At 62.8% G+C, this 57,671-nt stretch carries 38 protein-coding genes and 5 rRNA genes (2 of these 43 cut by a window edge); 13 read left to right on the forward strand and 30 right to left on the reverse strand.

The window, feature by feature from the left end; all coding sequences use genetic code 11:
* From ACN9M3_RS30720 to ACN9M3_RS30760, 9 genes are all read left to right on the forward strand, one after another.
* Window positions 1-779, forward strand: partial view of a cobyrinate a,c-diamide synthase gene (locus ACN9M3_RS30720; RefSeq protein ID WP_426319659.1) — the 3' portion only. The gene continues 526 nt to the left of window position 1, outside the view; the window shows 779 of its 1,305 coding nt (coding positions 527-1,305); the start codon falls outside the window, past its left edge; the stop codon is at window positions 777-779.
* Complete coding sequence (gene cobU / locus ACN9M3_RS30725) at window positions 776-1,327, forward strand: bifunctional adenosylcobinamide kinase/adenosylcobinamide-phosphate guanylyltransferase (RefSeq protein ID WP_426166165.1); 552 nt, start codon at window positions 776-778, stop codon at window positions 1,325-1,327. Before ACN9M3_RS30720 ends, cobU begins: the two co-directional genes overlap by 4 nt.
* Window positions 1,328-1,329: 2 nt before the next feature.
* Window positions 1,330-2,307, forward strand: a complete 978-nt coding sequence (locus ACN9M3_RS30730) for a CobD/CbiB family cobalamin biosynthesis protein (RefSeq protein ID WP_426323883.1) — start codon at window positions 1,330-1,332, stop codon at window positions 2,305-2,307.
* The gene (gene cobD, locus ACN9M3_RS30735; RefSeq protein WP_426319661.1) at window positions 2,300-3,280 is read left to right on the forward strand and encodes a threonine-phosphate decarboxylase CobD; all 981 of its coding nucleotides are present in this window, start codon (window positions 2,300-2,302) and stop codon (window positions 3,278-3,280) included. Before ACN9M3_RS30730 ends, cobD begins: the two co-directional genes overlap by 8 nt.
* Window positions 3,277-4,155: a cobalamin-binding protein gene (locus ACN9M3_RS30740; RefSeq protein WP_426166170.1), complete on the forward strand. Its 879-nt coding sequence runs from the start codon at window positions 3,277-3,279 to the stop codon at window positions 4,153-4,155. Before cobD ends, ACN9M3_RS30740 begins: the two co-directional genes overlap by 4 nt.
* Window positions 4,152-5,594, forward strand: a complete 1,443-nt coding sequence (locus tag ACN9M3_RS30745; protein ID WP_426319663.1) for a cobyric acid synthase — start codon at window positions 4,152-4,154, stop codon at window positions 5,592-5,594. Before ACN9M3_RS30740 ends, ACN9M3_RS30745 begins: the two co-directional genes overlap by 4 nt.
* A gap of 175 nt (window positions 5,595-5,769) precedes the next feature.
* On the forward strand, window positions 5,770-8,784 hold the full coding sequence (locus ACN9M3_RS30750; RefSeq protein WP_426319665.1) for a hypothetical protein: 3,015 nt from the start codon (window positions 5,770-5,772) through the stop codon (window positions 8,782-8,784).
* Entirely contained in the window at window positions 8,781-10,421 is a 1,641-nt protein-coding gene (locus ACN9M3_RS30755; protein WP_426319667.1) for an SWIM zinc finger family protein, read from the forward strand. The genes ACN9M3_RS30750 and ACN9M3_RS30755 overlap by 4 nt, the downstream gene beginning before the upstream one ends.
* A 307-nt stretch (window positions 10,422-10,728) precedes the next feature.
* A complete protein-coding gene (locus ACN9M3_RS30760; RefSeq protein WP_426166179.1) occupies window positions 10,729-12,606 on the forward strand; it encodes a reverse transcriptase domain-containing protein in 1,878 nt (625 codons plus the stop codon).
* A 55-nt stretch (window positions 12,607-12,661) separates the two neighbouring features.
* Here ACN9M3_RS30760 and ACN9M3_RS30765 read toward each other — a convergent pair whose 3' ends face one another.
* The 5 genes from ACN9M3_RS30765 to ACN9M3_RS30785 form a co-directional block, all read right to left on the reverse strand.
* Window positions 12,662-14,389, reverse strand: coding sequence for a M4 family metallopeptidase (locus tag ACN9M3_RS30765; protein WP_426166181.1), 1,728 nt, complete (start codon window positions 14,387-14,389; stop codon window positions 12,662-12,664).
* A 211-nt stretch (window positions 14,390-14,600) separates the two neighbouring features.
* Complete coding sequence (locus tag ACN9M3_RS30770) at window positions 14,601-16,313, reverse strand: lactate permease LctP family transporter (RefSeq protein WP_426166183.1); 1,713 nt, start codon at window positions 16,311-16,313, stop codon at window positions 14,601-14,603.
* Window positions 16,314-16,383: 70 nt separating this feature from the next.
* The gene (locus ACN9M3_RS30775; protein ID WP_426166186.1) at window positions 16,384-17,829 is read right to left on the reverse strand and encodes a LutB/LldF family L-lactate oxidation iron-sulfur protein; all 1,446 of its coding nucleotides are present in this window, start codon (window positions 17,827-17,829) and stop codon (window positions 16,384-16,386) included.
* Entirely contained in the window at window positions 17,826-18,527 is a 702-nt protein-coding gene (locus ACN9M3_RS30780) for a LutC/YkgG family protein (RefSeq protein ID WP_426166188.1), read from the reverse strand. The genes ACN9M3_RS30775 and ACN9M3_RS30780 overlap by 4 nt, the downstream gene beginning before the upstream one ends.
* On the reverse strand, window positions 18,524-19,336 hold the full coding sequence (locus ACN9M3_RS30785; protein ID WP_426166191.1) for a (Fe-S)-binding protein: 813 nt from the start codon (window positions 19,334-19,336) through the stop codon (window positions 18,524-18,526). The genes ACN9M3_RS30780 and ACN9M3_RS30785 overlap by 4 nt, the downstream gene beginning before the upstream one ends.
* Window positions 19,337-19,444: 108 nt before the next feature.
* Between ACN9M3_RS30785 and ACN9M3_RS30790 the strand changes: the two genes are divergently transcribed.
* On the forward strand, window positions 19,445-20,140 hold the full coding sequence (locus tag ACN9M3_RS30790) for a FadR/GntR family transcriptional regulator (RefSeq protein ID WP_426166194.1): 696 nt from the start codon (window positions 19,445-19,447) through the stop codon (window positions 20,138-20,140).
* A gap of 80 nt (window positions 20,141-20,220) precedes the next feature.
* Here the strand turns inward: ACN9M3_RS30790 and rrf (ACN9M3_RS30795) are convergent.
* The 3 genes from rrf (ACN9M3_RS30795) to ACN9M3_RS30805 all read right to left on the reverse strand — a co-directional run bounded on the left by rrf (ACN9M3_RS30795) (window position 20,221) and on the right by ACN9M3_RS30805 (window position 25,039).
* Window positions 20,221-20,333 (reverse strand): 5S ribosomal RNA (gene rrf / locus ACN9M3_RS30795).
* 83 nt (window positions 20,334-20,416) lie between these two features.
* Window positions 20,417-23,288 (reverse strand): 23S ribosomal RNA (locus tag ACN9M3_RS30800).
* A 220-nt stretch (window positions 23,289-23,508) separates the two neighbouring features.
* Window positions 23,509-25,039: ribosomal RNA gene (locus tag ACN9M3_RS30805) — 16S ribosomal RNA — on the reverse strand.
* Together the 16S, 23S and 5S rRNA genes form the textbook arrangement of a ribosomal RNA operon.
* A gap of 465 nt (window positions 25,040-25,504) precedes the next feature.
* Here ACN9M3_RS30805 and ACN9M3_RS30810 point away from each other — a divergent pair.
* Window positions 25,505-27,445: a sigma-54-dependent Fis family transcriptional regulator gene (locus ACN9M3_RS30810; protein WP_426319671.1), complete on the forward strand. Its 1,941-nt coding sequence runs from the start codon at window positions 25,505-25,507 to the stop codon at window positions 27,443-27,445.
* A gap of 5 nt (window positions 27,446-27,450) precedes the next feature.
* Here the strand turns inward: ACN9M3_RS30810 and ACN9M3_RS30815 are convergent, their stop codons facing one another.
* The 5 genes from ACN9M3_RS30815 to ACN9M3_RS30835 form a co-directional block, all read right to left on the reverse strand.
* Window positions 27,451-28,602, reverse strand: a complete 1,152-nt coding sequence (locus ACN9M3_RS30815) for a porin (protein ID WP_426166199.1) — start codon at window positions 28,600-28,602, stop codon at window positions 27,451-27,453.
* A 174-nt stretch (window positions 28,603-28,776) separates the two neighbouring features.
* Window positions 28,777-30,492 carry a PQQ-dependent methanol/ethanol family dehydrogenase gene (locus tag ACN9M3_RS30820; protein ID WP_426323885.1) on the reverse strand — a complete coding sequence of 572 codons (1,716 nt, stop codon included), beginning with the start codon at window positions 30,490-30,492 and terminating at the stop codon, window positions 28,777-28,779.
* A 17-nt stretch (window positions 30,493-30,509) separates the two neighbouring features.
* On the reverse strand, window positions 30,510-30,902 hold the full coding sequence (locus ACN9M3_RS30825) for a DUF779 domain-containing protein (protein WP_426319674.1): 393 nt from the start codon (window positions 30,900-30,902) through the stop codon (window positions 30,510-30,512).
* 22 nt (window positions 30,903-30,924) lie between these two features.
* The gene (adh, locus tag ACN9M3_RS30830; protein WP_426319676.1) at window positions 30,925-32,445 is read right to left on the reverse strand and encodes an aldehyde dehydrogenase; all 1,521 of its coding nucleotides are present in this window, start codon (window positions 32,443-32,445) and stop codon (window positions 30,925-30,927) included.
* A 127-nt stretch (window positions 32,446-32,572) separates the two neighbouring features.
* Complete coding sequence (locus ACN9M3_RS30835; protein ID WP_426319678.1) at window positions 32,573-33,511, reverse strand: beta-propeller fold lactonase family protein; 939 nt, start codon at window positions 33,509-33,511, stop codon at window positions 32,573-32,575.
* 150 nt (window positions 33,512-33,661) lie between these two features.
* Between ACN9M3_RS30835 and ACN9M3_RS30840 the strand changes: the two genes are divergently transcribed.
* Window positions 33,662-35,791, forward strand: coding sequence for a TonB-dependent receptor family protein (locus ACN9M3_RS30840; RefSeq protein ID WP_426319680.1), 2,130 nt, complete (start codon window positions 33,662-33,664; stop codon window positions 35,789-35,791).
* On the opposite strand, the gene ACN9M3_RS30845 is transcribed toward ACN9M3_RS30840, so the two are convergent.
* The 13 genes from ACN9M3_RS30845 to ACN9M3_RS30905 form a co-directional block, all read right to left on the reverse strand.
* Window positions 35,788-37,950, reverse strand: a complete 2,163-nt coding sequence (locus ACN9M3_RS30845) for a TonB-dependent receptor (protein WP_426319682.1) — start codon at window positions 37,948-37,950, stop codon at window positions 35,788-35,790. The genes ACN9M3_RS30840 and ACN9M3_RS30845 overlap by 4 nt on opposite strands.
* Complete coding sequence (locus ACN9M3_RS30850; protein ID WP_426319684.1) at window positions 37,947-38,762, reverse strand: substrate-binding periplasmic protein; 816 nt, start codon at window positions 38,760-38,762, stop codon at window positions 37,947-37,949. Before ACN9M3_RS30850 ends, ACN9M3_RS30845 begins: the two co-directional genes overlap by 4 nt.
* A gap of 12 nt (window positions 38,763-38,774) precedes the next feature.
* Window positions 38,775-39,236 (reverse strand): cytochrome c-550 PedF, encoded by a 462-nt coding sequence (gene pedF, locus ACN9M3_RS30855; RefSeq protein WP_426166217.1) that lies wholly within the window; start codon window positions 39,234-39,236, stop codon window positions 38,775-38,777.
* A 125-nt stretch (window positions 39,237-39,361) separates the two neighbouring features.
* On the reverse strand, window positions 39,362-40,114 hold the full coding sequence (locus tag ACN9M3_RS30860; protein WP_426319686.1) for a DUF2135 domain-containing protein: 753 nt from the start codon (window positions 40,112-40,114) through the stop codon (window positions 39,362-39,364).
* A gap of 4 nt (window positions 40,115-40,118) precedes the next feature.
* The gene (locus ACN9M3_RS30865; RefSeq protein ID WP_426319688.1) at window positions 40,119-40,916 is read right to left on the reverse strand and encodes a YfaP family protein; all 798 of its coding nucleotides are present in this window, start codon (window positions 40,914-40,916) and stop codon (window positions 40,119-40,121) included.
* Window positions 40,913-42,598 (reverse strand): DUF2300 domain-containing protein, encoded by a 1,686-nt coding sequence (locus ACN9M3_RS30870; protein WP_426319690.1) that lies wholly within the window; start codon window positions 42,596-42,598, stop codon window positions 40,913-40,915. The genes ACN9M3_RS30865 and ACN9M3_RS30870 overlap by 4 nt, the downstream gene beginning before the upstream one ends.
* On the reverse strand, window positions 42,598-47,184 hold the full coding sequence (locus tag ACN9M3_RS30875) for an alpha-2-macroglobulin family protein (RefSeq protein WP_426319692.1): 4,587 nt from the start codon (window positions 47,182-47,184) through the stop codon (window positions 42,598-42,600). Before ACN9M3_RS30875 ends, ACN9M3_RS30870 begins: the two co-directional genes overlap by 1 nt.
* Window positions 47,121-47,783 (reverse strand): DUF1175 family protein, encoded by a 663-nt coding sequence (locus ACN9M3_RS30880; RefSeq protein ID WP_426319694.1) that lies wholly within the window; start codon window positions 47,781-47,783, stop codon window positions 47,121-47,123. Before ACN9M3_RS30880 ends, ACN9M3_RS30875 begins: the two co-directional genes overlap by 64 nt.
* Window positions 47,780-49,363 (reverse strand): DUF2138 family protein, encoded by a 1,584-nt coding sequence (locus ACN9M3_RS30885; protein ID WP_426319696.1) that lies wholly within the window; start codon window positions 49,361-49,363, stop codon window positions 47,780-47,782. Before ACN9M3_RS30885 ends, ACN9M3_RS30880 begins: the two co-directional genes overlap by 4 nt.
* Window positions 49,364-49,425: 62 nt before the next feature.
* Window positions 49,426-49,992, reverse strand: coding sequence for a zinc-ribbon domain containing protein (locus ACN9M3_RS30890; protein WP_426319698.1), 567 nt, complete (start codon window positions 49,990-49,992; stop codon window positions 49,426-49,428).
* Entirely contained in the window at window positions 49,985-51,004 is a 1,020-nt protein-coding gene (gene rtcA, locus ACN9M3_RS30895; protein WP_426319700.1) for an RNA 3'-terminal phosphate cyclase, read from the reverse strand. Before rtcA (ACN9M3_RS30895) ends, ACN9M3_RS30890 begins: the two co-directional genes overlap by 8 nt.
* A 20-nt stretch (window positions 51,005-51,024) precedes the next feature.
* Window positions 51,025-52,251 carry an RtcB family protein gene (locus ACN9M3_RS30900; RefSeq protein ID WP_426323886.1) on the reverse strand — a complete coding sequence of 409 codons (1,227 nt, stop codon included), beginning with the start codon at window positions 52,249-52,251 and terminating at the stop codon, window positions 51,025-51,027.
* A gap of 22 nt (window positions 52,252-52,273) precedes the next feature.
* Window positions 52,274-52,483: a hypothetical protein gene (locus tag ACN9M3_RS30905; protein WP_426166242.1), complete on the reverse strand. Its 210-nt coding sequence runs from the start codon at window positions 52,481-52,483 to the stop codon at window positions 52,274-52,276.
* Between the two features lie 134 nt (window positions 52,484-52,617).
* Between ACN9M3_RS30905 and rtcR the strand changes: the two genes are divergently transcribed.
* Entirely contained in the window at window positions 52,618-54,216 is a 1,599-nt protein-coding gene (gene rtcR, locus ACN9M3_RS30910) for an RNA repair transcriptional activator RtcR (RefSeq protein WP_426319703.1), read from the forward strand.
* Here the strand turns inward: rtcR and rtcA (ACN9M3_RS30915) are convergent.
* The 4 genes from rtcA (ACN9M3_RS30915) to rrf (ACN9M3_RS30930) all read right to left on the reverse strand — a co-directional run.
* Complete coding sequence (rtcA, locus tag ACN9M3_RS30915; RefSeq protein WP_426319705.1) at window positions 54,213-55,235, reverse strand: RNA 3'-terminal phosphate cyclase; 1,023 nt, start codon at window positions 55,233-55,235, stop codon at window positions 54,213-54,215. The genes rtcR and rtcA (ACN9M3_RS30915) overlap by 4 nt on opposite strands.
* A 56-nt stretch (window positions 55,236-55,291) precedes the next feature.
* Window positions 55,292-57,298, reverse strand: a complete 2,007-nt coding sequence (locus tag ACN9M3_RS30920; RefSeq protein WP_426319707.1) for an esterase-like activity of phytase family protein — start codon at window positions 57,296-57,298, stop codon at window positions 55,292-55,294.
* Between the two features lie 109 nt (window positions 57,299-57,407).
* Window positions 57,408-57,520: ribosomal RNA gene (rrf, locus tag ACN9M3_RS30925) — 5S ribosomal RNA — on the reverse strand.
* A 46-nt stretch (window positions 57,521-57,566) separates the two neighbouring features.
* Window positions 57,567-57,671 (reverse strand): 5S ribosomal RNA (gene rrf, locus ACN9M3_RS30930); it runs 8 nt beyond the window's last position.

A 57,671-nucleotide genomic window follows, 5' to 3' on the forward strand; every position in this document is an offset into this window, starting at 1 on the left:
TGCCCGAGCGGCATCTGGGTCTTGTATTGCCGGACGAAGTCGCCGGCCTCGATGCATTGCTCGACACGCTGGCTGGCCAGCTGACGCTCGATCTCGCGGCCTGGGACGCCTTGCCAATCATGTCCATTGCGGCTGGCGCAGACGCCGCTGCCGGCAACGGCGCGCCAGGACGGCCTCTTGAAGGCTCCCGCATTGCCATCGCACGCGACGCGGCCTTCATGTTCCTCTACCCGGCCAACCTGTCGACGCTGGAAGCACTCGGCGCGCAGCTCGACTACTTTTCGCCGCTGGCCGACGAGCCGGTGCCGCGCGAAGCCACGGCCGTTTACCTGCCTGGCGGCTATCCCGAACTGCACGCCCCAGCGCTCTCCACCGGACAGCGCTGGCAGGCATCGCTGCGCGCCGCGCATGCCGACGGCCTGCCCATCGTCGCCGAGTGTGGCGGCATGATGGCGCTCGCGGACTCGCTGCAGGACAAGGAAGGCAATGACTGGCCGATGGCCGGCCTGTTGCCCGGCAAGGTCGCCATGCAGGCCCGCCTTGCAGGCCTGGGAGCGCAAGCGATGCCTACCGCGCAGGGCCCGCTGCGCGGCCATACCTTCCATTACTCGCGCCTGGAGACCTCGGTGCCCGCCGCCGCGACGACGCAAAAGCATCCAAGCGGCGCCGCGGGCGAAGCCGTTTACCGCGTGGGTTCGCTGCAAGCGTCCTACTTCCACGGCTATTTCCCGTCCAACCCCGCCGCGGTGGCGGCCTTGTTCTTGCGGAGCGCTGCATGACACGCACACTGGTCTTTGGCGGCGCCCGTTCCGGCAAGAGCGTCCACGCCGAGCAGCTTGCGGCGGCTTCCGGCAAGGAGGTGGTCTACATTGCCACAGCCGCAGCGGGCGATGCCGAAATGTCGGCCCGTATCGCCCAACATCGCGCGCAGCGGCCCCAACACTGGCGCACCGTCGAAGAGCCGGTCGCACTTGCTGCCGCATTGGCCGAATGGCGGGCGGCGCACCGCCTGGTGCTGGTCGATTGCCTGACGTTGTGGCTGTCCAATCTGATGTTCAGCGACGGCACGCAATACCCGGAAGTCGGCACGATCGAGCTTCCGGCGTGCTTCCACGAACAGCGCGCGGCCCTGCTCGGCGAGTTGGCGGTCGAGCGCGGCGAGGTCGTGCTGGTGTCGAATGAAGTCGGCATGGGCATCGTGCCCTGGGGCGCCGTCTCGCGCAGCTATGCCGACGAAGCCGGCCGCCTGAACCAGTCGGTTGCCGCCGTCTGCGACCGGGTCGTCTTTGTCGCGGCGGGCCTGCCGCTGATGCTGAAAGGCGCCTGATGCTGCTGGCTGGCCTGGACTGGACCACATTCGCTGCCGCACTGCTGGCTGGCGTGCTGCTCGACGCCATCCTCGGCGAAGTCTCGCGCCTGCATCCGCTGGTCGGCTTCGGCCGCCTGGCCAAGGCAATCGAAGCGCGCCTGAACCGTTCCAGCGCCGCCGCCCCGGCTGCACCCGTTGCCCGCTTCGCACTCGGCGCACTTGCCTGGGCGCTCGCCGTAGTGCCTCTCACCATGCTGGCAGCATGGACCTTCGCACAGCCGCTGCCCGCCGCAGCACAGGCGGCCCTGCACGCCACCCTGCTGTACTTCTGCCTTGGCCTGCGCAGCCTGCGCGACCACATGCTCCCGATCGGCCGGGCCCTGCAATCCAAGGACCTGCCGGCCGCCCGCGCCCTGACCGCCCGCATCGTCAGCCGCGACACCGAACAGGCCACCGTTTCCGAACTCGCCAAGGCCGCCACCGAATCAACGCTGGAGAACGGCAATGACGCCGTCTTCGGCACCCTGTTCTGGTTCGCCATCGCCGGCGGGCCCGGCGCCCTGCTGTTCCGCCTCGCAAACACGCTCGACGCCATGTGGGGCTATCGCACTGAACGTTTCAACCTGTTCGGCCGCAGCGCGGCCCGCATCGACGACGCGCTCAACTATCTGCCGGCCCGCCTGACCGCCATGAGCTACGCCCTGCTGGCGCCCGGTGCCGGAAGCACGCGCCGCGCACTGGCCTGCTGGCGCAAGCAGGCTCCCGCCTGGAGCAGTCCCAACGCGGGGCCGGTCATGTCCACTGGAGCCGGCGCACTCGGCCTGCAACTGGGCGGGGCAGCAAGCTATGGCGGCCAGGCCGAACAGCGCCCGCCGCTCGGCGAGGGCGCCGAAGCGTCTGCCGCCGACATTACGCGCGCCTGGCGCCTGGTGCGCAACGCAAGCGGGCTATGGATTGCCGTCATGCTCGCCATCGCCTATGGAGTACATCATGCTTGAACACGGCGGCAAGCTGCGCGAAGCAGCGCAACGCTACGGCCGCAACGACTGGCTGGACTTGTCGACCGGCCTGAATCCGGGCGGCTATCCAGCGCCAGCCTTGGCCTCCGACGCCTGGCATCGACTGCCCGAGCACGACCCGGCCCTGCTGCATGCCGCGCAATGCTACTACCGCGCACCGCGCATGCTGGCAGTCGCGGGAACACAGGCGGCAATCCAGGCCCTGCCCCGCCTGCGCGCGCCATCGCGCGTGGTGGTCGCCAGCCCAAGCTATGCCGAGCACCTGCATCATTGGTCGCAGCATGGCCACCGCACCAGCCCAGTTCCTTACAGCGAACTTGACGCCGCCGTGGCCACGGCCGACGTTGTGGTGGTCTGCAACCCGAACAACCCTACCGGCGCCTTCGTACCGCGCGCAACCCTGCTCCGGTGGGCGGAAGCGCTGGCAACTCGCGGCGGCTGGCTGGTCGTCGACGAGGCCTTCGCCGACACCGATGGCGCCCACAGCCTTGCCGACGCCACGCAGGCCGCTGGCCTGGTCGTGCTACGCTCCGTCGGCAAGTTCTTCGGCCTGGCAGGCTTGCGCCTCGGCTTCGTCGCGGCGCGCGACGACATCCTCGCGCCGCTGGCCGACATGCTCGGCCCCTGGGCAGTAAGCGGACCGGCGCAGCAAGTCGCGCGCGCCGCGCTGGAGGACAGCGCATGGCAGGGCGCCGCGCAGGAAAAGCTGCACGCTGCCGGCACCCGGCTGCGCGCGCTGCTGGCCAGCCACGGCATCGCCAGCAACGGCACCTCGCTGTTCCAATGGTGGCCTGAACCGCTTGCCGAAGAATTCCACGACCACATGGCGCGCCGCGGCATCTGGGTACGCCTGTTCCGCGAAGCGGCGCGCGGCATCCGCCTCGGCCTGCCGCCCGACGAGGCAGGCTGGCAGCGCCTTGAACTGGCATTGAACGAATGGACGAACCGATGAAAAGTTACCTGCTGATCTCCGCACTGTGCGCCGCCCAACTGCAGGCGCACGCCGCCATCACCGTCAACGACGATGACGGCAAGCCGGTCACCCTGCAAAAGCCGGCGCAGCGCGTCGTCGCACTGGCGCCGCACGTCACGGAACTGCTATTCGCAGCCGGCGGCGCCGAAAAAATCGTGGGTGCGGTCAGCTACAGCGACTATCCCGAAGCCGCCAAGCAGATTCCCCGCGTCGGCGACAATCGCCAGGTCGACATGGAGCGCCTGCTGGCGATGAAGCCGGACCTGCTGGTGGTCTGGCGCCACGGCACCTCCGAGCGCCAGATCGACCAGTTGCGCCAGCTCGGCATCCCGATGTTCCACAGCGAGCCGAAAAAACTGGACCAGATCGCCGACAACCTGGAAAAGATGGGCAGGCTGCTTGGCACCGAGCCCGCCGCCAACGCGGCAGCGAAGGAACTGCGCCAGAAGCTGGCTGCCCTGCGCGCGCAATATGCGGCGCGTCCGCCGGTGCGCACCTTCTACCAGGTATGGGACAAGCCGCTCTACACACTGAACGGCGAACACATCGTCAGCGACGCACTGAAAGCATGCGGCGGCCAGAACATCTTCGCCGACCAGAAGGTCACGGCGCCGGTAGTCAGCGTGGAGGCCGTGCTGCAAGCCGATCCCGAAGCAGTCTTCGCCACGGCGGAAAAGGACTATGGCGGGGTCGGCCTGTGGCGCCCTTACAAGACGCTCAAGGCGACCAGGCAGGACAACCTGTTCACGATCGACGGCAGCCTGCTCAATCGCGCCGGTCCGCGCATGATCGCCGGCACCGCAGTGCTGTGCGAAAAGCTGGAAGAAGCGCGCAAGCACCGTCCTGCAAAATGAGCTTCCCTTACCGTACCCTGATGGTCCAGGGCACCACGTCCGACGCCGGCAAGAGCACCATTGTCGCGGCCCTGTGCCGCCTGCTGAAACAGCGCGGCGTGCGCGTCGCGCCCTTCAAGCCGCAGAACATGGCGCTCAATAGCGCCGTCACCGTCGACGGCGGCGAAATCGGACGCGCCCAGGCGCTGCAGGCGATTGCCGCCGGCATTCCGTCGCACACCGACATGAATCCCGTGCTGCTCAAGCCAAGCAGCGATATCGGCGCCCAGGTCATCATCCACGGCAAGGTGCGCGGCGACATGAATGCGCGCGACTACCACCAGTACAAGACCGTCGCCATGGCGGCCGTCCTGGAATCCCACCAGCGGTTGTCGGCACAGTATGAGACCGTGGTGGTGGAAGGCGCCGGCAGCCCGGCGGAAATCAACCTGCGCGACCGCGATATCGCCAACATGGGCTTCGCGGAAGCCGTCGACTGCCCCGTCATCCTGTGCGCCGACATCGACCGCGGCGGCGTGTTCGCCCACATTGTGGGCACCCTGTCCTGCCTGTCGGAGAGCGAACGCCGTCGCATCATCGGCTTCGTCATCAACCGCTTCCGCGGCGACATCAAGCTGCTGGAGCCCGGCCTGGACTGGCTGGAACAACAAACCGGCAAGCCGGTGCTGGCAGTGCTGCCCTACCTGCATGGCCTGTACCTGGATGCCGAAGACGCGGTGCAGGCCGTGCAGGCCGAGCGCGGCGCCTTCCGCGTGGTGGTGCCAAGCCTGCCGCGCATGAGCAACCATACCGACTTCGATGCGCTGCGCGCCCACCCCGGCGTCGACCTGCGCTTTGTACGCAAGGGCGAAGCAATCCCGCCTGCCGACCTGCTCATCCTCCCGGGAAGCAAGAACACGCGCGACGACCTGGCCGCGCTGAAGGAAGGCGGCTGGCCGCAGGCGATCGCACGCCACCTGCGCTATGGCGGCAAGGTGATCGGCATTTGCGGCGGCTTCCAGATGCTGGGCACCCAGGTGGACGATCCGCACGGCGTGGAAGGCCGGGCCGGCAGCGAGACCGGCCTGGGCTTGCTGGACATGCGAACGGAGCTCACGCGCCACAAACGCCTGGCGCAAGTCTCCGGCCAATGCGCCTTCAACGCTGCGCCGGTCAGCGGCTACGAGATCCACATGGGCGTGTCGCACGGCCCCGCAATGGCGCAACCAGCCTTCTTTATCGACGGCCGGCCGGAAGGCGCCGTCTCGTCCGACGCCCAGGTGCTCGGCACCTACCTGCACGGGCTGTTCGACCACCCGCAAGCCGGCCGCGCCTTGCTGCACTGGGCCGGCCTGGCAACGCAACACACCGTCGATACCAACGCCTTGCGCGAAGCTAGCCTGGATCGGCTGGCTGCCGCCTGCGAACCGCTGCTGGAAGCGCTGCTCAAGACGGCGTAGGAATTGCTTTATTTGCAAACACTTGCAAGATTGGCTAACATCGTCCTGTTGAGTAACCGGATTTCAAGTCAAGGCCCGCACTACAGTGAAGCTGATTCGGAAAAGCAGCCTGGTTCGCAGGCAAAAAGACGCCACCATCCATTGCGAGATTGAGCTCTGCGAAGTGGCGGGCGCAGTGGCAGGATCTCCTGGCCGCTACCTGGTCAACCTGCGCCAGGGCCGCACCGGCGAAGAGTGGCGCGAAAGCACGCGCACTCCGCAGCCGGTCGACTGGCAAGCCGCCGAAACCCTGTTTGAGCTGGCGCTGATCGAACGCGCTGCGCAAGGTTTCGTCGACCCGGCAACCGCGCCCGAACCGGCCCTGCCGCAAAGCGCGGTATCCGCTCCAGCCCCGGCGCAAACGCCATCCGATCCTGCCGCCGTCGCGCTGCTGCAGCAACTGCAAGCGGGAAACTGGAAAAAGCTGGACCAGCACCACCGCAACCGGGTCATCTGGCGCATCGGCGAACGCCGCCTGCGCGGCGCCGTCCCCGCCATGGTCGACCTGATAGCGCGCGGCGACGTCATGCAGGATTACTGCCTGGCCTGGGCGATCGGCCGCTGCGGCGATGCCGGAGCCGCCGTCGCCATGCAGGAGCTGCACGCGCGCGGCCGCAGCGATGCCGTGCGCCGCATCGCCCTGCAAGCCTGGCTGATGCTGGCCGACGGCGCCGCACTGCAGGCGCACGCGGCCCGCTTGCTGGCCGACTGGCCGGCAGTCCTGCGCAACGCCTGGGACCAGCAGGATGAAGAAAAATTTCTGTCGATTGCCGCCGGCGACGACGAGTGGCAAGGCCTGTCGAAGTCGGACTGGCTGGAGCAGTTGCACCAGGTGGCCCTCAGCCAGCCGATGGCGCGCCGCCTGCTGCGCACCCACCTGAAGCGGATGCGCCTGCGCGCCGGGACTTTCCGCGCCGTGCGCCATATCTACAAGGCAGCCGAGATGGCCGGCGATGCCGAGCTGTGGGGCCTGATCCAGCAGCGCTTTGACACCGATACCCATACCAGCAGCAGCCAGTGGATTTATGTGCGCCGCGCCTACGTCAAGTACGCGGAGGAAGCCTCGCGTCCCGACAGCAAAGTGGCTTACGGCCTGCGCACGCGCGACTACCTGCGCCGCCGCGGCTGGCGCACATTGCGCCGGCTTGCGGAGGACGGCGACGCGGCCTACGTCCGCATGGCGCTCGGGGTCCTGGCTGCGATGGATGACAGCGACGCCGGCCAGGCAAGCGCCCGCGGTGGCCGTTTCTACGACAGCTACAGCTACTGGATGGTCTTCAACCGCATGCTGCGCGCGCGCGGCCATTGGCTTAGCAACCGCCCGGGCACGAGCTGGTACCAGCCGCACCCGATCCAGCCCGACGACAGGCGCCAGGAAGCCTTCCCCGAGCTGTGGGATGCGCAGCCGCAGGCCTTGCTCTCGCTGATGCAGCAAAGCCGCTGCGCCGGCGTGCACGAATTCGCGGCGCGCGCGCTGGCCGACAACAAGGCCTTCTGCGCCGCCCTGGAGCCGGACGTGATCCGCGAGCTGTTGCGCAGCCCCTACCTGTCGACGGCACGCTTTGCCTTCCAGGTGGCGCGCCAGCGCTTCGAACCGGGCATTCCGCCAACCGAGTGGCTGCTGCTCCTGATCCAGTGCACCTTGCCGGAAGCGACCCAATACGCGCTGGACTGCATCGTGCGCGACCCGCTGAACTACGCTGCCGACCCGCTGCTGGTCGCGACCATCGCCTGCGCTCCGCTGGAGGCGGTACGCCGCCAGGGCCGCATGTTGTGCCAGGTCGCTGCGACCTTGCCAGGCCAGGCTCCGGCCATTGTCATGCAACTGCTTGACTGGCTGGACAACTGCGCCGACATCGACGATGCGCGCAACGCCGTGCCGCCGATTGGAGCCGACCTGCATTGGCTGATCGAGAATCCGCTGCGCGATGCCGCGGCAGGCGCACCGTACGAACGCCTGCTGCAACTGCTTGGCCACGCGCTGGCTGCGGTGCGGCTCCTGGCCTGCCAATGGCTGATCTTGCATCCCGCGCCCACCGGCATGCTGCCCGGCTCCAGGCTGGCCATGCTGCTGAAGGATGAAGATGCCGAAGTGCGCGGCGCAGCGGTACGCCTGTTCGGCACGCTGCCGGACCAGGTGCTATGCGCGCAGTCGGAGCTGATCATCGCCTTTGCCACCAGCGCCGAGGCAAGCGTACGGCGCGGCGTCGATCCGGTCATCCAGCGCCTGAGCGTCGCCGATGCCGGCTTCCGCCAGGCGCTGCTGGCCGGCCTGCTCGACGCGCTGTTCCGCAGCGAAACCGGCGAAGGCATGCATGCCGACCTGGTGGCCTGGGTCACCGGTCCCCTGAAGGATGAGGAACAACTGGCCGATACCGCCTTGCTGGCGCGCCTGCTGGCTGCGCGCAGCAAAGGCGCCCAGCTGCTCGGTGCGCGCCTGCTGCCCGGCTTCCGCCCCGAACAGTTTGACGTCGCGGCCTGGGCCGCTTTCGGGCGCAACCCCACGGCCAGCGTGCGGCAATGGGCTTTCCAGGCTTATCGTTCCGCTCCTCAGCGCGTACGCAGCCAGATGGAGGCGGCGCTGCGCATTTTCGACAGCCGCTTCGACGACAGCCGCGAGTTCGCCTCGGCCTTCTTTACCGAGGCCTGCACCCGCGACGACTGGACGCCGCTGCTGCTGGTAAACCTGTGCGACCACCAGGACCCGGCGGCGCAACGCTTCGGCCGCGCCATGATCACCAGGCATTTCGACGTCGGCGACGTGACCGAGCTGCTGGATAAGCTGAGCCAGCACCCTTCCGCCAATATGCAGCTGTTCGTCAGCTCCTGGCTGGAAAGCGCCTGCGCCGGCGACGTGCACAAGCTGCAGCGCATGGAACCTTACTTCCTCAGCGTGCTGTCGCAAGTGAATCGCGGCCGCGTCGTGAAAAGCCGCGTGCAGGCGTTCCTGCGCGCGCAGGCCGAACTGTCGGAGGAAATCGCCGCCTTTGTGGCCAGGGTATTTGCACGCCAGGTGCTGACAGTCGCCATCGCCGACAAGGCGCAATACATCGAAGGCCTGCGCACCATCCAGCAGCGTTATCCCGGGCTGCCGGCAGCCATCACGATCCATACGCCAGCAGCCATCGCCGGCCGGGGAAGCAAGACATGAGATTCCAGTACCGCTACTACGGCGAGACCTACGTCAGCAACAGCGCCGCGTCGACCGATATGCGCTTCGTGCCGGATACCCTGCGCGCACCGACCCACTTCGTCGCCGACATCAACAAGCACATTCCTTTCCGCGAGGCGATCTCCGCCCTGCACGATGTCGTGGTCGCCGACCAGCGCTACCAGCCCAAGGACAAGACAGCCTACAAGGAATGGGTAGCGCAAAACGAAGGCATGATGCTGGCGCAGTTCCAGGCCCGCGGCAGCGAGCTGAAAGAGCAGTTGCAGCCGCTGCAAGCTGAAATACGTGCGCTGCGCGAGCGCAAGTCGAAGCTGATGAAGCCCTTCTACGATGCGCAAGCGCGGTACTACAACTACCTGTACCAGACCAACCGCGAACTGTGGATCGCGCTCGACCCGGTCATTACCGTGCATCCGGACCGCGTGTTCTTCGAGTGCTTCAGCCGCGACGAATCGAGCTACGCCTCGCTCAGTTGTAGCCACAATGTGTTCGACCACATCGGCGACTTCGCCTGCGGCACCACCAATATCGACTACTCGGAAAGCCTGTACGGCGAATTCCAGAAGATCCGCGACTACAAAAGCACCAGGCTGTCGATCGATCCGGGCGGCTTCCAGGTCAAGACCGCCGACGATCCCGAATTCATCGAAGAGAAAATCGACGTGCCCGACACCTGGGTGCGCGGCTTCCTGCAGGTCAGCAGCGCAATGAACATGGTGGCGCGCCGGCTGGACCTGCACCCGATGGACGTGCACAACTTCTGCCTGCAGATGCGGCGCAAGAAGGAGCGCGTCGGTCCGCGCTCGATCCGTTTCGTGCTGGCGCCGGGAGAACCGGTGCGCGCGGTGTTCGAACCTTGGAACGAGGAAGTGGTTTGCCGCCGCTCCATCTATCAGGGCAACGTGGCGGAAGAAGTTCGCGTCTGGGGCCGCCGCCGCCTGATGCTGCTGGAGCGCCTGATTCCCGTCGCCCAGAGCTTCACTGTGCACCTGATGGGCAGCGGCCTGCCAAGCTTCTGGATCGCCAATATGCCCGGCATGCAGTTCACGCTTGGGCTTTCCGGCTGGACCGCCAACGACTGGTCGCATGCCGGCCAGTTCGATTTGCTCGCGCCGCGCGGCGAGATCGACAACGACAGCAAGAAAAAAGTCTTTGCCGCGCTGGGCAAGCGCTGGTTCGCCACCAGCGCCCAGTTGTCGCTCGACACCGGCCTCGATCGCATGCTGGTCGAACGCGCGCTGACCCTGTACACCCAGGCCGGCCGCGTGATCTACGACCTGGTGAATGAAGTCTACCGCCTGCGCGAACTGGCGCGCGAGCCGCTGCCGCTGGACACGCTGCGTTTCGCCAGCCCCGAGGAGGAGGAGGCCCGGAAGCTGGTCGCCCTCCATGCAATGAGCGGACACGCCGTGGAAGCGGTTGCAGACGGCAGCATCCGCCTGAGCGCACAGGCAAAGCAAGGCGACCGCCAGTACCAGGTCATGCTGCGGCTGGATGCCGACGAACGCATCGTCGATGGCGCCTGCCAATGCAACTTCTTCACGTTCAACCGCATGCACAAAGGTCCTTGCGCGCACATGCTCGCGCTGCGCATGTCGCGGCAGCAGGCGGCTTGAGGATGACGATCGATATGAAAAAAGCAAATGAACTGATATACTCGTTCCAGCAAACACGGCGGGATGGCTCTTGCAACCCGAACGGTGGATCGCCGTTCACGTATTCAGCTCTTCCCATGCGCCACTGGCACGCTCTTCACAGTGCCATACTGACACCGGTGCCGCAAGACGGTGTGACTGCCCTGCAGTCCATTCGCAGCACCGGTGTCGTATGGCATCGAGTGGAGCGCCCCAGTCTTAAAGGCTCTTCGATGACAATCCCGCCGTGTCTGCATCTTTCGCGCTCGCCTCGCCAGGAGACCATGCAATGAGCGCCACCGAATCCAGCCCAGTCACCACGCGCGCAGAATTGATGGAGCGCCTGCGTAACAGCTCGCGCCAGGAAGTCGTGCTGGGCGAGATGCAGCGCCTCGGCTTCTGGCCTGCCAATACCGGCGAGCCTACCGAACTGGAAGAAGTCGTCAAGCGTGAAGCTGAACTCAGCAGCGCCCTGCACCGCCTTGGCCAGGAACTGCGCACCATCCAGGACCCGGAACAGGCTCTCAAGGCGATGCGCAAGGAGCGCATGGCCAAAGCGCGGCAACGGCGGGAAGAGACCCGCCAGAAGCGTGCGCGCGAACGTTTTGAACGCGCGACGGCCTGGCATCAGCGCCAGTCCACCGAACTGCTCTACCTGGGCGAAGGCGTTTCCGCCGGCCTGAATCACGCCGAGAGCAATGCCGAAAAACTGGCGCGCTGGTCGCTGCCTGCAATGAACAACGCGAGCGAACTCGCAACCGCCATGGGCATCACGCTGCCCGAGCTGCGCTTCCTGAGTTTCGAGCGCCGCGTATCGCGCATCAGCCACTATCGCCGCTTCGCCATGCCGAAGAAAACCGGCGGCGAACGCATCATCTCTGCGCCGCTGCCGCGCGTGAAGCGCCTGCAGTATTGGGTGCTGGACAACATCCTGGCCAAGGTGCCGCTGCACCCTGCCGCGCATGGGTTCATCCCAGGCCGTTCGATTGTCAGCAATGCCCACCCCCACGTGGGCAAGTCCGTGGTCATCAACCTGGACCTGAAGAATTTTTTCCCGTCCATCAGCCTGCCGCGCATCAAGGGCGTGTTCAGGGAGCTGGGCTACAGCGAACAACTGGCCACCACGCTCGGGCTGGTTTGCACGGAGACGCCCGTTGAAGAAGTCAGCGTGGACGGCGAAAGATTCTTTGTCGCCACCGGCGAGCGCGCCCTGCCCCAGGGCGCTCCGAGCAGCCCGGCGCTGACCAACATCCTGTGCCGGCGTCTCGACGCTCGCGTGCAAAGCTGCGCCGCAAAGCTTGGCTTCACCTACACCCGCTATGCCGACGACCTGACCTTCTCCGGCGATGCCGCCGCGCGCAAGCTGGCCGGCAAGCTGCTATGGCGCGTCAAGCAGATCATTGCCGACGAAGGCTTCACGCCTCACCCGGACAAGCAGCATGTCATGAGCGATGCGCATTGCCAGAGCGTGACCGGCATCGTGGTCAACAAGAAGCTGTCCCTCGACCGCGATACCTTGCGCCGCTTCCGCGCGACCCTGTTCCAGGTCGAAAAAGACGGCCCGGCCGGCAAACAATGGAACGGCAATGAAAACGTGATCGATGCGCTCGAAGGTTACGCGCAGTTCATCAAGATGGTCGACGCCGAGAAAGGGGCACCGTTACTGCAACAGGTGCGGGCAGCCCGCGCGAAATGGACTGCGCAAGCGCCGGCAGCAAGCGCACCTGTCGCCCGCCGCAGCAGCGGCTTCCGCGCTTTGTCGGCGCAAGGCAAGGAACCGTGGGCCGGCTTCTGGCAAGCGGCAATACCGGCTGCGCCCGTGCTGGAGAAAACGCAGGAGCAGTTGACGCAGGCAAAAGCCGCTGCAAGGCAAAAGCCTGCTGCGCCCACAGGCTCTCCTTCGAGGCCGGCGGCAAGGCCGGCTACCACGCCGCAGCCTCCTACGCGCGAAAGCCGCGGGATGTTCACCGGACGTCCATGGGTGGCTATCCTCATCCAGCTCTACTTCGCCACGACCTTGTGCCTGAACTTCCGCACGCCGATTCCATTCGTCGCCGCCGTGGTACTTGCAGTGCTGGCATGGCGAAATTTCAGTGCCGGCTGGCCGCGCTATTTCTTCACCATGTTCGTAGCGGTGATTGCGACGGTCGTGCTGCGGCACGCTTAAGCCGAAAAAAAAACCGCCAGGTCACCCTGGCGGTTCTCATGCAGGGACGCGCAGCTTATTCAGCGACGTCTGCACCCACGTTGATCGCGGCGTAAGCGCGCATGGCCGCCTTGGCCTCAACGCTGCCAACGCCATACAGTTCCTGCGCTGCTGCCACGACTGCTGCACGTGCGTCAGCATAGGTCGAGCCGGAAGTCAGCTTGGTGGTGTTGGCCTTGAACCAGATGCGATATGCCTTGTCGATGCCGATGCCGGTCATGTTCTTCGGGGCCTGGGTCAGGTACTGGGAGTAGTAGTCGCTGGTGGACACCGAGCTCGAACCCATGGCCAGGAAGTAGAACATGCGGTTGTTAGGGCCGCTGCTGTAGTGCGGGTCCAGGCGCTTCAGGGAAGTGCTCCATGCATTCGGGCTCTTGCCGTCCTTGCTTGGCTTGTACAGCCAGCGCAGCGGGGTACCGGTCTTCGAGATTTCCTTGCCCATCATCCAGTCGTTGCCGGCGTTGACAACGCTGCCGGTGCCGCCGTTGCGTGCGTAGGCTTCCACCGCTTCGCCGTTGATGTCGGACGAAGATTCGTTCAGGCCGCCGGACTCGCCGCGGTAGGTCAGGTTGGACGTTGCAGCGGTCACGCCGTGGCCCATTTCGTGGCCGATCACGTCGATCGAACCAAGGCTGTAGAAGCTGGAACCGTCGCCGATGTACATGCACTTGCAGGAATCGGTGTAGAAGGCGTTGTCGTAAGCGGTGCCCACGTGTACGGCGATGTAGGTTGCGGTGTTGTTACCGTCCAGCGACTTCCAGCCCAGCACATTGCTCATGGTGTCGTAGGTGTTCTGCAAGCCCCACAGCGCATTGACGGCAGCGGTCTGGCCGTTGGCGTTGGTGGTGCTGCCGCCGGAAATGTAGTTCTGGCCATCGCCCCAGACGTTGGTGCTGTTGGTGTAGATCACGCCCGGAGTCGGGTTGGAAGTCGAAGCGTGGTTGGCATTGGTGATTGCAGCACCGCCGAACTGGCCGCCGACGCCGCGGGTGGAATCGAGCATCTGGTAGGTGGTACCGGACAGGGTGGTCTGGATCGGCACGTCGCCGTTGTACTGGCTATGGCCGGTGCCGACCACGCTCTGCACCATGCTCCACTGGTCCAGCAGGCTGCCGTCCCTGGCGTTCACGATGGTATTGTGGAAAACGGCTTCCTGTCCCTTGGTCATGCGGGTCTTCACCAGGTAGGCGAGCTGGTAGCTGCCCACCACGTCTTTCACGTCCAGTGCATTCAGGTCGGCTTCGGCCTTGGTTTCGGCGCCGGCAACGCGCACGGTCTTCATGACGGGGAAGATGATCAGTTCAGCGGACGGCGGGTCGATGTGGCTGGCGGCTGCCGGCAGGGTTGCCATTGCCTTGGAAATGGCGGCGCTGCCCGACAGGGTTGGCTTCACGTCGAAGCGCTTGGCAGACAGGCTGGCGCGGCGGTCGGTCACCGATTCGCCAACGATACTGCCGGCCTTGTCGGTCACGATCACGGACTCGGATTCGAAAATGCGCACGCCCTTGTAGGTATGGCTCATGCGGCTGATCGCCTGGCCCGAAGCGCCCGGATGCTGGGAGGCGATGCTGTAGCCGTGGTCAGTATCCAGGCCGAACTTGCCGCGCTCGCCGTTCAGGGTTGCCAGCAGGCGTGCCTTTTCCTGGGCGGAGAATGCGACTGGGCTGGCCATCATGCTGGCGGCGCCAGCCTGTGCTGCTACAAGGGTGATCGCTGCCGCGATCAGGGTCTTGCGAATCTTCATTTTTGCTCCATTAGTCCCGTGATTGTCTTGTGTTTTGTCGTCCGGTTTCTCCGGCTCGAATACCAACACTAGCTAGGTTGCATGGAGCTAGTCAACGTTTGCACAAAATTGAGACAACCTTCTGTTGTATGTCGTATTTGAGACTTTCGAAAGAAAAAGGCCTGCCTTGCCTTCATTCGCAAGACAGGCCTGGACCAGTTTGCGGCCCGCGTCAGTGCGGCACCATTCCGGGGAACACATAGGCCTGCAAGACCGTCATCAGGCCCACGATGGCGGCAAACAGCAGACTGTGTTTGAGCGTGAAGCGGAACAATTCGGACTCCCGCCCGACCAGGCCCGTGGCTGCGCAGGCAACGGCAATCGACTGCGGCGAAATCATCTTGCCGGTCACGCCACCGGTGGTATTCGCGGCCACCAGCAAGGTATCGGATACGCCGACCTGGTGCGCGGTGGTGTTCTGCAGGGAGCAGAACAAGGCATTCGACGAGGTATCGGAGCCGGTCAGGAACACGCCGAGCCAGCCGAGGAAAGGCGAGAAGAACGGGAAGGCCGCGCCGGTCCCGGCCAGCACCAATGCCAGCGTGGAGGACATGCCCGAGTAGTTGGCGACGAACGCAAACGCCAGTACCAGCCCGATCGACAGCACGGGACGGCGCAGTTCAAGGACGGTGTCACGCAAGGCCCGCAAGCCGTTGCCCAGGCTAAAGCGCAGCAAGACCATCGACAGCAATGTCGAAACCAGGATCGCCGTGCCGACGGCCGAGACCAGGTCCAGCTTGAAGACCGCCTCATATGCCTTGGGCGCTGCGACGATCGGCGCCATCTTGACCACCATCATGTCCAGGTATGGGACGTGAAATTTCAGCACTGTGCCGGCCAATGCGCCTTTGGCAGCGAACAGCGCCTTGAACTGCGGCAGGCTCCACACCGTCACCACGGCGGTCAGCAGGCCGAATGGCGCCCAGGCACGCACCGTTTGCGCGGTGGTGTATGGCGATTGGCTGCGGCTGCGCGGCTGCGTGCCCGCTGCCGCAGCACCGCCGAACGGCGACATGGCCGCCGTGCCGCCGCCCATCGAAATGGTATTGCGTGCCCCGGCCTTGGCGCTGGCGGGTTGCCATACCTTCAGGAAGCCGGTCAGGGCGCCCAGGCTGACCAGGGCGGAGGTGATGTCCGGCAGTTCCGGGCCTATATAGTTGGAGGTGATGTACTGCGTGACGGCGAAACTGCCGCCGGCCACCAGCGCTGCGGGCCAGGTCTCCTTGATGCCGCGCTTGCCGTCCATCATGAACACCAGCCAGAAAGGCACCAGCAGCGACAGCAGCGGCAGCTGGCGGCCGGCCATGGCGCCGATGTTCATCGCGTCGAGGCCGGTGACCTGCCCCGCAACGATAATGGGAATGCCCATGGCGCCAAAGGCTACCGGCGCGGTATTGGCAATCAGGCACAGGCCGGCCGCGTACAGCGGATTGAAGCCCAGGCCAACCAGCAGCGCGGAAGTGATCGCCACAGGTGCGCCAAAGCCTGCCGCCCCTTCCAGGAAGGCGCCGAAGGAAAAGCCGATCAGCAGCATCTGCAGGCGCTGGTCGTCCGTAATCGATACCACCGACGCGCGGATGATTTCGAGCTGGCCGGTACGCTCAACCACCTTGTACAGGAACACCGCGCTGATAATGATCCATGCGATGGGCCACATTCCGTAAGCAAAGCCGTAGCCCGCAGCAGCCAGCGCCTGCGGCACCGGCATGCCATAACAGAAAATCGCGACCGCAAGCGACAATGCCAGTGTCACGGCGGCGGCGACATGGCCTTTGAGGCGCCAGACCGCCAGCGCGACAAAGAAAAAGAGAATGGGAATGGCGGCGACCAGGGCCGACAGCCCCAAGCTGCCCAACGGGGCATAGATCTGGTTCCAGGTTTGCATTTGACTCTCCTCCAATGGTTTGAAATTTTTCTTATGCCGGCGCCAGGCGCCGTAATGGGTGCAACAATCCTTATTCCGCCTGCCCCCTTTTCCGCAACAGGTCGGACAGGCTGCGCCTGGCCGGCACCAGCGGTGCACGGTGGCGTGTCCACCCCAGTTGGGAGGACGGAGCGAAGTCTCGCAGGCGGGTCGCCAGCCAACGGAACCAGCGATAGGCCGAGGGGCGCGCGAAGGCGCCGCTCCAGAAGCGCCACACCAGCCGGTCACCGCGGCTGAAGCTGGCCCCCTGGCCGCGCAGGGGATGCTCGACCTGCTGCGCAGGATCGCGGTTCGCCTCGGTGCGCAGCCGTACCAGCAACGACGGAATCGGAATGCGCACCGGACATACTTCGGCACAGGCGCCGCACAGGCTGGAAGCTGTCACCAGGTCGGCCGTCTCCTCCAGTCCCAGCAGATGCGGGGAGATGATCTTGCCGATCGGCCCCGGATACGTGGTGCCGTATGCATGTCCGCCCACCCGCTCATATACCGGGCAGTGGTTCATGCAAGCGCCGCAGCGGATGCACTGCAAGGTGGCGCGCAACTGCTGGTCGGCATAGGCCTGTGTGCGGCCGTTATCGAGCAGAACCACGTGCATTTCGCGTGGGCCATCCAGTTCGCCGGCCCGGCGCGGACCGGTGATCAGGTTGAAATAGGTGGTAATGGCCTGGCCGGTGGCCGAGCGTGTCAGCAGGCTCGCCAGCGGCACAATATGCTCCAGCCTCGCCACCACCTTCTCCATGCCCATCAGGGCGATATGCACATCCGGCACCGTGGTCGACAAGCGGCCGTTGCCCTCGTTCTCCACCAGCCACAGGGTGCCGGTATCGGCTGCCGCAAAGTTGACGCCGGACAGGCCGATATCCGCATCGGCGAATTTCTGGCGCAGGCTGCGCCGGCCTGCCAGGATCAGCGTGTCGACATCTTCGGTATAGGGCGTGCCGGGCAGGTGGCGTTCGAACAGGGCGCCAATCTCGGCGCGCGTCTTGTGCAGGGCCGGCATGACGATATGCGAGGGTTTTTCCTGCGCCAGCTGCACGATGTATTCGCCCATGTCGGATTCGATACAGTCGATGCCGCGTTCAGCCATGTAGTGGTTCAGTTCCACCTCTTCGCTGGCCATCGACTTGCCCTTGACGATACTGCGGGCACCGTGGCGCTGCGCGATTTCATGGATGATGGCGTTGGCTTCGTCCGCCGTGGCGGCCCAGTGCACGTGCACGCCTAGCGCCTGCAGGTTGGATTCGAACTGCACCAGCAGGTCCGGCAGGTTGGCCAGCGCATGCTGGCGTATCGCTTCGCCCAGGTCGCGCAGCTGTTCCAGTTCGCCAGCGTCGGGGAATTGCTTGCTGCGCTTGGCCTGCAGGAAATCCATCGCGCCGCGCATGCTGGAGCGCAGGGCCTGGTCCTGCAAGGCTCCGCTGACCCGCTCACGAAAATCGGCAGGCGAAACAAAGTGCATTGGCCGCGCGTTCATGCCTGCACCTCCCTGTCGTCATCAACGATCACCACCCACAGTGCGGCTGGCCCGTGCGCGCCGTAGGCCAGGGTTTGCTGGATATCCGAAGTTTTTGAAGGGCCCGATACCAGCACCAGGTTGGTCGGCATGCCTGCGCACCAGCGCTCGGCGTGCACGGCCGCATGCAGGTCGGCATGCAGCGTGCTCGCATACACCAGCGCCACGTGCAGCGGCGGCACAAGCGATACGGTACGCGGCGTTCCCGCATCGGGCGCCAGCACCAGCGTGCCGGTGGTGGCGATTCCGGAACGCGCCACGGTAAAGCCTGCATCCACCGAGGAGAACAATGAATCCTTCCATGCTTCCAGCGGCTGCGCGAACGAGAGAGCCTGCATGCCGGCTGGCAGTGCGGCGGCAAGCGCCGTGCCTTCGGCTGTGGCATGGTCGAGCAGCAAGCGCTGCACGCCGGCCCGCCCAAGCTTGTCGGCCAACAGTGCGGGCCATTTCGCGGCGCTGCTGCGCCAGACTTCCGTGCGCACCGAAGCCATGACGCGCTCCATGACGTCCGCTCGCTGCTTCGGAGAGGCTGCGCGCAGGGCGCCATGTGCATGATGCTGGCTGATGCGCGACTCCAGGTCGCGGCTGTCCGGCGTCGCGGCCGGCACGGCAATGCGCAAGGCGCCCAGGATGCGCTCGCGGCTACCCATGCTGCTCATTGCGCACCTCCACCCTGCTCCGGCGCGGCGGCAAGGCCGTTCAGGCGCCGCCACAGGAAGCTGGCCATATGCTCCACTTTGAGCGGCGCTCCCTGGTGCTGGGCCGCATGACCAATATTCAGCAGGCAGCCGCAGTCGGCAGAAACCAGGCGCGTGCAGCCTGTCGCGCAGGCCGCAGCGATCTTGTCGGCGACCATCGCGCCGGAAATGTCGGGATGCTTGAGCGAGAAGGTGCCGCCAAAGCCGCAGCACTCCGATTCGCGCTGGTGCTCCACGCGTGTCACGCCAGGCAAGGAGTCGAGCAATGCCACGCCATGCTCCCTGGTGCCCATTTCGCGCCGGGCGCCGCAAGAGGAGTGCAGCACCACCTTTTCATCGCCCTGCGCAGGCGCAGCCTGGAAGTCGACGTGCAGTACATGCAGCAGGAATTCGCTCAGTTCGTAGATCCGACCTGCAAGCTCGCGTGCCTTGGCGGCAGCCTCCGGATCATCTTTGAACAGTTCGGGCCAGTGATGTCGCATCATGCCCGCGCAAGAGCCGGACGGCACGACGACAGGCCATGGCTGCGGAAACAAATCCAGCTGCGCGCGCGCCACGGCTTGCGCCTGCTCAGGGTTGCCGCTGCTGTAGGCAGGCTGGCCGCAGCAGCTCTGGCCGCGCGGGAAGTGCACGGTCACGCCTTGCTGCTCGAGCAGGCGTACCGCATCGAGTCCCGCTTCCGGCATGAACAAGTCGATCACGCAGGTACCGAACAGGTACACATGTTGATGGCGCTGGCTTGCCAGCGATGGGTAGTGTCGGGGCCTCATGGCGCGTCTCCTCTGTTTTGCTTATTCCGTCGACAGGTCCCATAATTCCCGCATGCCGGCGGCGCCGCAAACTGGTTGGACCATGCGCCGCAAAAGGAGATCGCCAAGATGAAAACAAGCGGGCTGGTAGAAGAGGTTCAACGCCAACTGGAAGTGGCGCTGCTGGATGGCCGCTATCCCGCCAACGCAAAGCTGCCGTCCGAGCGCGTGCTCGCCGAGCAGTTCTCAGTGTCGCGCAATACGATACGCGAGGCGCTGCAAAGAATGGTGGCACGAGGCCTGCTGCGCAGCCGCCCTGGCGCGGGCATGTTCGTGGGCGATCAACTACGCACCGGCAGCGCATCGCCGTGGGCGCAACTGGTCGTCGATCATCCGGTGCTATTGAGTGAGGTGCTGGAGTTTCGCCGTGTGCTGGAAGGCGCTACGGCCTATTACGCCGCACTGCGCGGTACTGATGAAGAGTATGCCGGCATTCGCGCCCTGCTGGCGGGACTTGAGCAAGCGCGCCAGGACGATCACGCCGCGAAGGAAGCGGCACTCGACGCGGAACTGCATGAGGCCATCGCACTGGCATCTCACAACAGCATGTTCCTGCACCTGCATGCCAGCGTGCTGGGAATACTGCGCGAACACATTACGCTGAATGGCTCCAATTTGCGGGCACTGGATGACGAGGTATCCGGCCAGCTATTGCAGCAGCACCGCGCAATCTGCCAGGCCATTTGCGCGCGCAAGCCCGAGGCGGCGCGCACCGCGATGCAAGCGCATATCGACTACGTGGCGGGCAAGCTGGAGGCGGCCTGACTGGTCCAACCAGTAACCCATCGGACGCGCAAAACAAAAAGCCCGCCGGCATTCATGCCTGGCGGGCTTTTCTAATAAGAGCCTGACGATAACCTACTTTCACACTGGTTGCAGCACTATCATCGGCGCAGAGTCGTTTCACGGTCCTGTTCGGGATGGGAAGGGGTGGGACCGACTTGCTATGGTCATCAGGCATGACTTGTCAACAATCCGGGAAGAAGTAAAGTGGGGTAGTGTTCTCAAACACGGTAAGTGCTACATAACCGTCAAGGTTATAGGGACAAGCCGTACGGGCAATTAGTATCAGTTAGCTTAATGCATTACTGCACTTCCACACCTGACCTATCAACGTCCTGGTCTCGAACGACCCTTCAAGGAGCTCAAGGCTCCGGGAAATCTCATCTTAAGGCAAGTTTCCCGCTTAGATGCTTTCAGCGGTTATCTCTTCCGAACTTAGCTACCCGGCAATGCCACTGGCGTGACAACCGGTACACCAGAGGTTCGTCCACTCCGGTCCTCTCGTACTAGGAGCAGCCCCCTTCAAATTTCCAACGCCCACGGCAGATAGGGACCAAACTGTCTCACGACGTTTTAAACCCAGCTCACGTACCACTTTAAATGGCGAACAGCCATACCCTTGGGACCGGCTACAGCCCCAGGATGTGATGAGCCGACATCGAGGTGCCAAACTCCCCCGTCGATATGAACTCTTGGGAGGAATCAGCCTGTTATCCCCAGAGTACCTTTTATCCGTTGAGCGATGGCCCTTCCATACAGAACCACCGGATCACTATGTCCTACTTTCGTACCTGCTCGACTTGTCGGTCTCGCAGTTAAGCACGCTTATGCCATTGCACTATTAGCACGATGTCCGACCGTACCTAGCGTACCTTCGAACTCCTCCGTTACCGTTTGGGAGGAGACCGCCCCAGTCAAACTGCCTACCATGCACTGTCCCCGATCCGGATCACGGACCAAGGTTAGAACCTCAAACAAACCAGGGTGGTATTTCAAGGATGGCTCCATAGGAACTGGCGTCCCTACTTCAAAGCCTCCCACCTATCCTACACAGATTGGTTCAAAGTCCAATGCAAAGCTACAGTAAAGGTTCATGGGGTCTTTCCGTCTAGCCGCGGGTAGATTGCATCATCACAAACACTTCAACTTCGCTGAGTCTCGGGAGGAGACAGTGTGGCCATCGTTACGCCATTCGTGCAGGTCGGAACTTACCCGACAAGGAATTTCGCTACCTTAGGACCGTTATAGTTACGGCCGCCGTTTACTGGGACTTCAATCAAGAGCTTGCACCCCATCATTTAATCTTCCAGCACCGGGCAGGCGTCACACCCTATACGTCCACTTTCGTGTTTGCAGAGTGCTGTGTTTTTATTAAACAGTCGCAGCCACCAGTTTATTGCAACCTTTTCGCCCTTCCACAGTAAAGTGGTCAAGCTACCGAGGCGTACCTTATCCCGAAGTTACGGTACCAATTTGCCGAGTTCCTTCTCCCGAGTTCTCTCAAGCGCCTTAGAATACTCATCTCGCCCACCTGTGTCGGTTTGCGGTACGGTCTCGTATGACTGAAGCTTAGAGGCTTTTCTTGGAACCACTTCCGATTGCTTCGCGAGCAAGCTCGCTCGTCCCAGTCCCTTGAATTACGCGCCCGGATTTGCCTAAGCGCCTTCTATGAACCAGGAACTGCCTATTCCAACAGGCAGACAACCTTCCGCGATCCGTCCCCCCATCGCATCATACGACGGTGCAGGAATATTAACCTGCTTCCCATCAGCTACGCATCTCTGCCTCGCCTTAGGGGCCGACTCACCCTGCTCCGATGAACGTTGAACAGGAAACCTTGGGCTTACGGCGTGCGGGCTTTTCACCCGCATTATCGCTACTCATGTCAGCATTCGCACTTCTGATACCTCCAGCATCCTTTACAAGACACCTTCGCAGGCTTACAGAACGCTCTCCTACCATATCCTTGCGGATATCCGCAGCTTCGGTGACTGGCTTAGCCCCGTTACATCTTCCGCGCAGGACGACTCGATCAGTGAGCTATTACGCTTTCTTTAAATGATGGCTGCTTCTAAGCCAACATCCTGACTGTTTTAGCCTTCCCACTTCGTTTTCCACTTAGCCAATCTTTGGGACCTTAGCTGGCGGTCTGGGTTGTTTCCCTCTTGACACCGGACGTTAGCACCCGATGTCTGTCTCCCAAGCTCGCACTCAACGGTATTCGGAGTTTGCAATGGTTTGGTAAGTCGCGATGACCCCCTAGCCATAACAGTGCTCTACCCCCGTCGGTGATACTTGAGGCACTACCTAAATAGTTTTCGGAGAGAACCAGCTATTTCCAAGTTTGTTTAGCCTTTCACCCCTATCCACAGCTCATCCCCTAATTTTTCAACATTAGTGGGTTCGGTCCTCCAGTGCGTGTTACCGCACCTTCAACCTGGCCATGGATAGATCACTTGGTTTCGGGTCTACACCCAGCGACTGGCGCCCTGTTCGGACTCGATTTCTCTACGGCTCCCCTATCTGGTTAACCTCGCCACTGAATGTAAGTCGCTGACCCATTATACAAAAGGTACGCCGTCACCCCTTACGAGGCTCCGACTGTTTGTATGCACACGGTTTCAGGATCTATTTCACTCCCCTCCCGGGGTTCTTTTCGCCTTTCCCTCACGGTACTGGTTCACTATCGGTCGATTACGAGTATTTAGCCTTGGAGGATGGTCCCCCCATGTTCAGACAGGATTTCTCGTGTCCCGCCCTACTTGTCGTACGCTTAGTACCACCGCTCTGATTTCGTGTACGGGGCTATCACCCGCTATGGCTCCTATTTCCAGAGGATTCCACTATCAGAACGACTATCACGTACAGGCTCTTCCCATTTCGCTCGCCACTACTTTGGGAATCTCGGTTGATTTCTTTTCCTGCAGCTACTTAGATGTTTCAGTTCGCCGCGTTCGCTTCACACACCTATGTATTCAGTGAGTGATGACCTATAAGGCCGGGTTTCCCCATTCGGAAATCTTCGGATCAATGCTTGTTTGTCAGCTCCCCGAAGCTTATCGCAGACTTCTACGTCCTTCATCGCCTGTAATCGCCAAGGCATCCGCCATGTGCACTTAGTCACTTGTCCCTATAACCTTGACGGCTATAAGTTCAAGCACTTACTACTGTGTTTGATGAGTTTTACTACTACCCTAAGTAATATCTTTCGATATCGCTTAATAAAACTTTTACTTCTTCCAGATTGTTAAAGAACGTTACTACTCAAACCTAAACCCGAAGGCTTACGTTTGACCAGTACCTAACAACAGCCGATAAGTGTGAACGTTTGAGTCTGATGCCGACTCTAGAAAGGAGGTGATCCAGCCGCACCTTCCGATACGGCTACCTTGTTACGACTTCACCCCAGTCACGAATCCTACCGTGGTAAGCGCCCTCCTTACGGTTAAGCTACCTACTTCTGGTAAAACCCGCTCCCATGGTGTGACGGGCGGTGTGTACAAGACCCGGGAACGTATTCACCGCGACATGCTGATCCGCGATTACTAGCGATTCCAACTTCATGTAGTCGAGTTGCAGACTACAATCCGGACTACGATACACTTTCTGGGATTAGCTCCCCCTCGCGGGTTGGCGGCCCTCTGTATGTACCATTGTATGACGTGTGAAGCCCTACCCATAAGGGCCATGAGGACTTGACGTCATCCCCACCTTCCTCCGGTTTGTCACCGGCAGTCTCATTAGAGTGCTCTTGCGTAGCAACTAATGACAAGGGTTGCGCTCGTTGCGGGACTTAACCCAACATCTCACGACACGAGCTGACGACAGCCATGCAGCACCTGTGTGCAGGTTCTCTTTCGAGCACTCCCGGATCTCTCCAGGATTCCTGCCATGTCAAGGGTAGGTAAGGTTTTTCGCGTTGCATCGAATTAATCCACATCATCCACCGCTTGTGCGGGTCCCCGTCAATTCCTTTGAGTTTTAATCTTGCGACCGTACTCCCCAGGCGGTCTACTTCACGCGTTAGCTGCGTTACTAAGTCAATTAAGACCCAACAACTAGTAGACATCGTTTAGGGCGTGGACTACCAGGGTATCTAATCCTGTTTGCTCCCCACGCTTTCGTGCATGAGCGTCAGTTTTGACCCAGGGGGCTGCCTTCGCCATCGGTGTTCCTCCACATCTCTACGCATTTCACTGCTACACGTGGAATTCTACCCCCCTCTGCCAAACTCTAGCCTCGCAGTCTCCATCGCCATTCCCAGGTTAAGCCCGGGGATTTCACGACAGACTTACGAAACCGCCTGCGCACGCTTTACGCCCAGTAATTCCGATTAACGCTTGCACCCTACGTATTACCGCGGCTGCTGGCACGTAGTTAGCCGGTGCTTATTCTTCAGGTACCGTCAGCAGATCTGGATATTAGCCAGACCCTTTTCTTCCCTGACAAAAGAGCTTTACAACCCGAAGGCCTTCTTCACTCACGCGGCATTGCTGGATCAGGGTTGCCCCCATTGTCCAAAATTCCCCACTGCTGCCTCCCGTAGGAGTCTGGACCGTGTCTCAGTTCCAGTGTGGCTGGTCGTCCTCTCAGACCAGCTACTGATCGTTGCCTTGGTGAGCCTTTACCTCACCAACTAGCTAATCAGATATCGGCCGCTCCAGGAGCACAAGGTCCGAAGATCCCCTGCTTTCATCCTTAGATCGTATGCGGTATTAGCGTAACTTTCGCTACGTTATCCCCCACTCTTGGGTACGTTCCGATATATTACTCACCCGTTCGCCACTCGCCGCCAGGCCGAAGCCCGCGCTGCCGTTCGACTTGCATGTGTAAAGCATGCCGCCAGCGTTCAATCTGAGCCAGGATCAAACTCTTCAGTTCAATCTCTGTTTTTCGATATTGCTACCGAGGTCACTCACTCAAAATACTGACGAAATCTCTTTCGAGATTTACGTTTATTTTGTGCGAGCGTTATAACGTATATTTTGAGCATCGGACCCGAAGGTCCGGGCATATCGTCAAACGCCCACACTTATCGACTGTTGATTTTTAAAGATCGCTGCCTTGTATTGTCGACGAAGCGTTGTGTTCGTCAGCAGCAGAGAAGCGAGATTATGCGGTACAGCGTGCAACTCGTCAACCCCTTCTTTTTCGCTTCGCTGCGTTGTCGTTTGACTGCGCTGCGTTGCGAGGGACAGAACTATAGCCGACCGGCTCCCAGAGCGCAAGGGGTATCTGGCATCTTGTTTGCTTGCTTAACAATGCAACGCGTCTGGCAATCTGCTTTTGTTCAGTTTTGACACAGGTGCTACATTAAAGAAAGCCACAAAGGCTGCTGGGGGAGACATGCAACAGGAAACTGTTCCAAATGTGAACAACGCAATCATCGAGACTGCGCACCTGCGCTCACGCACTTATGGCCTCGATCCGTGCAGCGACGTAGACCTGGGCCCCATCGACCGCTGCTCCCTATCCCATATCATTGAGCAGAACCGCTTGTTGCACACGCATGCCGTGCCGGCAATGGAAACGCTCTACCAGCAGATCGTGAACACTCACAATATGGTGATCCTGACGGACGCCAAAGGTGTGATCCTGCACTCCCTTGGCGACGAGGACTTCCTGGAGAAGGCCAATCGGGTCGCCTTGCAGGCCGGCGCCACCTGGTCCGAGCAATGTAAAGGCACCAATGCGATCGGCACCGCCATCGCCGAAGCCAAGCCGGCCCTGGTGCATGCTGATCAACATTTCCTGCAAGCCAACCACTTCCTGACCTGTTCCGCGGCACCAATTACCGACCATGCCGGCAATGTGATTGGCGTGCTCGATGTCTCGGGCGACCAGCGCTCCTTCCATAAGCACACCATGGCCCTGGTACGGATGTCGGCCCTGATGGTGGAGAACCAGCTGTTTGCCGCCGCTTTCGAAGACGTCATTACCCTGCACTTCCACGCCCGTGCTGAATTTATAGGCACCCTGATGGAGGGCATCGCCTCATTTACCCCCGGCGGCCGCTTCATCGCAGCCAACCGCGCCGGCCTGTTCCAGCTTGGCCTGTCGTTCGCGGCGCTGCAGTCCCATACTTTCAGCTCCCTGTTCGGCCTTCCGGTGTCGGCGCTGTTCGACCATTACCGCACTGCGGCGCCGGGACTGCTGGACCTGTGCCTGCATAGTGGCGTGCGCGTGTTCGGCCGCGCCCAGCTTCGGTTGGCCAACAACCACTTCCAGCACCCGATCATTTCGGCGCGCGAGGAAAGCCACCCGGCGCAGACCAATCCGGCCCACACGGCGCGCCGCCTGTCCGGCCTGCGCTACCTGCGCACCGGCGACCAGCAGCTTGAGGCGGTCATCGACAAGGTCACCCGCGTGCTGGGCAAAGACATCCCGATCATGATCATGGGGGAGACTGGCACCGGCAAGGAATTGCTGGCGCAAGCCATTCACAACGACTCGCCGCGCGCCCAAGGGCCATTCGTGCCGGTCAACTGCGCCTCGATTCCAGAGACCCTGATCGAGTCGGAACTGTTTGGCTATGAGGACGGGGCGTTCACCGGTGCGCGCAAGAAGGGCGCAGTCGGCAAGATCCTGCAGGCGAATGGCGGCACCCTATTCCTCGACGAAATTGGCGACATGCCCTTCCCATTGCAAGCCCGCCTACTGCGCGTGCTGCAGGAACGGATGGTCACGCCACTGGGCAGCGACAAATCGATTCCGGTAAATGTGGAAGTAATCTGCGCCACCAACCACAACCTGCGCGACCGCATGGCCAAGGGCCTGTTCCGCGAAGACCTGTATTACCGCCTGAACGGGCTGGTTGTGAAATTGCCGCCGCTGCGCGAACGCACCGACCTCGAGACCGTGGTCAACAAGATCCTGACGACCGACAGTGGCGGCAAGCGCTATACCGTCGCGCCAGACCTCATGCAGCTCTTCCTGCGCCATAAATGGCCGGGCAACTTCCGCCAGCTTACCAACCTGCTGCGCACCGGCGTGGTCATGGCCGGCGACGAGGACGAGATCGGCCTGCAGCATATGCCGGACGATTTCCTCGACGACATGCGGGAGGCCCAGGTGGAGTTTCCTGTTGCTGCTGCCGCTGCCCCTGCCGCCGCCAGCGTAGCCGCCACTGCGGCCACCATGCCTTGCACCGGCGCGCGGCTGGAAGACATGGAGCAGGCCCTGATCGTGCGGACCCTGGAAGCGCATGGCGGCAATGTCTCCGCCACGGCACGCGCCCTGGGCGTTTCGCGCAACACGATCTACCGCAAACTGCCCCATCTCAAGTAGGCCGGTTAGAAGAACAGGATGCCGCCGAAAGCGGCGCCATTCATCTTTGCCTCGCCACCGGTGAAGGATTTCGAGCGGGTCTGCCCCACTTCGCCCACCAGTGTTATTGCGCCGGTCAGCGCGTAATAGGCGCCAGCCGTGAGGTTGGCGTTCGACTTCAACCCGTTCGTTCCCGCAGTGTTGTCGTCGTTCTTGCTGATGCCATACCCTAGGCCCAGCTTCAGCTTTTCGCTAGCCTTGAACGTGCCCTGCAACAGCCAGTGCTTGCTGCGCACATTCCCCTGGTCCGCATCCGACAGCACACCGAGGCCCTTGCCGCCCTCGTAGTTCGCCAGCAGTCCGAAGGCACCCTGCTGGAACGAAGCTCCCGCCTCCCATCCGGACATGGTGAAGTCGCTGGCCCCGACTGCGACCGCCTTGAACTTCTGCGACTTCGCCCCGATCCACGCCTTCAGCAGGCCATCGGCGTAAGTCAGCTGGGCCTGGACCTGCGGATTGGAACGCGTCGAATACTGTGCCGCAGACACGATTGGTGAATCCGCCACCGGATTGAACACGCCGGCATCGACGCTGAACCCGGACAGCTTGGGCGAGCTGTATGCCATTTGCCCGTAGTAGCCAACGTAGGCATAGCCCGCACCGATATGGCCCAATGAGACCCGGCCGCGCTGGGTAGCCTGCACCGGTGCGCCGGCGCCGATCAGCGTCATGTCGCCGAAGATGGCGTTGGCGCCGAAGATGCCGTTGTCCCGCCCCAGCTTGAAAGTCCCCAGGTCAGCATTCCCGAAGCTGAAATACGCCTGGCGCACGTCGACTTCACTGTTCTGCGCGATGGCGCTGTCGGTTGCCGTTGCGTGATAGATGCCAATGTGCGCCTTGATGTCGAAGCCGGACTGCTTCGTGGTGGCTGAAGTAACCAGTCCATTCGGCAGCAAGCCGTTGCCGATGGTGGTGCGGCGATCTTCTCCACCGCAGCCGATGCCTTCAGTCGCCAGCGCCAGGCCGCCCACTGCATCGCCGCTGCACGACACATACGTATAGTACGCGTTGACGATGCCGCCAACATTCACGTTCCAGTCGCCGGCCTTGATATCCACGGCATGGACTGCAGGGGCCAGCATTGCGCCGGCAGTGGCGGCAAGCACGATCTTCTTCATTGTTGTCTCCTCGGTTTGATTGATGGATGCTGCACAAGGGACAGGGCAATTTGCGTGCCGGTTCGGCGCGCTAGGGAGCGTATGAAGAATTCGCTCCGACCTGCGCAATATCGGATCAGCGCTGTTCAAAAAAAAAGCGGCCCGCAGGCCGCTAATGCAACACATGGAGATCGTTTATTTCGGCGCCAGCTTGAAGACCCACACCGAGCCACCCTGTTCAAGCAGATTGACTTTCTTCGCCACTTCGCCGCCCCACAGCGGCACCGCACCGCCCCAGCCGGAAACCACGGCCACATATTGCGTGCCGCCGTCCTGCCAGGTAATTGGCGGCGCCACCACGCCGGAGCCGGTCTGGAACTTCCACAGTTCCTTGCCGGTCTGCGCATCAAGCGCCTTCAGGTAGCCTTCCGGCGTGCCATAGAACACCAGGCCGCCGGCAGTCGCCATCGCACCGCCCCACAGTGGAGCGTTGTTCTTCACTTCCCACTTGATCTTGCCGGTTTTCGGATCGATCGCGCGCAAGGCGCCGATGTAATCGTCGAACAGCGGCTTGATGGTGAAGCCAGCGCCGAGGTAAGCACCGCCTTTCTTGTAGCTGATCGGCTCATTCCAGATATCCATGCCCCATTCGTTTGCCGGAACATAGAACAGCTTTGTCTGCGGGCTGTAAGCCATCGGCTGCTGGTTCTTCGCGCCAAGGAAGGCCGGCGCCGCGAAGACCGATGCGCCTTTCTTGCCTTCTTCGCCTTTGGTCGGGTCGCCTGGACGGCCTTCGACGATGTAGTTCGGACGGCCGGTCTTCAGGTCAATGCCGCTGGCCCAGGTGATCTTGCGGACGAAGGGGAAGGCGTTCTGCAGCTTACCGTCGTTGGCATCGATCACGTAGAAGAAGCCGTTGCGGTCGGCCTTGCCGCCATAACACTTGCCGTCCATGTCGAAGGTGACGAACTCGTTGGCGCCGTCGAAGTCCCAGGCGTCGTTCGGCGTATTCTGATAAGCCCATTTGATGGCGCCGGTTTTCGGGTCGAGCGCCACGGTGGACGAGGAATACAGGTTGTCGCCGGGTCGCAGGTGGCTGTTCCATGGCGCCGGATTACCGGTGCCAAAGTAAGCCAGGCCTGTCTTCGGGTCGTAGGTGCCGCCCATCCAGGTCGAAGCGCCGCCGGTTTTCCACAATTCGCCAGGCCACGACTTGTTGACCGAGCCGGTGACGCCGGTCTCCGTTGCCTTGCCTTCGCTGTCGTACTTGTAGCCCATATGGCCCTCGACCGTTGGGCGCATCCACAGCAGTTCGCCAGTCTTCGGGTCACGGCCCTCCACACGGCCGACGATGCCGAACTCGCCGCCGGAAACGCCTGTCAACAGCACGCCATTGGCGACCAGCGGTGCGGCAGTCATCGAGTAGCCTGCCGCGTAGTCGTCCACCTTCTCCTTCCAGACTACTTTGCCGGTTTCCTGGTCCAGTGCGACCAGCTGCGCATCCAGCGTGCCGAAGATCACCAGGTTGTCATACAGCGCCGCGCCGCGATTGACCACGTCACAGCAAGGCATGATGGCGTCCGGCAGGCGATGCTCGTACTTCCACAGCTTGCTGCCGGTCCTGAGGTCGATGGCGAAGATGCGCGAGTACGACGCGGTCACAAACATCTTGCCGTTGTAGATCAGCGGCTGCGATTCCTGGCCGCGCTGCTTTTCGCCGCCGAACGAGAACGACCACGCCGGCACAAGACGGCTGACATTCTGCGTGTTGATCTGCTTGAGCAGCGAGTAGCGCTGCCCTTCCGAACCCATGCCGGAGGAAAGCACGCTGCTGGTGTCCTTCGCAGCGTTATCCAGCATTGTCGTGGTCACGCTGGCAGCCTGCGCCAGCGTCGCCGCCCCCAGCAGCATTCCGATGGTGATGTATTTCACGTCCTGTCTCCTTTTTTATGGTCTATTTTCCCGAGTGTCGTGCATTCCTCGTCGGTGAACAGGCGCGAACGAAGCAGGAAACGTTTGCCGGTGCCGTTATCGAGCGAGAACATGCCGCCGATGCCGGCCACCACGTCCACGATCAGTTGGGTGTGTTCCCAGTACCCGTACTGTTCAAGCCCAATATAGAAAGGCGCGCCGCCCAGGCTGCCGAGGTAGACGTCGGTCTCGCTGACGTCGAACTCACCCGCCGGATAGCACATCGGCGCGCTGCCGTCGCAGCAGCCGCCCGACTGGAAAAACATGATCGGGCCGTGCTGCTGGTGCAGTTGGTCGATGAATTCCAGCGCCGGTGCGGTCGCTGTGACCCTGGCAATTGCGTTGTCCATGCTTCGCCCCGCCTTTCCTGCCTCAGAAGAAGCCCAGCGCGTTAGGGTTGTAGCTGACCAGCAGGTTCTTGGTCTGCTGGTAGTGGTCGAGCATCATCTTGTGGGTCTCGCGGCCAATGCCCGACTGCTTGTAGCCGCCGAACGCAGCGTGGGCCGGATAAAGGTGGTAGCAGTTGGTCCAGACGCGGCCGGCCTGGATGGCGCGGCCCATGCGGAAGGCGCGGCTGCCGTCGCGGCTCCAGACACCAGCGCCCAGTCCGTACAGGGTGTCGTTGGCAATCGCCAGCGCTTCGTCTTCGTCCTTGAAGGTAGTGACCGATACCACCGGGCCGAAGATCTCTTCCTGGAAGATGCGCATGGTGTTGTCGCCTTTGAATACGGTTGGACGCACGTAGTAGCCGCCTTCCAGGTCGCCGGCCAGCACCTGGCGCTCGCCGCCCGCCAGCAGTTGCGCGCCTTCCTGTCGGCCGACGTCCATATATGACAGGATCTTTTCAAGCTGCTCCTGCGAAGCCTGGGCGCCGATCATGGTGCCGTGGTCCAGCGGGTTGCCTTGCTTGATCGCTGCCACGCGTTTCAGCGCACGCTCGATGAAGCGTTCGTAGATCGATTCCTGGATCAGCACGCGCGATGGACAGGTGCAGACTTCGCCCTGGTTCAGCGCAAACATGGCAAAGCCTTCCAGGCATTTGTCGAAGAAGGCATCGTCAGCCGACATCACGTCTTCGAAGAAAATGTTGGGCGACTTGCCGCCCAGTTCCAGAGTGACCGGGATCAGGTTCTGCGCCGCATAGCCCATGATCAGGCGGCCGGTGCCGGTTTCGCCGGTGAAGGCCACCTTGGCGATACGCTTGCTCGAAGCCAGCGGCTTGCCCGCTTCCAGGCCGAAGCCGTTCACCACATTCAGCACGCCAGCCGGCAGCAGGTCGCCGATCAGCTCCAGCAACACCATGATGGAGGCCGGGGTTTGCTCGGCTGGCTTGAGCACGACACAGTTGCCGGCGGCCAGCGCAGGGGCCAACTTCCATACCGCCATCAGGATCGGGAAGTTCCATGGAATGATCTGGCCGACCACGCCGAGCGGTTCATGGAAGTGATATGCATAGGTTTCGGAGTCGACCTGCGCCACCGTACCCTCCTGGGCGCGGATGCAGCCGGCGAAGTAGCGGAAATGGTCGATCGCCAGCGGAATGTCTGCCGCCATCGTTTCGCGGATCGGCTTGCCGTTGTCGATGGTTTCAGCGGTCGCGATGAGCTGCAGGTTCTGCTCCATGCGGTCAGCCATCTTGTTCAGGATATTTGCACGCTCGGTCGGCGAAGTCTTGCCCCATGCAGCCTTGGCTGCGTGCGCGGCGTCCAGCGCCAGCTCGACATCCTCGGCGGTGGAGCGTGCGATCTCGCAGAAAGGCAGGCCGGTGATCGGCGTGATATTGGCGAAGTACTCGCCTTTGACCGGCGGGACGAATTTGCCGCCGATGAAGTTATCGTAACGGGTCTTGAAGGGATTGGCGACGCCCAGTTTGCTGATGTCGGCGAGATTCATGTCGTCCTCTATATTGAGTGGTTGTGGGTACTGCCTTATTCGCAATTGCCGTGCCAGCGGCTTTTGCTCCTTGGCCGAAGCACCGCGCAACAACAACTGTTCCAAACTTGAACAACTGTTGCGCAAATCAACGGATCACCACGCCCCAGGGCAGTTCGCCGACCGGGATATCAGCCACCTTGCGTGCGGTAGCGGTATCGATCACCGAGACTTTGTTGGAGCGGCCGTTGGCGACATAGAGCTTGCTGCCGTCCGGAGTGATCGCCATATTCCAGGGACGCTTGCCGACTGCAATCGTGGCGGTCACTTCATTGCGGGCGGTATCGATTCGCATCACGCTGCCGTCCATCCCGTTGGAGACGTACACGCTACGCCCGTCCGGGTGGACGGCGATGCCGTTTGCATTGCGTCCGGCGGGAATGGTGGCCAGCGTGCGCAGCGTGGCCGGGTCGATCACGTACACTGCATTCGCCATCTCGCACGCGACGTACACCCGGCTGGAATCGGGCGCGAAGCCGATCCCGCGCGGGCGCAGGCCTACCGCGACGGAGCCGGACTGGCGGCGCTGCGCCACGTCAATCACGTCGACCTGCTCCGCCTCCTCGGCGCTGACATAGAGGTAGCGGCTGTCCGGGCTGAAGACTGCGTGCTCCGGATTGCGGCCTTGCACCGGGATATCCGCCAGCCGCGCGTGGGTGACGGCATCGAACAGCGCCACGCTATTGCCCTCTTCCACGGCTACCGCCACCAGCTTGCCGTCCGGCGAGACGCTGACGCCCTCCGGCGAGCGCCCCAGCGCCAGCGTTACGCTGCTGCCCGCCATGCTGTCGATGGCCAGCAGGCTGCCGCTGGAGGCATCGCTGACAAAAAGCTGGCGCCCGCCCGGATCAATGCCGATGCCGCGCGGCCGTTTTCCGGCATTCAACTGGCGTACCACGCTATCGGTTGCGGTATCGATGACGCTGATGGTGCCGGACTTCTCGTTCGGCACATAGGCGAATGGCGCGGCAAAAGCGAGGCTGGCGGCGCCTGCAGCACACAATGCTGCGAACGGGTTTGCCTTCATGATGTCTCCTTTGGTATGGTGTGTGCCCGTTAGTTATGCAAGCGATATGCCAGCAAACGTGCGGCCTGTCGTTGGCTTGGCAGGCATATTGCTTATGTGATCGGGAGACCCGCGCAGCGGGCACGCTGAACCGATCCGAGGAGACTGAACATGAACCCCATTCGCTTGAACGCCATCGCCGCCCTGCTGGCCAGCCTGTTTTCCCCCATGCTGGCGCATGCTGCGTCGGCCGAAGCCACGCCGGAAGGCGCTGCGATCGCCGACGTTGTCGTCATCAGCGGCAGCCGCGTCGAGCATTCCAGCTTCGACCTGCCGGCCGCGATCAACGTGCTCGATGCACAGCACATCCGTGACGGACAGTTGCGCGTGAATGCCTCGGAGTCCCTGGCCGCCGTTCCAGGCGTGGTGGTGCAGAACCGGCAGAACTACGCACAGGACTTGCAGGTTTCTTCGCGCGGGTTTGGCGCCCGGTCGGCTTTCGCCGTGCGCGGCGTGCGCCTGATCACAGATGGCATCCCGGCCAGCATGCCGGACGGCCAAGGCCAGGCCGCTACCTTCAACCTGGACATGGCAGAGCGCATCGAGGTGCTGCGCGGCCCCTACTCCGCCATCTACGGCAACCATGCCGGCGGCGTGATCCAGCTCTTTACCCGCGACGGCGAAGGTGCGCCGACGGTGGAAGCCAGCTTTGCCGCTGGCAGCGACGGCCTGCGCAAGACCGACCTGAATGCGCAAGGAAGCGCTGCCGGCATAGGCTATGTGCTGGATGCCTCGCGCTTCGATACCGATGGTTACCGCGACCACAGCGCCGCCCGCCGCGACCAGGCGATGGCCAAGCTGACCATGCAGCCGCTACCCGGTGCGAAGCTGGTGCTGGTCGCCAACGGTCTGCGCCAGGAGGACACGCAAGACCCGCTGGGCGTAACCTGGGCCACTTGGCAACGCGACCCGCGTGCCGGCGAAATCGATGCCACCGACACGCAAGTACCCAAGCGCACGCTGGCGGAGCGCTATAACACCCGCAAGAGCATTGACCACCAGCAGGGAGGCGCCAGCTGGGACCAGCGCTTCGAGTCAGGCCGGCTGCACGTCGGCCTGTGGGGCGGCAATCGCCGCGTGACGCAGTTCCAGGCGTTTTCCAAAGGCTTCCAGGCGCCGGCCAGCCATTCGGGCGGAGTGGTCGACTTCGACCGCGATTTCTACGGCACCGACATCAACTGGCAGGACATGCGCGAACTTGCCGGCGGCAGGCTGACGACCACGGTGGGCGTCGAGTACGGCCGATCGAGCGATGACCGCAAGGGGTATGAGAATTTCATCGGCAATACGTTCGGCGTGCAGGGCAAGCTGCGGCGCGACGAGAACGACGTGGTGTCGAACACCGATCCCTACCTGCAAACGGAATGGCAGGGCGAACGCTGGCAGTTCACCGCGGGCCTGCGCCACAGCCGCATGCGAGTATCAGTGGACGACCATTTCCTGGGCAATGGCAATGACAGCGGCGCCCTGCGCTACAGCCGGACTACGCCCCTGCTGGGAGTTTTGTACAAGCTGTCGCCGGCGGTGAACCTGTATGCGACGGCGGCGCGCGGCTTCGAGGCGCCAACCTTGAATGAGCTGTTCTATTCCGGCACCGGTGCCGGTTTCAACTTCCAGTTGCGGCCAGCGCGCAGCACACACATCGAAGCAGGCATCAAGGCACGTGCCGGCGACACCCGAATCGATGCCGCATTGTTCCAGGTGCGCACGCACGATGAACTGGTGGTCGATGCTTCGAGTGGCGGCCGCACCAGCTACCGCAACGCCAGCGAAACCCTGCGCCAGGGCGCCGAAGTATCGTTGGACAGCAAGCTGGGGGCTGGCTTCAGCGGGCGCGTGGCAGCCACCTTGCTGAAGGCGACTTACGAAAAGCCCTTTGGCAGCGTGCGTGAAGGCGCCCGTTTGCCTGGCGTGCCGCGCGCCAGCCTGTTTGCCGAACTGGCATGGAAGTCCAGCGGCGAGCACTTCACTGCAGCGTTGGAATCACTTTCGGTGGCGAGCGTGTATGCCGAAGATGCGAATGCCGACAAGCCAGCGCCTGGCTACAGCATCCTGAATGCGCGTGTGGTCGCAAAGCAGTCGACAGGCGGATGGCGCATCAGCGAATTTGCGCGCCTGAACAACCTGGCCGATCGCCGTTACATCGGTTCGGTGATTGTCGGCGACAGCAACAAGCGCTATTTCGAAGCCGCTCCCGGACGCAACTGGGTGATGGGCGTCAGCGCCCAGTACCAGTTCTAGTAATTGATGCGCAGCCCGGCTGTCACCGTGCGTGGTGCGCCGGGCGCCACGAAGCGGGCCTCTTGCGCCTGGCCTGTGGAGAAGAAGTCGGCAGCCATCGCGCCGAAGGTTTCATATCGGCGATTGGTGGCGTTATTGATACGCACCTGCCATTCCCATTTTTCATTCGGACGGTAGCTGGCTTGCAAGCCAAGCAGGGTATGGCCGCCAACGCGCCAGCCCGGCCGCGCGCCATCTTCGTTGCCAAGGATGGCCATGCTGGAGGCGGCTTGCAGGGTAGCGCTCAATGACAGTGCCTCCGACACGTGCCAATCTGCGCCAAGCTTGAAAGTGTGGCGCGGCAGGCCTGCCATCCGTGTGCCTTTCCGTACCGTCACGTCGCGGCTACCGGTGAACAGGCTGCCATCTGCGCCGTACACGGCATCGAGGAAGCTGTAGACAATCGTCAACTGCACACTGGCGGCGCGCAAGCTGGCCGTGATGTCTGCCCCTTGATGCCGTGTGCGGGGAAAGTTGGCAAAGTAGCCGTGCTGGGAGACGCCGGCTGTGCGGAACAGGATGTCGTCCCTGTTTTGCGTGCGATAGATGGCCAGCGAAGCTTGCTGGCCATCCTGCTTCCAGCGAGCGCCCGCTTCCACGGTACGTGACACGACCTGCTTCAGGTATGGGTCCGATTGCAGGCCGACTGGCAAGCGGCAGGGTTGCTCGGGGTCCGCGCATCCCAGTTCGATCACGGTCGGTACGCGGTTGCTTTGGGAGGCATTGGCGAACAGCGTGAGCTTCGGGGCCGCCTGGTAGGTCACGCCGAGCGCTGGATTCAGCTTACGGTAGGTGAAGCGTTCGTGCTGCCCCGCGCCGTCATCGTGTCGGAGGGTGTTTGACAGGTGCGCCCAGGCGTAACGCGCGGAGGCGGTCAGGGACCAGTCACCGCCCAGCGTCCAGGTATCGCTGGCGAACAGGGAAGCGCTGCGGGCGGTACCATCGACCGCAGCTTCCAGTTCCGGCTCGCTGCCGGGCAGCGCCAGCACTTCGCGCCGTGCGCCGAACTCGCCAGCCTGGCTATATTGGGCGAAGGATACGCTGCTGCGGTCGAATGTCGTCCCCAGCGCCAGCCGGTGCGCGCCCAAGGTACACTGCCAGCTTGCATTCGCGCCCTGGCTGCGCTGCCGTGTCACGGCCGTGTTGAAGCTGGCGGGTACCGGATCGCCGCTATTGGCGTCTTCTGCATCATCGCCGACATCGCCGTTCACGCCATCGCGCCGGCTGCTGCGGGTGTAAGCGGACAAGGATAGCTGCGCTCCCCCATCGAGATGCTTAAGCAGGCTGGCCTGCACCTGGCGCAACTGGTTGCGGCTGCGGTCAGGACTGGTGTACACCGCCCGCCGGTCGGCTTGGTACAGGCCGTCCGGCAGCAGGCCGTTCCCCACCAGCCGACTGCCGCCTGCCAGTACCGATATGTCCCATTCGAAGGGCCCCGCGCTGCGCCCTGCCTTGGCGAACAGCCGGGCCAACTGCCCCGGCGAGTCGGCCCGCCAGCCGCGGTCGTGGAACAAGGTGGCCGCCACATAGCTGTGCCATCCGCCATCGCCATGCGCTCCGTGCGACAGCTCCACTTGCCGACGTCCATAGCTGGCGCCAGTGACGCTGACGCTGCCGCCCGGATCATCCCGTCCATTGCGCGTCACCAGCACCAGCGCTCCGCCCAGCGTACTCAGTCCATACAGCGGGTTCGATCCCGGCGCCAGCAGCACTTGCCCGATGGCCGCTTCCGGCAGCATGTCCCAATTCACGACATCGCCGAACGGCTCGTTCACCCGCACGCCGTCGAGATAGACCGACAATCCCTGCGCAGTGCCAAGCAGCGGCGATGCCCGGAAGCCCCGATACGTCACGTCATGCTGGTAGGGACTGCCGGAAACCTCATTCAGGTTGACGCCAGCTAGCGTGCGCGCCATGGTTTCCGCCAGGGTCTCGCCCTGCAGCGGTGCGGCGCCAAGCTGCACGGCATACGGCAGCAGGCGGCGGTCGGTGACGAGGGCACCGACGGGTGCAATACTGACAATCTCCACCGACGGGATACCGCCGCCCGTACCGCCTCCCTCGCCACGCGCTGCCGCCGCCAGGAGCGCCAGCAGTCCTCCCAAAGCGCTCCGCTTCATGGCTTTGCCAATTGCACGCCATGGCGCGCAAAGATCTCCTTCAGCTCACCGCTGGCAGCCAGCTCATTCAAGGCCGCCTGCAGTTTGCGCGCCGCCTCCGTATTGTCCTTGCGCACTGCCATGCCAACCGCCCACCCAGCGCGCGGCAGGCGCTGGAAACTGACCTGCTCCACCGGGAAAGCAAGGTCGCCCCGCAATTCGGACTCGATCTCCGAGCGCGTCGCGAGCACCGCATCCAGCTCCCCGGCCTTCAGCTTCTGCAAAGCCTCGGCCGCAGTGTGGAACAGATGCACCTGGTCGCGGAAACGCCCATTCCCCTCCCCCAGCATCACCATGCCCGCCAGGGAGACCTGCTCCACCCCAATGCGCTTGCCCGCGAGGGAAGCCATGCCATCGAACACGGGAATGCTGCGTGCACTGCGCACCAGGCGCACTGCCTCCACGTGGTAGGGCGCGAAGATCTCCACCTTGTCGTTGGACGCCATCAGCGCGCGGTCCACCGGTACGTGCAGCATGACGTCCGCCGGGCCGTAGCCCAGGTAGTGCCCCTTCCATACCATATTGCGCAAGTCGTCGTTCAGGTTTTCGCCCGCCGGGAAAGGCAGCAGGCTCAGTTTCAGCGACAGCTTCCGGGCCAGGGCCGCAGCCAGGTCGATATCGACGCCCTGGCCCTTGTCGGAGAACGGGGCGAACTCCTGGTAGACGGCGACCTTCAGGATGCCGGTTTCAGCATGTACCGGCAGTGCGGCGACCAGCAGGGCGCAGCAGATCAGCAGCATGGCGCGGAGGCCGCGCAGGCGCAGGATAAGCATGGCGGCCTCGCGTCAGTTGGTAACGCGACGGGTTTCCAGGTAGGTCTTGATGGCCCACATGGCTTCCTGGTTGAAGACCCCTTCGAACGGCGGCATGTACACGGCGCCGTTACGTACCTTGCCGCCGCGGATCGAGGTCAGGAAGTAGCGGTCGATCTCTTTGTAGCACGCCTGCTTCTTGGTCTCGTTGCGCATGCCGACGCAATCGCGGTCCAGCATGCGCAGGTCGGGGGCAATGCCGCCGGAAACTGCTTCCAGGCCGTGGCAGCGGGCGCAGTTCTGGTTATAGGCGGAAGAGCCGATCTTCAGCGCCAGCTTGTTGTCTTTGTAAGGGTTTTCATCGCGCCATTTATCGCCGAGGACCGGCAGGCCGGTGGTGTCGACGCCCTGCGGCGTCACATTGCCGTGTGCGACGGCGAACAATGAGGTGGTGACTGCGGCCGCTGCGGCAACGGCAAGGATCAGGCGTTTCATGGATGTCTCCTGCATGGTGTGGTTGTAATAACCATTCAGGAGCAAACGGCGTGCCATGATTTTCCGCCTTGTGGGGCAGGACAGCTGCTCCAGTTTGGAACACCTGTCACAGGCCAGGTGTCACATCAGGGATAGACGAAGGACTTCACCAGGGTCAGTTCGCCCGCGGCACGCAGCGGCACCATGAAGGTCTGCTGCTTTTCGCTCGGCGTGTTCTCATTGGTGATGATCGAGACGGTGGCCACGGTGATGACCTGCTTCTCGGAGTTGCCGCCGAAATAATTCACATAGACGTGGTAGTTGCCCTTGGCCGGCGCCGGGCTGGAATAGATCTCCGGGCCATAGCCGCCGGTGACGTCGACATCCAGCCCGCTGCCGTCGGGCAGCATGCGCTGGCCAAACCAGGAGTGGCCGCCATTCGGCGTGATCACGTGCAGGTCGACATCGGTCCCCGGACTGTCCCAGGACAGCACAATCCGCAGGCGCGACTTGGTCTTGCCGCTGTAGCTGTCGTAGAACTGGCTGCGCGCGCGGCTCTTGCCGTCCGGCGAACGCACCTCGACGCCGTTCGAGCCGGGGCTGAAGATGTAGGGACGCGCAAAGCTGCCATCTTCCTGCAACTCGACCGGCATGGCCACGCCGTTGACAATCAGCTTGGCCGGCTTGTTCCGGCCGGCGCCCGCGATCTTGCCGCGGATCTGCGCCGTTTCGGCCTGCCCTGGCTGCATGTTCACGACCGATGCCGGGTAATTCACGGTCTGGGTGTACTGCTCCTCGCTGCCGCCCGAATGGCGCCAGCCGCTCTTGGGCGATTCAATGCTCACTTGCGCCATGGCGCAGGCGGGCAACAGCAACAGCGGGAGGCAGAGTTTCTTCATGTGCTCAATATACAAAGGATTTAACAAGGGTCAGGTCGCCAATCTTGCGCAAAGGGACAACGAAATCCTGCCGCTTCTCGCTCGCGGTGTTTTCGTTGAATACCAGGGTGATGCGCGTCGTGATGATGGGGCGCTGGCGCGTGGCTTCGTCAAAGTGGTAGCCCGAGCTGCCAAAGTTGCCCCAGTAGTTCACCCATACCTGGTAGGTGCCGTGCAAGGGCGAGGTCATGGTAAACATTTCCGGACCGGGCCCGTCCACGCTATCCGCATCCAATCCACCGCCATTGGTGAGGAATGGGTTGGCAAAGAAGGCGTGCTGGCCATCCGGCGTAATGATGTGCAGGTCGATCTCGGCCTGGTTATCATCCCAGGCACCGATGATGCGCAGGCGCGGCTGCGGGCGGCTGGTATCCGCCTCGTAGAACTGCATTCGCTTCAGGGACTTGCCGTCCGGCGAACGGATCTCAACGCTGTTGGAACCGGAGCCAAACGCATAGCCGCGCGCATAGCGGCCTTCGTCGTCCGTGTACAGCGGCGTCGGATTGCCGTTCACGATCAACTGGTGGAAGGGGCGCTTGGTGCTGATCTTGGCCAACTGGCCGCGGATCATGGTGCGGTTTTTCTGCGCGCCGCGATCGATCAGCGAATATGGATAGCTGACGGCGAGTTCGCCGGATTTGTCGGTCATGCCGGCACGATTCCAGCCACCGACGGGTCCCGTCAGCGTCTTGTCCTGCGCCAGCAAAGGCGCGGCGGCCAGCGCCAGCATCAGTGCGGAACTTAATTGGATGCGTGTTTTCACATAGCCTCCTGTGAGAGGTCATTCAGGCGGCGCGCCAGGCGCTCCACGTAGTCTTCGTCCTGCCCGCGCGGGTGGCGGCGCAGCCCGATGTGCAGGTATTCGTGCGCCAGCGTGATGCGGTCTTCGCGCGTCGCCAGCGGCCGCATGAAGATGCGGTTGCGCGACTGTTCGGAATACGGCGAACCGGCCGTCAGTGCGCACACGGCTGGCAGCTGCGCCGGCGCTTCGTAGCCATCCTCGCGGCGCAGCATGCGCTCCCAGCGCGGCAGCGCATAGGCCAGCCACTGCTCGTTCTTTGCGAGTCGCGCACAGGTGGTTCCGGTATTTCCCGCAATGGCGAGGGTTGTGTGGGGGTAGGCTGCGGCCAGGATGTCGTCGAAACCTTTGCCGGCGCGCGCCTGCGCCTGCGCGTCGCTCCAGGCCAGGACGTTGGCACTGCCTTTGGTGCTGTGGTACTGCACCTGCGCGCCATCGAGCACCAGCTGGTCCGTCCAGCGCACCACTTCCAGTGCGGCAGCGCTGGCCGGATTGGGACTGACGCGCTGGGTGGCGCTGCTGTCTGTAATGTACTGGCAGGACTCAGCGCGACGCGCGTTCTGCTGCAGGTAAGTCCGGGCCGCGATCGCGAAGGCACGCGCAGCTTCAGGCTCGGTGGTGCCGGCCTCGCGGTCGATCACGCGCGCAACGTATTCGTTCACGCCCATGCGGCCGCGAATTTGCGGCTTGCCGTTCGCACCGGTAGCCAGCGTCAGCTCACCGCTGCTGCGGATCGGCAGGCTCTTGCCGTTTTCAAACTGCACCACGTAGCGGCCATTCAGCGCACCGGGCGCCGCCAGGCCTTCCGCTGTGCGCACGGAACGCACCGGGTAACGAGTAAAATAGTCGACCACTACGCAGCCGCTGTCTTCCGCTGCCTGCACGGGCGGCAAGGCTGCGGCAATTTGCGGCGCCCATTTCTGGAAGATGCCGGTGCTGCTGTCGCTGCCGCCAAACCATACCGGCGTGCCGTCGGCAAGCCAACCTGCCGCACCGCCCAGCCGTGCGTCCGCGCGCTTGGGGTGATGCCAGGAATAGGTCTTCACGCGCAGCTGGCTGCCGAACCAGCGCACGCTGCCAGCGCCGCGGCCGTCCAGCACCACACGCAGCAGGGCCGCTTCCGCTTCCGTGCGGCTCGCAGGCGGAATGCTGCCCAGCACGCGCAACAGGCTGCCGAGCGTCACAAGGCGGGAAGGCTCCAGGCGCGCAGGATCGGCCAGCCAGGCGAATTCACCGGCGGGCGCGCTGCCAAGCCGGCGCGTCCAGTACTCCTGCCACGGACGCTGTGCGATTCCAAGGCGTTCCGGTGCGAAGAACAGGCCGCAGGATTGGGCCAGGGCGGCATCGCGGCCGATGCTGCCGCCGGCTTCGCAGCAATAGACTTCCTCCTGCTTGCGGCCGCCGCAGTTGTAGTCGGGCGTGGGCAGCTTGCTGTCCACCGCGTACACGTAGACGAAGAGCTTCCACAGGCTGCCAAGCGGGATCTCGGCGCTGGCAGCCATCGGCTGCGCCGCCGATGCGCTGCGCTGCTGCAGCTGCACTGCCTGTACCTTGCCGTCGCGCCACCATGCCAGGTCGAGCGAGGCCGCCGCCGCGACAGGCGCAGCGCAGGCCAACAGCAAGGCGGGCAGCAGGCGTGGCAGCATTACTCGACTTTCAGCGTACGTGTGGTCTTGCCGCCGCCTTCAAAGGCTTTTTGCTCCGGCTGGTACATGCGATGGAAGCGGCTCGGCGGCAGGGTGTAGCTGCCCTTCTGGCCGAAGCGCAGCAGGTGGCGCACGACCACTTCGCCGCTCAGCGGCTCGATCGGCACGGCATAGCCGTCGCGGCGCTCAACGTGGCGTGCACGTTCCAGTTGCACAGGCTCGTCGCCTGCCAGCTTCATGCCCCAGGTGGTCGATTCGACCATCGCGCCCGGTGGCAGGGCCACCTCCAGCAAGCCAAAGCGGTGCGTCGCGCTGCCGGCTTTGAGCTTGATCTCGTCCATGTAGAGTTCGTCCGTGCGCAGCGCTTCACCCGGCTTGACCAGTTCCATGGTGTAGCCCTTGGAGCCGGCCTTCATGCGCAGGATGCGGCGCTCGATGCCGACATCCAGCGAATGCGCTTCGACGGCGCGGCTTTCATATTGCACGATCGCGACGGTACCGGCCGGGGCGGCCTGCGCCAGCTTCAGTTGCTCCGGCAGGGCCTTCGCGTCGGTCCAGCGCCATACCGGCTGGCCGCTGCGGCTGTCCATCTGCTGCCATGCACCCTCCAGCGCCGCCACAGGCGGCCTTGCGGCAGGCGATCCACCCAGTTTCTTCTGCACCCAGACCAGGGTCAGGGCACGGTCCATGGTCGGCATGTCGGCACGCACGGCCGACAGCACTGCGTCGGCCTGCGTTGCCGGCAGCTCACCAGCCAGCATCAGCAGGGCCTGGGCCACCGGCGCCGGCGAGGCGCGCAGTGCTGCCCATGCCTGCGGCAATTGCTGCTGCAACTGCGCCGGCAGGGCAATCCCGTTCTGCGCGGCGACGACGGACGTCAGCCCGATCGCCATGGATCGGGTCACGCTGTCCTGGCCATCAGCCAGCAGCACGCTGCTGGTGACGCCCTGCTTGCGCGGTGCGGAACCGACTTCCAGGCTCGCGGCATCCGCCACCAGGCTTTCCGCCAGGGTCTTCGTCGGCAAGCCCATTTCATGCATCATCCACAGGCTCATGGCGCGCTCCAGCGGCGCGTTGTTCTTGCCATGCTCGCTGTAGACGCTGACCAGGTTGTTCCAGTGCTCGCCCGGCAGCTCCAGGCGCAGGGCGCGCGAGGCATACCAGTCGGCGTAGTAAGCGTAGGACGTCATCAGCGCGTCGCCCTGGGTTGCCGGGCCCCACCAGCTAAAGACGGCGTTCGGACCGGCCATGGATACCAGTCGCAGGCGCTGCGCCTGCATGATCGCCATCAGGCGCTCGCGTACCAGGCCGGCATCCGCCGGCATGCTTTGCGTTGCCATGGTCAGCGGGATCAGGCGGCTGGCCGTCTGCTCCACGCAGCCATACGGGTAGTCGATCAGGTCATCGGCAATGCGGGCGAAGTGGCTCGCCGCGCCTTGCGCGAAGGAGACGCGGATATTGCGTGCATCGGCCGGCAGTTTCAGCGCGTTGTCGGTGCCGGTCAGCGCGACGCTCATGCTGCGCGGGCTGGTCCAGGCGGCAGGCTGCTCCTGCACCTTGGTGTCCAGCGCATCAACCAGCTTGCCGTCCTGCTTCACTTCCAGGCGCAGCGGCGCGGTGCCGACGGCAACCGGGAATTCGACGTAGTTCACGCCCGGCTTGGCCGACAGCTTCTCCACTTTAGGCTGCGGACCGCCGGACAGCGTCACCTCCAGGGATTTCGTATCGCTGGTCTGGTTGAAGATGGCGACGGAAGCGCGCGGCGCGTCGCCGGTGCGCAGCCAGTCCGGCGACGTCCACTTGGCGTAGAACGATTTGTCCGAGCGCAGGTAGCCGGTGCGCTGGCCGACGCGGCCCTGCGCATCCATGGCACGGCCAGTGATGCGCCAACGGGTCAGCGCATCCGGCATGGTGAAGGTGACGCGCGCCTTCCCGTCCGCATCGGTCTTCAGCGACGGCGCCCAGAACGCGGTATCGATATTGTCGCGGCGCGGGCGTTCCAGCACTTTCACGCCACGTTCGTTGTAGTTGTGGCGTGCCGGTACGTTCTCGCGACGGCCTTGCGCCATGTCGTAGCTGATGAAGGACAGGCTGGCCGTAGTGCGCACGTTGTTTCGGCGAGGGTGGTAGAAGAAGTCCGCGATATCAGGTGCGATTTCCGGCTGCAGCACGTAGATCATTTCATCCACCACGCCCAGCGCCACCAGGGTGGACAGCGGCTTGCCGTCCAGCTGTGCCGTCACGTCGAGCGTGACTTTTTCGCCCGGCTGGTAGACCTCCTTGTCGGTCTTGAAAGTCAGCGCAATGCGCGGCTCAACCACCTGCAAGCCGGCGTTCTGGAACACAAAGTCGCCATTGCGGGTGTACGCCACGGAGAAGGTCATGTTCGGACCGTGCTCCTCCTTGACCGGGATGCGTACTCGCCACTGGTTCTTCGCCACGCGCTTGGCCTGGTACCAGTCGGCGCTGCCGCTCATCAAACCGTATTGCTCCACCTTGTCGCGTTCCATGGTCAGCAGGGCCTGGTCGACCGGGTCGGAGAAGGTTACCAGCGCTTCGGCAGTTTCGCCTGGACGATAGCGCACCTTGTCCATCACGATCTCGATGCTGCCCGGTGCCGCCTGCAAGCCTTCGCCGCTGACCCAGTGGCTGGCGCCCGCCAGCAGGTTGCCGCGCTCGTCGCGCAGCGAGAGCTGGTAGGAGCCTGGCTTGGCGAAGTTCACGTCCCAGCCCTTGGCGGCAGGATCGAATTTCCCTTCGGTCTTTTCCTGTTTCTCGAGCTGCACCATCTCCCAGCGCACCGGGCGTGCCGCGCCCTGGCCGTCCGCCACCAGGTCGAAGTGCACCTGCTGGCCCGGTTCGGAGAACGAGCGTGCTGCCTTCAATTGGTAGCTGCTGATGGAGCGTTCGATCATCAGCTCGCGCGTCGCCTTGACGCGGTAGGCCGCACCGTCGGTCGCCATCACGGTCAGCACATAGCGCGACGGATCGGCCGCCGGCGGCAGCGTGAACGAGTAGTCGCCGCTGCGGTCGGTCTCCGCTTCCTCAGTCTTCAGCTGCACCGGGAACATGCCGCTGTAGCGCAATTCGCCTTCCACCATGGTGTTTTGCTGGCCGCGCAGGGACAGCGACAGCTTGGCGTTCTTTACAGGCTTGCCGTCCGGGTAGCGCAGAGAGATCGTGCCGCTGACTTTTTCGCCGGTCTTGAATTCCGGCTTGGCCGGCTGGACGTTGATCTCGAAGTGAGGCTTGACGTATTCCGCCACGCGGAACGCAGCACCGTACAGGCCATCCTTGTAGCTGAAGCGCAGCTCATAGCCGCCAGCGGTGGCCTGCTCCGGCAGGCGGAAACGGGTTTCCGTGCCAGTTTCCGGCGACAGTTGCAGGGTTTGCGTCAGCACCGGCGTGCCGTTCGGATCGAACACGGTCAGGCCGATCGGCGCAGCAGCGGCAGCCTGCGACAGGCGCGCCGACTTGAATTCGCGGCCGAGGAACTTGACGTTCACTTCATCGCCAGGACGGTACAGGGGACGATCCGTCACCGCATACATCTTGATGTTATAGATCTCGCTGTCGTAGTAGAAGTTTTCCGACACGAACACGCCGCCACTGCGGTCTTCGCCGATCACATAGGTGTGCTCAGGGCTGCTGCGCTCCATCGACACCACGCCGTCCCTGGCGGTCGTGCCGGATTGCAGAACGCCGGTGCCGTCGGTCCACATCACGTTGGCATCGGCCACGGCGGCGCTGTTGTCGCGGCGCGCAGCCCATACCAGCATCTGGCCGGACGATACCTTGGTCACCGCCATGGTGTCGGATACGAATACCAGCGTAGTCGCGCGATGCTCGCCGATGATGGCTTCCACCAGGTACAGGCCCGGCTTGCGCTTGCCGACCGGGATCATGACATTGCCGCTATTGCCGGCAATGAATTCGCTGCTGGAGCCGTCCATCTTGACGCCCTTCGGCGGCTCGATTGCCTTCGCCTGCCAGATCGGATAGCGGAAGCTGTCCACCATCTCGAAACCCTTGATCGGCTTGTACTGCGGGTTGTTGGCGAATACGGTGGCGCGCTTCATCGCTTCGCCGTTCGTCGCCAGCTTGGGCTGGTTGGTAGTCACCGCGTGGCGGGCTTCGGACGAGAAGATCCGGCGCCATGCCAGGCGCGATTGCTTCCACCAGCTGTCCCACAGGAAGCTCAGGGCATTGGCCAGGCCCTCGCCCTGGTAATTGCCGTCCACCTGCACCCGGTGCAGGTTGCGCTGCTTCTTCAGGAATTCGAGCGGCTGCGGCACGCGGTACACCACGATGTCCGCACCGGAATACTGTTCAAGCTGCGAGCGGCCGAAGTCGCGGCCGGGCACTTCCAGGCGCACGCGCGCCTCGTCCGTGCTGCCATAGCTGGCATCGGACAGCAGGAAGAACGGCTCGCCCTTGAACAGCGTATAACCGCTGGACGGCGCCTCCTGTGCCGATGCACCGGCCAGCGCGGTCAGCGCCAGCAGGCCTGCGAGGCACAGCTTCAGGACAGAAATGACAGCCGGAACACGCCGGCGAAGTTGGGATTGTTGACCGCTGGTTGCCACCGCGTGTCCTTCCATGTCGTTAGTTGTTGAATATCGACGGTACGGAGACCGTTATCTGTCGGGGTGACGGTGCCCGTGTGGTAAGCGATATGCGCCCCCATCCACACCATCAAATGTTGTTCGTCGCCCTGGTCGTAGAACAGCAGGTCGCCGGGAAGCGCCTGGCTGATTTCCCGCGCCACAAAGCGGCTGTTGTGCTGTACCAGCGCCAACGCCGTGACGAAGTGGCCTACCTTGCCATCGCCTTGCACCCAGCGGTTGCGCAGGGCTGCCTGTTGCGGCGTCAGGTCCAGTTCCGGCGGCAGGCGCCGGTCGCTGGCGATGCCGTTGGCACGCATCCACCTGGCGTCGTGCACGGACAAGGCTTCGTTGACGGCAAAGCGCACCAGGCCTGCGCAATCGCGGTGGTGCCAGCGCGGCGAAGGCCCTTGTTCGACCTGGGCGCTGATGATGCGCAGCATCCACGCCTGGAAGGCGCGCGACTGTGCCTGCGACAGGCGTACCTGCGCATCATTGGCACTGGTCAGCGCCAGCACCCGTGGCGCCGCTACAGCAGCGGCGCACGCGGCCAGCAGGCGCAGCGTACTGCGACGCTTCATTTGCCCGCTGCCTGCCATTCCAACGGCTGCCACGCAACGCCTTTGCTTGCCACGGACTTGAGAACCATGCGGTAAGGCGGATACTTCTTCAGCGCCTGCAGGCGCGGCACCAGATGCGCGTCGACTGCGCCGCGCAGGACGGGCTCGCGCTGGCTTGGCAGGGTATTGAAGCTTTCTTCTTCGATCAGCTTGGCCAGCGAAGCCGGTGCGATCAGGCCCACGGTATGCTTGGCATCCGGCAGCAGGTCCGAGGCGGCAGGCATTTCCTTGCGCTTCACAGCCAATACCTGGTCGACCAGCTTGGCGTCCGCCGAGAAAACCACGGTCTTGCCGCTGATCGCCAGCGTTGGCGTGGTGTCGCCCTGCGCGGTGGAAACCGCGCCGCTCCAGCGCAATTCACCCTTCTTGCCTTGCTGCTTCTCGACGCCCTTGCCGTCGCGAATCGCCGTCTGGAACAGGCTTTCGAACAGCGCCTCGTTGCCGCCGGCGCGGTTGGCCACGAATACCGGCGTATGCAGGCGGGAGTTGCCATACCAGCAGGCGGCAACCGGACCACTCAACTCGGTCGCCAGCGGCAGCACCGGCTGGCTGGTCTTGCCGCTGATGCTTTTCAGCACCGGCTGCAGGCTGTTCCAATCCACCGGCAGCGTGAAGCAGCTGCTTGGGTTATAGGGCAGCGCGCTCCACAGGGCGCTGCTGTCATAGCCCTCTTTCGGCAGCTTGGCCGCATCGAGCAGCACCTGCGAGCGCCACGCGCCCTTGCTGAAATCGAAGCGCAGCGCTTCCAGGCCACCGAAGAAAGGCTGGTAGCCGAAGGACAGGAAATCTGCCTTGATGGCGATGCTATGGCCGTCCTGTGCGGCTTTCTCGAAGTGGAACTGGTCGTGGAAGACTTTCTGCTGCGCGGAATCCTTCCCCAGCAGCTTGGCGACCGTGGTTTGCGCCTTGTCGTCGCTTACCTTGCGGTCGGCGCCATACAGCATGCCAGGGTGGGACAGGATCACCATGCGGTCGCCGTGGGCTGCGAACAGCAGGTTGCGCTGGTAGGCATAGTTCAACGCGTACACCGGCACCTTGTCGCCATCGACGCGCAATTCGCCGGCGACAGTGAGCTGGGTATCCTTCAGCGCCACCTTGCCCGCTTCTTCCAGCACGCGCGCCAGCTTGCCGCGCGAGACGGAGATCACATAATGTTTGAGGGAGCCATCGGCATCGCGCCACATGGCCACTTCCGCCGGCTCGTCCAGCACCATGCGGATCAACTGGTCGCCCCATCCCAGCTCATGCTCGTAGGCGATGCGGCGCAGGCTGCCCTTCAAGCCCAGGCGGTCTTCGGTCTGCTCGTAATAGAACAGGAAGTCCTCGCGCAGCACGTCGCGCGCCAGCGGCACGGTCAGCAGATCACGCGGCAGGCTGGAAAGGCTTTTGGTGACGACCAGGGCATCCGGCTTGGATAGGTCGATCTTCAGGCTGTTGACAGGGCCAGTCATGGCGCCCCAGCCAAAAGCCCGGTAGGCGAAAACGCCGCCGGCAACGACAGCAACTGCCGCGGCGATCTTGGCCAAAGTCTTTTTGTTCATGGCGGGTCCGGCAAAGTTATATTAAATACAACGACGCCAAATTTTGCCACGGAGTAACCAAATTAGCTAGTTAAATTCGCAATCGTGCGGGCAGATTGCAGCAATCGCTGGAGCGCCTGGGTACCGTCGTACTCAGGAATCTGCCGCAAGGCAGCTTTTTTTATCCTTCCCAGATGGGACAGGTTTTTCAGTTTCCCTTGCTGGAACAAGAAGATACAATCATCCACGAAATACATCATCTCCTTGCGTGACAGCGCGTCGCGCGCTTGCAGCTCCGCGTAGCGATCCATATGGCGCTTCGCCGCGTGCTGCTTGTGGCGACACTCGACGCAACGCACGCAGTCGACATCGATATAGAAACCCAGCGTCTCATACCAGTAACGCTGTTCCCGCGCATAAAAGATGAAGGCGCGCGCGCAATCGACGCAAGTCTTCAACATGTCCACGTAATAGGGCCTCGGAAAGACCGCGTAGCGCTGAACGCTCAAATCCGCGCGCAGAGCTGTCTGCGGAAAGATATGGGCATTCCCGTAGCGCCAGTATGACTGCCGGACCTCCTGCTCCGTGAGCTGGAGTTGCGGGCGAGGCGGCAGCCCGCGAAATCGCGGGTGCGGAACCAGCTTATCCACGTTTGACTTCGCAATAGCTGCACGCATCGCGCTTCTCGAACGTGATCGACACCGGCAGGAAGCGCGCGATCACTTCCGCGTTGGTGCGGGTGTGCTGCGACAGCACGTCCATGGTGAAGCTGCCGCCGCCGGCCAGCGCCATCGGAACCAGCAACTGGTCAGCCAGATGTTCGCTGACCGCAGCGCCCGATGCGATGAAGCGGCGCGCCTGTGCCACGGCGTCGCGCGCCACTTCTTCAGCGCGCCGGGCTTTTTCGCCGAAGGCGACGAAGACTTCCGTTACGTGCTCGTGGTCCAGCGTGATCAGCAGCGCGTTGCCTGGACCCCAGTTGTCCGGCAGCGTCTTGAAACGCAACTGGTCGCCGGACCACCCCATCGCGCTGGCCACGCAATCCAGTTCGCGCTTCGCAACGCCACCCGGCACGGCAGCAACCAGGCTCTCTGCGTAGGCTTCGCGCCGTTCGCCGCGCGCATCCAATGCCAGGCGACGCCAGGCTGCCAGCGGTTTCACGGTCGCCCGTACTGCGCCGCCGCCTGCGGGATAAAAGCCCGTGCGCTCCAGGTGGAATTCAAGCTGCGCGCCCATATCGGCCATGGCGCGGCCATAGGCGCGCTGCAGGAATTCGGCGGGCGGCGCCTTGGAGTTATGGGTGCCACCGCTGACGCGTACTACGGACTCACCCGGCGCATACAACAGCGCCGGCACCACGGTTTGCAATACCAGCGTGGAACTGCCGGCTGTACCGATCTGGAATTCATACACACCGGCCTTGATCGCACCAGGCACGAACGACAGGCTGGTCGAGCCAAGGGCGTCGCCCTCGACTTTCGCGCCGGAGATTTCCGCGGCCGCCTTGACCGAAGCAAGGTGCTGACGCATCAAGCCCGGTTTCGAGCGGTTGGCGCGGATGTTCGAGATACGGAACGGCTGGCCGGTAATCATCGAGAGCGTCAGCGCGGTGCGCAGCACCTGTCCACCGCCCTCCCCTTGGGATCCATCAATTTCAATCATTCTTGTTCTTATCCTTGTTCTTACCCTTTGACGCACACCACCTGCTTCAGGGTATGCACGACTTCAACCAGCTCTTCCTGCGCCTTCATGACGGCCTCGATGTCCTTGTAGGCCATCGGGATTTCGTCGATCACGCCTTCGTCCTTACGGCATTCGACACCTTCGGTCGCCTTCACCTGGTCTTCCAGCGAGAAGCGGCGCTTCGCCTCGTTACGGCTCATGGTGCGTCCGGCGCCGTGGCTGCAGCTGTTGAAGCTCTCCGGGTTGCCTTTACCGCGCACGATGAAGCTCTTCGCCCCCATCGAACCCGGAATGATCCCCAGTTCACCTTCGCGTGCAGACACTGCACCCTTACGGGTCACCAGCACGTCCTTACCGAAGTGGCGCTCTTTCTGCACATAGTTGTGGTGGCAGTTCACTGCTTCCACGTGCGTCTGGAACGGCTTGGTGATGACGGTACGCACGGAGGCGATCAGGTTCTGCATCATCACTTCACGGTTCATGCGGGCGAACTTCTGCGCCCAACCCACCGCCTCAACGTAGTCGTCATAGTGCTGGGTACCTTCTTCCAGGTAGGCCAGGTCCTTGTCCGGCAGGTTGGCGATATGGGTACGCATATCCTGCTGCGCCAACTCGATGAAGTGGGAGCCGATGGCATTACCCACGCCGCGCGAACCGGAGTGCAGCATGAACCACACCGAACCTTCTTCATCCAGGCACACTTCAACGAAGTGGTTACCCGAACCCAGGGTACCCAGGTGGCGGTAGTTGTTGGTGTTTTTCAGCTTCGGCGTTTTCTCGCAGATCACGTCGAATTCATCCTTCAACTGGCCCCACGCAACATCGACGGCCGAAGGCGGGTTCTCCCACGAACCGCGGTCGCGGCCGCGGAACTTCGGGGTCAAGCCGTGCGGGATCGCTTTTTCGATCGCGCTACGCAGGGGACCCAGGTTATCCGGCAGGTCACGCGCATTCAGCGTGGTCTTGGCGGCCATCATCCCGCAACCGATATCCACGCCGACTGCCGCCGGAATGATCGCACCGAGGGTCGGGATCACGCTACCGATGGTCGAACCTTTACCCAGGTGGACGTCCGGCATCACCGCAATATGCTTGTAGATGAAGGGCATCTTGGCGGTATTGGCCAATTGCTCGCGGGCTCCCGAATCAACCGGCACGCCCTTGGTCCACATCTTCACCGGGCTACCACCCGACACTTCCATCACTTCGAATTCTTTATCTTTCATCATAATTCTCATCTTCTAACGATTAATCTGCGCCGACAAGGGTGGAGACCACGCCATTCCACACCGTGCGGCCTTTGCCGGGGAGCGGCTCGGCATGCCAGCTGAGGGTGGTGTGGCGGCGGCTGGTGGAAATATTCATCGCCGCGTGCACGCCGCCGTAGCTGCGTTTTACGGGTTTCCTGCCGACTGCGCCAGCACTGATGGTCCAAGCCTTGATATTTGATTCCGCCATTTTGATCTCCTTTCGTCTTTGCGTATCTCTTCTACTGCAAAGGGTGTGCCAGCTTGCTAAGTCATTGATAAATATCGATTCATGGAAATCAATGATTGTGGTAAATTATCTGTAAAGATAAATATTTATACGTAATGAAAAAGAAGATCGTCATCCTGGGTTTCCTCGGCTCGCAACTGGACGGCGGCCCGCGCACGCCGGCGCGCTGGGAGAAATGGCGTCCGAGCATCTCCCTCCTGCAGCACGAAGACCTGGTGGTCGACCGCTTCGAGCTGTTGGCCAGCGCCCACCACACCACCCTGGCGCGGCAGATCGAGGAAGACATGCACGCCATATCGCCGGAGACAGTCGTGCAGCGGCACACACTGCCCATCAATGACTGGTGGGATTTCGAAGACGTATACAGCCAGCTCTTCGACTTCGCCCGCAATTACCGCTTCGATACCGAGAACGAGGAATACTGGGTGCACATCACGACCGGCACCCACGTCGCGCAGATCTGCCTGTTCCTGATGACGGAAGCGCGCTATTTCCCCGGCCGCCTGCTGCAAACTTCGCCGCCACGACGTGCAGTTCCCGGCAAAACCGGCGACTACGTCCTGATCGACCTGGACCTGTCGCGCTACGACCAGATCGCGCAGCGCTTCTCCAACGCGCAGCGCGAAGGCGTGGAATTCCTGAAATCCGGCATCGCCACCCGCAACCCCCATTTCAACCTCCTGATCGATGAGATCGAACATGTGGCGGCACGTTCGCGCGCGCCAATGCTGCTGATGGGGCCAACCGGCGCCGGCAAGTCTTTCCTGGCGCGGCGCGTGTATGAGTTGAAGAAGGCACGCCACCAGGTCGATGGCGCCTTCGTCGAGATCAACTGCGCCACCCTGCACGGGGACGGCGCCGGCTCAACCCTTTTCGGCCACGTGAAGGGCGCCTTCACCGGCGCTGCATCGGACCGCCCAGGCTTGCTGCGCACTGCACACAAAGGCTTGCTGTTCCTCGACGAGATCGGCGAGTTGGGACTGGACGAACAGGCCATGCTGCTGAAGGCAGTCGAGGAGAAGCGCTTCCTGCCAATGGGCGGCGACCATGAAGTGCGAAGCGATTTCCAGCTCATCGCCGGCACCAACCGCGACCTGGCGCGCGAAGTGGCAGCTGGCCGCTTCCGCGAAGACCTGTTCGCCCGAATCAACCTGTGGACCTACTCCCTGCCCGGCCTGGGCGACCGGCCGGAAGACATCGAGCCCAATCTGGACTACCTGCTGGCGCAGTTCGGCGCAGAGAACGGTTCGATGGTGCGCTTCAATACGGAGGCGCGCCAGCAGTACATGCGCTTTGCGGCATCGCCGGAAGCGCTATGGAACGGCAACTTCCGCGACCTGTCGGCCAGCGTCACCCGCATGGCAACGCTGGCCGATGCAGGACGCATCACGGCGCCGATCGTCACAGCGGAAGTCTCGCGCCTGCAGCGCCAATGGCAGCCGCTGGCAGAAGGCGTGAAGGCCGTTGTCACGCTCGACGGATTGTTCGACCAAGAGGCGCTCGAGCAGATCGACCTGTTCGACCGCATGCAGCTTGAATCCGTGATCGCCATTTGCCGCCAGTCAAAGACCATGTCCGACGCCGGCCGCAAGCTGTTCGCGGCCTCGCGCCTCGGCAAGGCAAAACCGAACGACGCGGACCGCCTGAAAAAATACCTGGCCCGCTTTGGCCTTGCGTGGGAACAGGTCAGCTAGACCTTCGCGCGCACGTGGCAGGTGTTGAAGCGTTCGCCCTGCTCGAAACCTATCGTCACCGGCAGGAAATGCGTAATGACTTCCGCATTGGTGATGGCGTGCTGAGACACGTGGTCCAGCGTGTAGGCGCCTCCGCCTGCCAACGCCATCGGCAGCATTACCTGGTCGCCCAGATGCTCCCCCACAGCGGCTCCCGAGGCCAGGTAACGCCGAGCCTCCAGCGCCGCCTCGCGTGCGACTGCCTCGGCGCGGACACCGCGATCCCCGATCGCTGAGAACACTTCCGTCACGGTCTCGCTCTCAATCGTCAGCATGATTGCGTTGCCTGGGCTAGCCGACGACGGCGACAGCACTTCGCGCAGTTGTTCGCCTTCCCACCCCAGCAGGTTACGCACGGTCGCGTATTGGCGTTGCGCCACCTGAGCCGGCAGGCGCGCCGCAATCGCCTGCGCGTAGGCTTGCAGCAAGCCGCCCCGGTCGAGGAGGTCGAGCCGACGCAACTGCTTGCAGGGCCAGACATTGGCCGAGATACCGCCTCCGCCAGCCGGATAGAAGCCATAACGTTCAATATCAATCTCGACGTCCGCCCCCATGGCCGCGAGCACGCGGCAGTAGGCTCGTTGCAGGAATTCGGCTGGCGGCGCCTTGGGATTATGCGTGCCTCCGGTGACTGTCACGACGGTCGGCTGTTCAGCGAACAGCAAGGCGGGAACCAGGGTTTGCAGCACCAGCGTTGTGCTGCCGGCAGTGCCGATATCGAAGTCGTATACGCCCCCGGTCACACGGCCGGGTGAGAATTCCAATGACGTGGAGCCGACTTCGGCGTGGGTGACAGTCGCTGCGCAGGCGATAGCTGCTGCGCGTACCGCCGACAGGTGCTGGCGCCGCAAGCCGGGTGGCTGGCGATTGGCGCGGATATTCCGGATGCGGAAAGCCTGGCCGGTGATCATCGACAGAGTCAGCGACGTGCGCAGGATCTGCCCACCACCTTCGCCCGTCGAACCGTCCAGTTCAATCATCGCGCACCTCCCTGCCGGCATTATGCTGCTGCCGGAAGGGAGGCGGCGCACGAACATCAGTAAGTGTTAAGTGCCTTCGAGAACTTAATCAACCACAAGCGGCTTGGACGCTCGCGGTCATCGCCGCGCGCAACACGGATCGTATTGGCCGCGTTGCAGCCGGCTGCATTGCTCGTGATGATGGTGCCGTTCGCATCGACATTGCACTTGGTGACGTCGGCATCCGCAACAGCGTCGCCGGATGGCGTGAAGATCTTGGTCTTGAGGCCGAAGTCATTATCGTTTGCCAGTGCCAACGTGTTGCCGTCAACGATGGTCAGGCCTTCCGCCTTTTCCGCCAGCCAGCCGATGGCATTCAGGTCCAGCAGCAAAGTCTTCTTCAGCGTGACCACCTTGGACCAGTCGGCTCCGTTGACCGCCACGGCACCCATCGAGCTCTTTTCCAGGTCGGATGTGGCCGGGTTGAACGCCGCGGCGTTGATGTCGGTCGCGCTGCCGATTTCCACCAGCATCAGTTTGTTGAACACCTTGGCGCCCGGTGCGGCGCCTTGCTCGATCACGATGAACTTGCCGTTGCCCAGTGCGACCATATCGCCCAGCTTCGCGTTGCCTGTGCGGCCATCCGCGTAATCGGCGCCGTTCAATGGATAGGCAAACATGCGGCCCGTGGTGCCGGTAACTGGATCAAATTCGATCCAACGGGTGAAGCGTGCAAAGCGTTCCACCTGTTCGTTCTTGCCGGTCGCCGAGTACAACGCGCTGCCGTCGGCCAGGGGACTTTGCAGGAAGCCGTGCAGCTTGTCGGTCGCAGTGTCGAGCGCCATGCCCTCCATGCCGCGGTTGGCGCGGCGCTTGGCAAGGATCGCAGGCAGGCCGCTGCCTGGAGCATAGCGCGACTGGATCACGCCGCTCGCGGCATCGATCTTCAAGATGAAGGGACCGTATTCATCGGACACCCACAACGCATTGCGCTTCTTGTCGAAGGCGATGGCTTCGGTATCGAGACCATTCACGTTGTACACCGCCTTGGTCGTGGCATCGTATTTCATCGCATCGAAGACCGGCACTTCAGCGGAGTTGCCCAGCGTGCCGGCCGGGATGGCCAGGCCGGAGCTGTTGGTATTTGCGGAGACCTTGATCGGCAGCGTGGAGTTCAGCACCGCGCCGCCCTTGCCGACCGTGATGACGCCGATCGATGGCGTGAAGCTTGGCGAAGGGAAGATCTTGGCGCCCATGGTGCCGCTGCCGCCTGGATTAGGGACGTTCGGACCATCGCCATTCGGACCGCGGTCGGTCAGGCCATAGAATTCCAGGTCACCGTTGGCGGTCGTGCCTTTGAAGGCCAGTGCAGAACCGTAGGACGGCAGGAAGCCCAATGGGAAATCGGCCTTCACCTTGGCATTGCTGCCTTCGTATGGAATGTAGAAGCTGTTCGCAGCCTGGACCTGGTAGCGCGTTACGGTGACCGTGGCACCCGCCTGGGTAAAGGTTTCCTGCACCGGCGTGCCGACCTTGGATGCCAGCGTGTCTTCGAAGTGTTCGCGCACCAGTTGGCGACGCTCGTCATCGACGCCGCGCGCAGCATACGCAGTGCCGGCGGCAACCAGGTTGGCAGCCATGGTCTTGTTGAAGTCTGCTGCCGCGGCGCCGAAATCGGCCGACTTGCCGGCCAGCGCAGCCTTCACTTCGGCCGTGATCTTGATGCCATTCGAGGGATCATTGTCTTCATCCAGCAGCTGCAGTGCCAGCAGGCGGTTCACGACCTTCGCATCCTTGACGTCGGACGCGCCGACCAGTTGCAGCGGGGTGATGATGGGCGCGCATGCAGCGCTGCCCAAGGCAAGGCCGCCTACGCTGAAGCTGACGGTGTCGCCTTCCTTGCAGGTGAACTCGCCTTTGGCGCCGGTTGCAGCCTTGGCAGCCGTGCCGGCCACGTAATCCGCGCCTTCCACGGCGCCGTCGACGAAGGCACCGTTGACCGAGAGTTTGACGGGTTCATTGCTGCCGCCGCCGCCGCAGGCGGCAAGTGCGATAGCAAGGGGAAGGAGCGACAGGGATTTCATGCTGGCCTCTGGAGTTTAAAAGGCGCAGCTTAACGAGAGGAAGTGACCTGCCGATGACACAAAAGCAAAAAGGCCCGCTATTCAGCGGGCCTTTTTGGCTTGTTACTTAGTCTGACGATAACCTACTTTCACACTGGTTGCAGCACTATCATCGGCGCAGAGTCATTTCACGGTCCTGTTCGGGATGGGAAGGGGTGGGACTGACTTGCTATGGTCATCAGACTGACCGGTACTTGGTTCGCGCTTGGCGCGTCACCAGGAATTATTAGCTTGACGATAACCTACTTTCACACTGGTTGCAGCACTATCATCGGCGCCAAGTCGTTTCACGGTCCTGTTCGGGATGGGAAGGGGTGGGACCGACTGGCTATGG

The organism is Pseudoduganella sp. R-43 (assembly GCF_049913255.1).
Classification (GTDB): Bacteria; Pseudomonadota; Gammaproteobacteria; order Burkholderiales; family Burkholderiaceae_D; genus Rugamonas.

What these genes read in the sequence shown, in the direction of transcription:
- ACN9M3_RS30810 (WP_426319671.1), top strand. Translation starts at nt 25,505, where the DNA reads ATGCAACAGGAAACTGTTCCAAATGTGAACAACGCAATCATCGAGACT.
- ACN9M3_RS30815 (WP_426166199.1), bottom strand. Translation starts at nt 28,602, where the DNA reads ATGAAGAAGATCGTGCTTGCCGCCACTGCCGGCGCAATGCTGGCCCCT.
- ACN9M3_RS30905 (WP_426166242.1), bottom strand. Translation starts at nt 52,483, where the DNA reads ATGGCGGAATCAAATATCAAGGCTTGGACCATCAGTGCTGGCGCAGTC.
- pedF (WP_426166217.1), bottom strand. Translation starts at nt 39,236, where the DNA reads ATGAAACGCCTGATCCTTGCCGTTGCCGCAGCGGCCGCAGTCACCACC.
- ACN9M3_RS30900 (WP_426323886.1), bottom strand. Translation starts at nt 52,251, where the DNA reads ATGAAAGATAAAGAATTCGAAGTGATGGAAGTGTCGGGTGGTAGCCCG.
- ACN9M3_RS30840 (WP_426319680.1), top strand. Translation starts at nt 33,662, where the DNA reads ATGAACCCCATTCGCTTGAACGCCATCGCCGCCCTGCTGGCCAGCCTG.
- cobD (WP_426319661.1), top strand. Translation starts at nt 2,300, where the DNA reads ATGCTTGAACACGGCGGCAAGCTGCGCGAAGCAGCGCAACGCTACGGC.
- ACN9M3_RS30780 (WP_426166188.1), bottom strand. Translation starts at nt 18,527, where the DNA reads ATGAGCAGCATGGGTAGCCGCGAGCGCATCCTGGGCGCCTTGCGCATT.
- ACN9M3_RS30785 (WP_426166191.1), bottom strand. Translation starts at nt 19,336, where the DNA reads ATGAGGCCCCGACACTACCCATCGCTGGCAAGCCAGCGCCATCAACAT.
- rtcA (WP_426319705.1), bottom strand. Translation starts at nt 55,235, where the DNA reads ATGATTGAACTGGACGGTTCGACGGGCGAAGGTGGTGGGCAGATCCTG.
- ACN9M3_RS30870 (WP_426319690.1), bottom strand. Translation starts at nt 42,598, where the DNA reads ATGCTGCCACGCCTGCTGCCCGCCTTGCTGTTGGCCTGCGCTGCGCCT.
- ACN9M3_RS30920 (WP_426319707.1), bottom strand. Translation starts at nt 57,298, where the DNA reads ATGAAATCCCTGTCGCTCCTTCCCCTTGCTATCGCACTTGCCGCCTGC.
- ACN9M3_RS30845 (WP_426319682.1), bottom strand. Translation starts at nt 37,950, where the DNA reads ATGAAGCGGAGCGCTTTGGGAGGACTGCTGGCGCTCCTGGCGGCGGCA.
- cobU (WP_426166165.1), top strand. Translation starts at nt 776, where the DNA reads ATGACACGCACACTGGTCTTTGGCGGCGCCCGTTCCGGCAAGAGCGTC.
- ACN9M3_RS30825 (WP_426319674.1), bottom strand. Translation starts at nt 30,902, where the DNA reads ATGGACAACGCAATTGCCAGGGTCACAGCGACCGCACCGGCGCTGGAA.
- ACN9M3_RS30885 (WP_426319696.1), bottom strand. Translation starts at nt 49,363, where the DNA reads ATGAACAAAAAGACTTTGGCCAAGATCGCCGCGGCAGTTGCTGTCGTT.
- ACN9M3_RS30745 (WP_426319663.1), top strand. Translation starts at nt 4,152, where the DNA reads ATGAGCTTCCCTTACCGTACCCTGATGGTCCAGGGCACCACGTCCGAC.
- ACN9M3_RS30860 (WP_426319686.1), bottom strand. Translation starts at nt 40,114, where the DNA reads ATGAAGAAACTCTGCCTCCCGCTGTTGCTGTTGCCCGCCTGCGCCATG.
- ACN9M3_RS30835 (WP_426319678.1), bottom strand. Translation starts at nt 33,511, where the DNA reads ATGAAGGCAAACCCGTTCGCAGCATTGTGTGCTGCAGGCGCCGCCAGC.
- ACN9M3_RS30775 (WP_426166186.1), bottom strand. Translation starts at nt 17,829, where the DNA reads ATGAACGCGCGGCCAATGCACTTTGTTTCGCCTGCCGATTTTCGTGAG.
- rtcA (WP_426319700.1), bottom strand. Translation starts at nt 51,004, where the DNA reads ATGATTGAAATTGATGGATCCCAAGGGGAGGGCGGTGGACAGGTGCTG.
- ACN9M3_RS30790 (WP_426166194.1), top strand. Translation starts at nt 19,445, where the DNA reads ATGAAAACAAGCGGGCTGGTAGAAGAGGTTCAACGCCAACTGGAAGTG.
- adh (WP_426319676.1), bottom strand. Translation starts at nt 32,445, where the DNA reads ATGAATCTCGCCGACATCAGCAAACTGGGCGTCGCCAATCCCTTCAAG.
- ACN9M3_RS30880 (WP_426319694.1), bottom strand. Translation starts at nt 47,783, where the DNA reads ATGAAGCGTCGCAGTACGCTGCGCCTGCTGGCCGCGTGCGCCGCTGCT.
- rtcR (WP_426319703.1), top strand. Translation starts at nt 52,618, where the DNA reads ATGAAAAAGAAGATCGTCATCCTGGGTTTCCTCGGCTCGCAACTGGAC.
- ACN9M3_RS30755 (WP_426319667.1), top strand. Translation starts at nt 8,781, where the DNA reads ATGAGATTCCAGTACCGCTACTACGGCGAGACCTACGTCAGCAACAGC.
- ACN9M3_RS30820 (WP_426323885.1), bottom strand. Translation starts at nt 30,492, where the DNA reads ATGCTGCTGGGGGCGGCGACGCTGGCGCAGGCTGCCAGCGTGACCACG.
- ACN9M3_RS30850 (WP_426319684.1), bottom strand. Translation starts at nt 38,762, where the DNA reads ATGCTTATCCTGCGCCTGCGCGGCCTCCGCGCCATGCTGCTGATCTGC.
- ACN9M3_RS30740 (WP_426166170.1), top strand. Translation starts at nt 3,277, where the DNA reads ATGAAAAGTTACCTGCTGATCTCCGCACTGTGCGCCGCCCAACTGCAG.
- ACN9M3_RS30760 (WP_426166179.1), top strand. Translation starts at nt 10,729, where the DNA reads ATGAGCGCCACCGAATCCAGCCCAGTCACCACGCGCGCAGAATTGATG.
- ACN9M3_RS30770 (WP_426166183.1), bottom strand. Translation starts at nt 16,313, where the DNA reads ATGCAAACCTGGAACCAGATCTATGCCCCGTTGGGCAGCTTGGGGCTG.
- ACN9M3_RS30765 (WP_426166181.1), bottom strand. Translation starts at nt 14,389, where the DNA reads ATGAAGATTCGCAAGACCCTGATCGCGGCAGCGATCACCCTTGTAGCA.